This window comes from Rhizobium sp. CSW-27, assembly GCF_018760785.1.
Lineage (GTDB): Bacteria > Pseudomonadota > Alphaproteobacteria > Rhizobiales > Rhizobiaceae > Neorhizobium.
Genome location: NZ_JAHHZO010000001.1, coordinates 443,130 through 497,948 on the forward strand (window position 1 = coordinate 443,130; position 54,819 = coordinate 497,948).

56 protein-coding genes, 1 tRNA gene and 1 pseudogene (2 of these 58 running past the window's edge) are annotated in these 54,819 nt (G+C 65.7%); 32 read left to right on the top strand and 26 right to left on the bottom strand.

What is annotated here, in order from left to right:
• Positions 1–105: the 5' portion of a diguanylate cyclase domain-containing protein gene (locus KLP42_RS02265; protein WP_215564420.1), read on the bottom strand. Its footprint begins 1,413 nt before the window's first position; only the first 105 of its 1,518 coding nucleotides appear in the window; it begins with the start codon at positions 103–105; its stop codon lies beyond the left edge, outside the window.
• A 435-nt stretch (positions 106–540) separates the two neighbouring features.
• On the opposite strand from KLP42_RS02265, the gene KLP42_RS02270 reads away from it, so the two are divergent.
• A complete protein-coding gene (locus tag KLP42_RS02270; RefSeq protein ID WP_215564423.1) occupies positions 541–1,206 on the top strand; it encodes a glutathione S-transferase family protein in 666 nt (221 codons plus the stop codon).
• On the opposite strand, the gene KLP42_RS02275 is transcribed toward KLP42_RS02270, so the two are convergent.
• Both KLP42_RS02275 and KLP42_RS02280 read right to left on the bottom strand, forming a co-directional pair.
• Positions 1,154–1,789, bottom strand: coding sequence for a DUF2087 domain-containing protein (locus tag KLP42_RS02275; RefSeq protein ID WP_215564425.1), 636 nt, complete (start codon positions 1,787–1,789; stop codon positions 1,154–1,156). The genes KLP42_RS02270 and KLP42_RS02275 overlap by 53 nt on opposite strands.
• Before the next feature lie 167 nt (positions 1,790–1,956).
• Positions 1,957–2,880, bottom strand: a complete 924-nt coding sequence (locus tag KLP42_RS02280; protein ID WP_215564427.1) for a LysR substrate-binding domain-containing protein — start codon at positions 2,878–2,880, stop codon at positions 1,957–1,959.
• A gap of 101 nt (positions 2,881–2,981) precedes the next feature.
• Here KLP42_RS02280 and KLP42_RS02285 point away from each other — a divergent pair, with 101 nt between their 5' ends.
• Positions 2,982–3,182 carry a hypothetical protein gene (locus tag KLP42_RS02285; RefSeq protein ID WP_215564429.1) on the top strand — a complete coding sequence of 67 codons (201 nt, stop codon included), beginning with the start codon at positions 2,982–2,984 and terminating at the stop codon, positions 3,180–3,182.
• Positions 3,183–3,218: 36 nt separating this feature from the next.
• Here the strand turns inward: KLP42_RS02285 and KLP42_RS02290 are convergent, their stop codons facing one another.
• Positions 3,219–3,842 (bottom strand): glutathione S-transferase family protein, encoded by a 624-nt coding sequence (locus tag KLP42_RS02290; RefSeq protein WP_215564431.1) that lies wholly within the window; start codon positions 3,840–3,842, stop codon positions 3,219–3,221.
• 61 nt (positions 3,843–3,903) lie between these two features.
• A pseudogene (locus KLP42_RS02295) lies at positions 3,904–4,267 on the bottom strand (DUF4406 domain-containing protein).
• Positions 4,268–4,366: 99 nt separating this feature from the next.
• On the opposite strand from KLP42_RS02295, the gene KLP42_RS02300 reads away from it, so the two are divergent.
• Positions 4,367–5,122, top strand: a complete 756-nt coding sequence (locus KLP42_RS02300) for a DeoR/GlpR family DNA-binding transcription regulator (RefSeq protein ID WP_215564433.1) — start codon at positions 4,367–4,369, stop codon at positions 5,120–5,122.
• A gap of 148 nt (positions 5,123–5,270) precedes the next feature.
• Positions 5,271–5,675: a hypothetical protein gene (locus KLP42_RS02305; protein ID WP_215564435.1), complete on the top strand. Its 405-nt coding sequence runs from the start codon at positions 5,271–5,273 to the stop codon at positions 5,673–5,675.
• A gap of 300 nt (positions 5,676–5,975) precedes the next feature.
• Here KLP42_RS02305 and KLP42_RS02310 read toward each other — a convergent pair whose 3' ends face one another.
• Positions 5,976–6,983, bottom strand: coding sequence for an asparaginase (locus KLP42_RS02310; protein ID WP_215564437.1), 1,008 nt, complete (start codon positions 6,981–6,983; stop codon positions 5,976–5,978).
• Between the two features lie 112 nt (positions 6,984–7,095).
• On the opposite strand from KLP42_RS02310, the gene KLP42_RS02315 reads away from it, so the two are divergent.
• The 3 genes from KLP42_RS02315 (at position 7,096) to KLP42_RS02325 (ending at position 8,689) form a co-directional block, all read left to right on the top strand.
• Entirely contained in the window at positions 7,096–7,833 is a 738-nt protein-coding gene (locus KLP42_RS02315; protein WP_215564439.1) for a DUF3750 domain-containing protein, read from the top strand.
• A 266-nt stretch (positions 7,834–8,099) separates the two neighbouring features.
• The gene (locus KLP42_RS02320; protein ID WP_215564441.1) at positions 8,100–8,369 is read left to right on the top strand and encodes a ribbon-helix-helix protein, CopG family; all 270 of its coding nucleotides are present in this window, start codon (positions 8,100–8,102) and stop codon (positions 8,367–8,369) included.
• 2 nt (positions 8,370–8,371) lie between these two features.
• Entirely contained in the window at positions 8,372–8,689 is a 318-nt protein-coding gene (locus KLP42_RS02325) for a type II toxin-antitoxin system RelE/ParE family toxin (RefSeq protein ID WP_215564443.1), read from the top strand.
• A 28-nt stretch (positions 8,690–8,717) separates the two neighbouring features.
• Here the strand turns inward: KLP42_RS02325 and KLP42_RS02330 are convergent, their stop codons facing one another.
• From KLP42_RS02330 to KLP42_RS02340, 3 genes are all read right to left on the bottom strand, one after another.
• On the bottom strand, positions 8,718–9,731 hold the full coding sequence (locus tag KLP42_RS02330) for an NAD(P)H-quinone oxidoreductase (RefSeq protein WP_215564444.1): 1,014 nt from the start codon (positions 9,729–9,731) through the stop codon (positions 8,718–8,720).
• Between the two features lie 160 nt (positions 9,732–9,891).
• On the bottom strand, positions 9,892–11,700 hold the full coding sequence (locus tag KLP42_RS02335) for a bifunctional diguanylate cyclase/phosphodiesterase (RefSeq protein ID WP_215564446.1): 1,809 nt from the start codon (positions 11,698–11,700) through the stop codon (positions 9,892–9,894).
• A gap of 135 nt (positions 11,701–11,835) precedes the next feature.
• Entirely contained in the window at positions 11,836–12,390 is a 555-nt protein-coding gene (locus KLP42_RS02340; RefSeq protein ID WP_215564448.1) for an HdeD family acid-resistance protein, read from the bottom strand.
• Positions 12,391–12,597: 207 nt separating this feature from the next.
• On the opposite strand from KLP42_RS02340, the gene betI reads away from it, so the two are divergent.
• Together betI and betB are read left to right on the top strand one after the other, a co-directional pair.
• The gene (gene betI, locus KLP42_RS02345; RefSeq protein ID WP_215564450.1) at positions 12,598–13,200 is read left to right on the top strand and encodes a transcriptional regulator BetI; all 603 of its coding nucleotides are present in this window, start codon (positions 12,598–12,600) and stop codon (positions 13,198–13,200) included.
• Between the two features lie 74 nt (positions 13,201–13,274).
• Positions 13,275–14,738 carry a betaine-aldehyde dehydrogenase gene (betB, locus tag KLP42_RS02350; protein ID WP_215564452.1) on the top strand — a complete coding sequence of 488 codons (1,464 nt, stop codon included), beginning with the start codon at positions 13,275–13,277 and terminating at the stop codon, positions 14,736–14,738.
• A gap of 355 nt (positions 14,739–15,093) precedes the next feature.
• Here the strand turns inward: betB and KLP42_RS02355 are convergent, their stop codons facing one another.
• On the bottom strand, positions 15,094–15,441 hold the full coding sequence (locus KLP42_RS02355; RefSeq protein ID WP_215564454.1) for a helix-turn-helix domain-containing protein: 348 nt from the start codon (positions 15,439–15,441) through the stop codon (positions 15,094–15,096).
• 3 nt (positions 15,442–15,444) lie between these two features.
• Positions 15,445–15,690 (bottom strand): type II toxin-antitoxin system RelE family toxin, encoded by a 246-nt coding sequence (locus tag KLP42_RS02360; protein ID WP_215564456.1) that lies wholly within the window; start codon positions 15,688–15,690, stop codon positions 15,445–15,447.
• 52 nt (positions 15,691–15,742) lie between these two features.
• Between KLP42_RS02360 and betA the strand changes: the two genes are divergently transcribed.
• Positions 15,743–17,395 (top strand): choline dehydrogenase, encoded by a 1,653-nt coding sequence (gene betA, locus KLP42_RS02365; protein WP_215564458.1) that lies wholly within the window; start codon positions 15,743–15,745, stop codon positions 17,393–17,395.
• Positions 17,396–17,402: 7 nt separating this feature from the next.
• Here betA and KLP42_RS02370 read toward each other — a convergent pair whose 3' ends face one another.
• Both KLP42_RS02370 and KLP42_RS02375 read right to left on the bottom strand, forming a co-directional pair.
• The gene (locus KLP42_RS02370; protein ID WP_215564460.1) at positions 17,403–17,768 is read right to left on the bottom strand and encodes a type II toxin-antitoxin system VapC family toxin; all 366 of its coding nucleotides are present in this window, start codon (positions 17,766–17,768) and stop codon (positions 17,403–17,405) included.
• The gene (locus KLP42_RS02375) at positions 17,762–17,983 is read right to left on the bottom strand and encodes a ribbon-helix-helix domain-containing protein (RefSeq protein ID WP_215564462.1); all 222 of its coding nucleotides are present in this window, start codon (positions 17,981–17,983) and stop codon (positions 17,762–17,764) included. Before KLP42_RS02375 ends, KLP42_RS02370 begins: the two co-directional genes overlap by 7 nt.
• Before the next feature lie 271 nt (positions 17,984–18,254).
• On the opposite strand from KLP42_RS02375, the gene KLP42_RS02380 reads away from it, so the two are divergent.
• From KLP42_RS02380 to KLP42_RS02420, 9 genes are all read left to right on the top strand, one after another.
• Positions 18,255–18,809 (top strand): RNA polymerase sigma factor, encoded by a 555-nt coding sequence (locus KLP42_RS02380; protein WP_215564464.1) that lies wholly within the window; start codon positions 18,255–18,257, stop codon positions 18,807–18,809.
• Positions 18,806–19,249, top strand: a complete 444-nt coding sequence (locus KLP42_RS02385) for a hypothetical protein (RefSeq protein ID WP_215564466.1) — start codon at positions 18,806–18,808, stop codon at positions 19,247–19,249. The genes KLP42_RS02380 and KLP42_RS02385 overlap by 4 nt, the downstream gene beginning before the upstream one ends.
• Positions 19,246–19,695 carry a periplasmic heavy metal sensor gene (locus KLP42_RS02390; RefSeq protein ID WP_215564468.1) on the top strand — a complete coding sequence of 150 codons (450 nt, stop codon included), beginning with the start codon at positions 19,246–19,248 and terminating at the stop codon, positions 19,693–19,695. The genes KLP42_RS02385 and KLP42_RS02390 overlap by 4 nt, the downstream gene beginning before the upstream one ends.
• 76 nt (positions 19,696–19,771) lie before the next feature.
• On the top strand, positions 19,772–21,376 hold the full coding sequence (locus KLP42_RS02395) for a DUF1800 domain-containing protein (protein WP_215564470.1): 1,605 nt from the start codon (positions 19,772–19,774) through the stop codon (positions 21,374–21,376).
• A gap of 2 nt (positions 21,377–21,378) precedes the next feature.
• Positions 21,379–22,602, top strand: a complete 1,224-nt coding sequence (locus KLP42_RS02400) for a DUF1501 domain-containing protein (RefSeq protein WP_215564472.1) — start codon at positions 21,379–21,381, stop codon at positions 22,600–22,602.
• Between the two features lie 160 nt (positions 22,603–22,762).
• Positions 22,763–24,106, top strand: a complete 1,344-nt coding sequence (locus KLP42_RS02405) for a chloride channel protein (protein ID WP_215564475.1) — start codon at positions 22,763–22,765, stop codon at positions 24,104–24,106.
• Positions 24,107–24,353: 247 nt separating this feature from the next.
• Complete coding sequence (locus KLP42_RS02410; protein WP_215564477.1) at positions 24,354–25,388, top strand: TRAP transporter substrate-binding protein; 1,035 nt, start codon at positions 24,354–24,356, stop codon at positions 25,386–25,388.
• Positions 25,389–25,462: 74 nt separating this feature from the next.
• The gene (locus KLP42_RS02415; RefSeq protein WP_215564479.1) at positions 25,463–26,002 is read left to right on the top strand and encodes a TRAP transporter small permease; all 540 of its coding nucleotides are present in this window, start codon (positions 25,463–25,465) and stop codon (positions 26,000–26,002) included.
• A complete protein-coding gene (locus KLP42_RS02420; RefSeq protein ID WP_215564481.1) occupies positions 26,003–27,313 on the top strand; it encodes a TRAP transporter large permease in 1,311 nt (436 codons plus the stop codon).
• 47 nt (positions 27,314–27,360) lie between these two features.
• On the opposite strand, the gene KLP42_RS02425 is transcribed toward KLP42_RS02420, so the two are convergent.
• Positions 27,361–28,674 carry a phosphatidylglycerol lysyltransferase domain-containing protein gene (locus KLP42_RS02425; protein WP_252192697.1) on the bottom strand — a complete coding sequence of 438 codons (1,314 nt, stop codon included), beginning with the start codon at positions 28,672–28,674 and terminating at the stop codon, positions 27,361–27,363.
• 525 nt (positions 28,675–29,199) lie between these two features.
• Between KLP42_RS02425 and KLP42_RS02430 the strand changes: the two genes are divergently transcribed.
• The 3 genes from KLP42_RS02430 (at position 29,200) to cysN (ending at position 32,547) form a co-directional block, all read left to right on the top strand.
• The gene (locus tag KLP42_RS02430; RefSeq protein WP_215564815.1) at positions 29,200–29,946 is read left to right on the top strand and encodes a phosphoadenylyl-sulfate reductase; all 747 of its coding nucleotides are present in this window, start codon (positions 29,200–29,202) and stop codon (positions 29,944–29,946) included.
• 160 nt (positions 29,947–30,106) lie between these two features.
• A complete protein-coding gene (cysD, locus tag KLP42_RS02435; RefSeq protein WP_215564483.1) occupies positions 30,107–31,063 on the top strand; it encodes a sulfate adenylyltransferase subunit CysD in 957 nt (318 codons plus the stop codon).
• Entirely contained in the window at positions 31,063–32,547 is a 1,485-nt protein-coding gene (gene cysN / locus KLP42_RS02440; protein ID WP_215564485.1) for a sulfate adenylyltransferase subunit CysN, read from the top strand. The genes cysD and cysN overlap by 1 nt, the downstream gene beginning before the upstream one ends.
• Positions 32,548–32,596: 49 nt before the next feature.
• On the opposite strand, the gene KLP42_RS02445 is transcribed toward cysN, so the two are convergent.
• Positions 32,597–33,658 carry a LacI family DNA-binding transcriptional regulator gene (locus KLP42_RS02445; RefSeq protein WP_215564487.1) on the bottom strand — a complete coding sequence of 354 codons (1,062 nt, stop codon included), beginning with the start codon at positions 33,656–33,658 and terminating at the stop codon, positions 32,597–32,599.
• 768 nt (positions 33,659–34,426) lie between these two features.
• On the opposite strand from KLP42_RS02445, the gene KLP42_RS02450 reads away from it, so the two are divergent.
• Together KLP42_RS02450 and KLP42_RS02455 are read left to right on the top strand one after the other, a co-directional pair.
• On the top strand, positions 34,427–34,780 hold the full coding sequence (locus KLP42_RS02450) for a hypothetical protein (protein ID WP_215564489.1): 354 nt from the start codon (positions 34,427–34,429) through the stop codon (positions 34,778–34,780).
• Between the two features lie 247 nt (positions 34,781–35,027).
• Positions 35,028–35,630 (top strand): hypothetical protein, encoded by a 603-nt coding sequence (locus KLP42_RS02455; protein ID WP_215564491.1) that lies wholly within the window; start codon positions 35,028–35,030, stop codon positions 35,628–35,630.
• Positions 35,631–35,659: 29 nt separating this feature from the next.
• Here the strand turns inward: KLP42_RS02455 and KLP42_RS02460 are convergent.
• A tRNA-Gln gene (locus tag KLP42_RS02460) sits at positions 35,660–35,734 on the bottom strand.
• Between the two features lie 176 nt (positions 35,735–35,910).
• On the opposite strand from KLP42_RS02460, the gene KLP42_RS02465 reads away from it, so the two are divergent.
• From KLP42_RS02465 to KLP42_RS02475, 3 genes are all read left to right on the top strand, one after another.
• Complete coding sequence (locus KLP42_RS02465; RefSeq protein ID WP_215564493.1) at positions 35,911–36,207, top strand: cupin domain-containing protein; 297 nt, start codon at positions 35,911–35,913, stop codon at positions 36,205–36,207.
• Between the two features lie 7 nt (positions 36,208–36,214).
• On the top strand, positions 36,215–37,129 hold the full coding sequence (locus tag KLP42_RS02470; RefSeq protein WP_215564494.1) for an MBL fold metallo-hydrolase: 915 nt from the start codon (positions 36,215–36,217) through the stop codon (positions 37,127–37,129).
• Between the two features lie 493 nt (positions 37,130–37,622).
• The gene (locus KLP42_RS02475) at positions 37,623–38,372 is read left to right on the top strand and encodes an SDR family oxidoreductase (RefSeq protein ID WP_215564496.1); all 750 of its coding nucleotides are present in this window, start codon (positions 37,623–37,625) and stop codon (positions 38,370–38,372) included.
• A 62-nt stretch (positions 38,373–38,434) separates the two neighbouring features.
• Here KLP42_RS02475 and KLP42_RS02480 read toward each other — a convergent pair whose 3' ends face one another.
• Positions 38,435–39,349, bottom strand: coding sequence for a DUF1499 domain-containing protein (locus tag KLP42_RS02480; protein WP_215564498.1), 915 nt, complete (start codon positions 39,347–39,349; stop codon positions 38,435–38,437).
• 252 nt (positions 39,350–39,601) lie between these two features.
• Between KLP42_RS02480 and KLP42_RS02485 the strand changes: the two genes are divergently transcribed.
• Both KLP42_RS02485 and KLP42_RS02490 read left to right on the top strand, forming a co-directional pair.
• Positions 39,602–39,877, top strand: a complete 276-nt coding sequence (locus KLP42_RS02485) for a hypothetical protein (protein ID WP_215564500.1) — start codon at positions 39,602–39,604, stop codon at positions 39,875–39,877.
• Positions 39,878–39,899: 22 nt separating this feature from the next.
• The gene (locus KLP42_RS02490; protein ID WP_215564502.1) at positions 39,900–40,952 is read left to right on the top strand and encodes a glycosyltransferase family 4 protein; all 1,053 of its coding nucleotides are present in this window, start codon (positions 39,900–39,902) and stop codon (positions 40,950–40,952) included.
• Positions 40,953–40,956: 4 nt separating this feature from the next.
• Here KLP42_RS02490 and KLP42_RS02495 read toward each other — a convergent pair whose 3' ends face one another.
• The 9 genes from KLP42_RS02495 to KLP42_RS02535 form a co-directional block, all read right to left on the bottom strand.
• On the bottom strand, positions 40,957–41,244 hold the full coding sequence (locus KLP42_RS02495; RefSeq protein ID WP_215564504.1) for a BrnA antitoxin family protein: 288 nt from the start codon (positions 41,242–41,244) through the stop codon (positions 40,957–40,959).
• Positions 41,222–41,521: a BrnT family toxin gene (locus tag KLP42_RS02500; protein ID WP_252192699.1), complete on the bottom strand. Its 300-nt coding sequence runs from the start codon at positions 41,519–41,521 to the stop codon at positions 41,222–41,224. Before KLP42_RS02500 ends, KLP42_RS02495 begins: the two co-directional genes overlap by 23 nt.
• Positions 41,522–41,547: 26 nt before the next feature.
• Positions 41,548–44,229 (bottom strand): pyruvate, phosphate dikinase, encoded by a 2,682-nt coding sequence (ppdK, locus tag KLP42_RS02505; RefSeq protein ID WP_215564508.1) that lies wholly within the window; start codon positions 44,227–44,229, stop codon positions 41,548–41,550.
• A 963-nt stretch (positions 44,230–45,192) separates the two neighbouring features.
• A complete protein-coding gene (locus KLP42_RS02510; RefSeq protein ID WP_215564510.1) occupies positions 45,193–45,738 on the bottom strand; it encodes an Ivy family c-type lysozyme inhibitor in 546 nt (181 codons plus the stop codon).
• A 29-nt stretch (positions 45,739–45,767) separates the two neighbouring features.
• Positions 45,768–49,229: a chromosome segregation SMC family protein gene (locus tag KLP42_RS02515; RefSeq protein ID WP_215564512.1), complete on the bottom strand. Its 3,462-nt coding sequence runs from the start codon at positions 49,227–49,229 to the stop codon at positions 45,768–45,770.
• 105 nt (positions 49,230–49,334) lie between these two features.
• A complete protein-coding gene (locus KLP42_RS02520) occupies positions 49,335–50,039 on the bottom strand; it encodes a DsbA family protein (protein WP_215564514.1) in 705 nt (234 codons plus the stop codon).
• Positions 50,040–50,203: 164 nt separating this feature from the next.
• Positions 50,204–50,701, bottom strand: coding sequence for a DUF721 domain-containing protein (locus tag KLP42_RS02525; RefSeq protein ID WP_215564515.1), 498 nt, complete (start codon positions 50,699–50,701; stop codon positions 50,204–50,206).
• Between the two features lie 3 nt (positions 50,702–50,704).
• Entirely contained in the window at positions 50,705–51,940 is a 1,236-nt protein-coding gene (locus KLP42_RS02530; protein WP_215564518.1) for an O-antigen ligase family protein, read from the bottom strand.
• Positions 51,941–51,965: 25 nt separating this feature from the next.
• The gene (locus tag KLP42_RS02535) at positions 51,966–52,715 is read right to left on the bottom strand and encodes a glycosyltransferase family 25 protein (RefSeq protein WP_215564519.1); all 750 of its coding nucleotides are present in this window, start codon (positions 52,713–52,715) and stop codon (positions 51,966–51,968) included.
• 67 nt (positions 52,716–52,782) lie between these two features.
• Between KLP42_RS02535 and mutY the strand changes: the two genes are divergently transcribed.
• The 3 genes in view from mutY to KLP42_RS02550 are tightly spaced (at most 54 nt apart) and all read left to right on the top strand, a layout consistent with a single transcriptional unit that may run on beyond the window.
• Entirely contained in the window at positions 52,783–53,865 is a 1,083-nt protein-coding gene (mutY, locus tag KLP42_RS02540; protein WP_502941255.1) for an A/G-specific adenine glycosylase, read from the top strand.
• Positions 53,866–53,875: 10 nt separating this feature from the next.
• Complete coding sequence (locus tag KLP42_RS02545; protein WP_215564520.1) at positions 53,876–54,406, top strand: GNAT family N-acetyltransferase; 531 nt, start codon at positions 53,876–53,878, stop codon at positions 54,404–54,406.
• A 54-nt stretch (positions 54,407–54,460) separates the two neighbouring features.
• Positions 54,461–54,819 carry the 5' portion of an HAD family hydrolase gene (locus KLP42_RS02550; RefSeq protein WP_215564521.1) on the top strand. Its footprint extends 250 nt past the window's final position, so only the first 359 of its 609 coding nucleotides appear in the window; its start codon is at positions 54,461–54,463; its stop codon lies beyond the right edge, outside the window.

The following is a 54,819-nucleotide window of genomic DNA, read 5'->3' on the forward strand; positions in this document are numbered from 1 at the left end:
ATCCGGATCGGCGGAAGCCACGAGTTGCAGAAGATGGCGGCGCAGCAGATCGAGCGGATCGGCATCGGATGCGGTAATCCTTTGGTGCATTGCAGTATCACTCATTCATCCGCCTCCTGCACCCTTTCCGCGCTCCTGCCCTCCCATGGCCGAATCCTAACGGTGCAGGCGGCTATATGAGAAGGGCAAAATATGTCGCGGGGTCCGTTGACAGCCAAAGAATGGGAGGCAAACCCTTCCCTTCGTTTAAGACAATCGTGAAACTTCGATCTATTGCGTCGAAAGCCATCCAACCCTGCCTATGGTTGCACCAATCTGGAACACCGGCCCAGATCATGACAGGCTGTTGCGAATCGCAACAGGGCAGTGCGGAAAAAATTCAAGAGGGGCAAACTGATTCGTTTTCACAACCGGCGGCGCGGTGGCGCACGCCGCTTCGCGCATCACAAAATTTCATCGCTGCCTGTGGCCGGGGCGTCTTTTCCTCGGCGGCCCGCGGCAATAGGTTTCGTCTGCCATCGCAAACAGGAACCACCGCACATGCTGACGATCTACGGCGCCTGCCGCTCCCGCGCCACCCGCACCCTCTGGCTGGCCGGCGAACTCGACCTTGCCTTCACCCACGTGCCCGTGGTGCAGGCCAAGCGCCTTGCCGACCCCAAGGCACCCGATGCGCCGATGAACACCCAGTCGCCCGCCTTCCTCGCCATCAACCCGATGGGCACCATTCCCTCGATCGATGATGACGGCGTGGTCGTGCATGAATCGCTGGCCATCAACCTCTATCTCGCCAAGAAATACGGCGGCGACTTCGGACCGAAGGATCTGGTCGAGGACGCCGCCATGCTGCAATGGGCGTTGTTTGCCGCGACCGAGATCGAGGCGACCGCGCTGAAGATTTCCTTCGCCTCGCTCGGCGAACAGACCGACGAGGTGAAGGCCGCGATCGCCACCGCCGCCGCCAGCCTGAAGCGCCCCTTCGATGTGCTGGAAAAGCACCTGACCGGCAAGACGTGGATGGTCGGCGAACGCTTCACGGTTGCCGACATCAACATGGCCGAGATCGTCCGCTACGCACAGCCGCACGCCCCGCTCTTCGAGGAGCGCCCGGCGCTGAAGGCCTGGCTGGAGCGCGCCCAGGCCCGCCCCGCCTTCAAGGCGATGTGGGAGAAGCGCCTGGCCGAGCCGGCGACCGGCCCGGTGTGAACGGCGGCCGGTTCGAGACCCGCGGCACGATCCTCGCCCGCTTGCGGGCCAGCAGGTGACGGATGAGGGCAGCCGCTTCCGCCGGCGGACGGGTTTCGATCCGCCGGTAGATGCGGCAATCCGGCGAGCGGGCGACCATGCCCCAATCCACCAGTTCGCGGCGGATCAGCACGTGATCGCCAAAGCCGTTCAGGTCCTTGAGGATCGCGTTCACCTCCGGTTCGGAAAGCTCCCGCCGGGCCGGAAGGGCGGCCCAGCACCACCAGAGCGCCAGTTTCTGCTGCGAGGTCTTCTTCGGCCAGCGGGCCATCACGCCATCGCCATCGAAACAGCGCAGCACCTGCTCGATCCTGCGGTGATCGACAGGCTCCACCTCGACCGGCTCGGGTGCTGCCTGCAGCCGGGCGGCAGCGCCCTGGCTTGCCTTGAGGTGCTGGAAATTGCGGAAGCCCGCCCCGCGGGATAAGAGGTTGAGCAGTTCCACATGGCTTGGCGGGGTATCTCGCGCATCCAGCTCGCGGCGCAGGGTTTTCGCCAGCGCGGAGAGATCCGGAATGGTGACGGCATGCAGGGTTTTCGACATCGTTTCTTCCTCGATATCGTGCCGGTTCGATCGTCGGTGGTCACCGTCTTCCGACCCGGCACGAAGGAGAAACCAATCGTGAGTGCGGGATGAGATGGCAGGTTTAGCTCCCGATGCGTGATCGGGCGGCGACGCCTGGGTGAACTGCGGACCCTTGCCGACAATCGTTACCGCCCAGTCACCGGCACGTCAAGCGCGTCCCAGTCCGCCATGGCCTCGTCGAGTTCCGCCCGCAGCCAGGCGGCAAACATCGTCACCTTGGCGGGACGCCGGGCTCCGGCGCGGGTGACGAGATAATGGCCCATGCCGGTCGGCGCCTCGATGGGAAAGGGCACGGCCAGGCAGTTCTGCCGGACAGCCGACAGCGCCAGAAGCCGCCAGGCAAGCATCACCCCCTGCCCGGCAATCGCCGCCTCGAGGCAGAGCGAAGCCTCGTTGAACACATGGCGCGGCTTGATCTTGCGGCCGGCAAGGCCCGCCTCCTCCAGCCAGACATCCCAGGAAAACATCGCCTGCCCGTCGAGCAGCACCGGCAGCTTGAGGAGATCGGCGGGTGCCTTCAGGCCACGGGCGAGCGAGGGGGCGCAGACCGGAAACACCGTCTGCGGCAGAAGCAGGTCCGCCTCGACGCCCGGCCACGTGCCGCGTCCGATACGGATGCCGACATCGACGGCATCGCGGGAAAAATCCGCCAGCCGCGCGGTCGCATCCAGCCGCAGCCGAATCTGCGGATGACGGGCGGTGAACCGGTCGATGCGCGGCAGGATGAAGCGCGAGGCAAAGACCGGCGCGACGGAGACGGTCAGCAGCGTATCATCCGGCTGGCGGCCGATGGCGACCGCCTCCGACAGCGCCTGGAAACCGTCGGTCAGCCGGGCGATCAGCGGCCCCGTGCCCTCCACCGGCACAAGCCCCTTCGGCGTGCGGGCAAAGACGGGGCGGCCGAGCTGTGCCTCCGCCTTGATGACCTGCTGACTGACGGCGCCGATGGTGACGCCAAGCTCCTCGGCCGCTGCCTGCAGCGAACCGAGGCGGGCAACGCTTTCCAGCGCCCGCAGGCCGTTGAGGTGAACGCGATTGAGGTTCTGCATATAGATTTTCTACAGCAGACGCCTGATTTCTTCAATTGAAGATGACGGCCGGTGCCGCGATAACGAGCCTGCAAATACCCCCTATTTGCGAGGTGGCCATCATGGCAATTCCGACCCTTTTCCAACGATTTTTCCGCTGGGCCTGCCGCACAGACACCGCCGGCACGGCCGACATCCTGCAGGATCCGCAGATTTCGCGCATGAGCCTGCGCGAGCTTGCCGATCTTCCCTTCGGCGAGGTGACGTTCCAGGCCGAGCCGCCGGCCGCGGCGAAAACCCCGCCGCTGGCACGCTGCGCGTGAAGGAATCCTGAAACCGCAGCCGCCGGCGGCTCCGGCTCAGGCTGCCGCTTCGTCGGCCAGCGCCTTCTGCACCGAGGCGCGCTCCTGCATGCGCCGGTAGTGATCCGCGACGCGCGGGAACTCGGCAATATCGACGCCGTCGCCCTTCAGCCAGCTGGACATCACGAACAGATAGGGGTCGGCGATGGAATAGGCCTCGCCCAGCACCCAGGGTCCGGCCAGCAGATCCTCCTCGATCAGGCGATAGGCCTCGCGCATGGTGGCGGGCACCTTGCGCTTCATGTCCTCGATCGATGTCGGCTCGTCGGCCCAGCGGGTGGCGCGGCGGCCATGCGCATGGTTCACATGCACGGTGGTGGCGATGAAGCTGTTGAATCCCTGCAGCCGTGCCAGTTCGAAGGGATCGTCGAGCGGGGCCAGCCGCCTGTCCGGCGCCATCTGCGCGATGAACAGCAGGATCGCCAGCGTTTCCGTCAGCGTGCCCTTCTCCGTGACCAGCGCCGGCACGCGGCCCTTCGGGTTGACCTTGAGGTAATCGGCCGAACGCTGTTCGTTTTCGGCGAATTTCAGCCGCTGCAGCGCGAAAGGCAGGCCGGAATCGATGAGGGCAATATGGGCGGCCAGGGAGCAGGCGCCGGGCGAGAAGAAGAGCGTCAACATCAGCAGTCCTCCAGATTATCGAGGGCAAGGAGTAGCCCATCGCCCGGCGCCGGAAAAGTGCCTATTCCGTGATGACGCCGGGCACATCCTCCAGCCGGCACCAGACCGGCAGGCCGCGCTCGCGGGCAAGGCGCACATCGTTATCGGCCCCCTTGGACTCGCCCGGCAGGCGCAGCACGCCCTCGCACAGCGACAGCAGCCGGTGCGCCACGGGATAGAAGATCTCCTCGTAGAACGCATCGCCCACCCTCTGTCCGCGCGGCGGCCCGCCAGATGGGCAGTGCCACCCATTCGCCGATCATCGGCACGTGGCCTGCCTTGAACAAGGCATGCGAGGGCGCTTCGAGGCGGGCAAGGTTTTCCGCCATATTCCGGGGATCATCCCCGGTTCCGGAACGATAGGGGCCGGCAATCAGGATCAGCATGGTGCATGTTCTCCGCACGAAAAATCTTGTTTTCTTGCCTTAAAGACTCATTTCAGGCAATATCATTATGTTTCGTGCAACTTCGTGAAGAGTCAAGCCATGCTGACCAGCCAACGCAAAGCCCTGATCCTCGACCTGCTGCGCCGCGACGGCCAGGTGATCGCCCGTGATCTGGCGCAATCGCTGTCGTTGTCGGAGGACACGATCCGGCGCGACCTGCGCGAGATGGCGGCGGAAGGGCTGTTGACCCGCGTGCATGGCGGCGCGCTGCCGCTCGCACCGGGGCTTCCCGACCTGACGGCCCGGCGCAATCTGGCAAGCGAGGTGAAGGATCGGCTCGGGCGCGCCGCCGTGGCGCTGATCCGGCCGGGCATGACGATCTTTCTCGATGGCGGCACCACCCATGCCGCACTGCTGCGACACCTGCCGCGCGACATGCCCCTCACCATCCTCACCCACAGCCCGACCATCGCGGCGGATCTGGAGCATCACGCCGCCAGCGTGATCCTGATCGGCGGCACGCTCTACAAGCATTCCATGGTGGCGGTCGGCGCGCATGCGGCCGCACAGATCGCGCTTCTCAGCCCCGACATCTTCTTTCTCGGCGTCACTGCGATCCATGCGACCCGCGGCCTCTCGACCGGCGATTTCGAGGAGGCGGCGATCAAGCGGCAGATCGCCGGCCGCGCCGCCGAAACGGTGACGCTTGCCACACCGGAAAAGCTGGATGCCACCTCGCCGCACGTGATCGTGCCGGCCGCGCATCTTTCGACACTGGTCGTGCCGGCGGAGGTCGACGCGGGGCGGCTTCTCCCCTACCGGCAGGCCGGCATCAAAATCCTCGCCGCCGACTGATCCGGCACCGCAACGTCTGCGTTAGTGAGCGCATCCGGATTGCTTCGCGGCGGGAGGCGTGCCGCCTTCGCCCGTCGTGCGGATCATCCGCGCTTCGCCGGGCCCCGGGACCCCGGCGCATGATGCGCCCCGCCAGAGGAGATTGCCGATGCTCGTTCGCCTGCCACCCCTCATCCGCACCGTGCCGCTGTTTCTGGCGCTTGCCGCGCCCGCTGCCGCAACCGGCGAGCCCTTCAGCGCCCGCGACATCCAGACCGAGATCATCGGCAAGCGGATCTATCTGGCCGCGCCGCTCGGCGGCGAATTTCCGCTGAACTATCGCCGCTCCGGCGTGGTGGACGGCTCCGGCGAGGCGCTCGGCCTTGGCCGCTTCATCCAGCCGACCGACAGCGGCAAATGGTGGATCCGCGGCAACCGCCTCTGCCAGCAGTTCACCACCTGGTACAAGGGCGCGCCGATGTGCTTCGAACTCTACAGGACCGGCGACAAGACGCTGAAATGGATCCGCGACAACGGCCAGACCGGCACGGCGCGGATCGGCGGTGAGATCTGAGATTTCGGCCGGGAGGTGGCGTTGCGTTTGACGTGGCTCCGGCGTTCTGCCCGCTATGGCATCCCGGCGCCGCTGGGCATTTCCGCCGCAAGGGCGACTGTTGCAATTGAAACAGGACCCCTCCCAACCCTCCCCACAAGAGGGAGGGCTTTAACCCAGCCGACCCGCCGAAGCAGGGGAAAGCCGGGCGGGTGCCGCAGCGGGTCTCCCCCTCGTGGGGAGATGGCGACAGCCAGAGGGGGTAACCCAAACGGCACAACGCTACCCGGCGCTGCCGATCACGACACCCCGGCCAGCACCTCACGCAAACAGGGCGTCCGTCACACGGATATCGCCGACATGGATGCCGTTCCAGTTGGAGAGCGGGCGGTTGGCCATGCCGATCAGCGTTTCGCGGGTCTCGCTGCCCGGCTCGAAGAAGCGGGCGATCAGGGCATAGATCATGCTTTCGGCGGCGCGTGCCGTCCCGTCCTCGCATTTGACGGCAAGCGCCACGCCCTGTTCCGGAAGGGCTGCGACGAAGACGCCTTCGGCACCGGTCTTGGCGAAGATCTTGCCCGGTGCCACCTCCATCAGACGGGTGCAGGCGCGCTTGGTGCCGGCCACGTAGAAGGGCTCGGCCATGCAGGCTTCCATCAGCCGGCGCGAGGCTGCGGCGCGGGAGGGCGACAGGCCCTCGCCGGTCAGCATGCGGGCAAAGCCGTGCGCCAGGCCTTTCAGAGGCACGGCATAGGTCGGAATGGAGCAGCCATCCGTGCCGCAGGTATCGCGGTCCAGCACGGCGCCGGTCAGCGCCTGCATGACGGCGCGGATTTCCGCCTGCAGCGGGTGGTCATAGCCGACATAGCCCTTCGGGTCCCATCCGGACTGCACGCAGGTGCAGATGAAGCCGGAATGCTTTCCGGAGCAGTTGTTGTGCAGCGCCGTCGGGCGCTCCAGCGTGCGGGCCTGGTGGATCAGCGTCTGCTGGTCGGAGGACCAGTGCGCGCCGCATTCGAGAACCGAAAGATCATGGCCGGCCTTTTCCAGCATGCCGGCGGCGGTCGCCACATGCTCGTCCTCGCCCGAATGGGAGGAACAGGCGAGCGCCAGTTCGCGCGCCGAGAGGGTGAAGGCATCTGCGGCGCCGCTTTCGATCAGCGGCAGGGCCTGCATGGCCTTGCAGGCGGAGCGCGGAAAAACGCCGGCCTCCACCTCGCCGGCGGAAAAGACGATGCGGCCGGCGCCGTCCACGGCGACGGCCATGCCGCGGTGACGGCTTTCCACACGATTGCCACGAGTGACTTCGACGGTAACGGGATTTTGCATTGGGAGGCCCTGCTGATGCTGCTTTCGTGCCTCTGATAACCTGACGGGACGAAAAGCCCAACCCATTTTACCGGCCCGGACAACCAGCCGGGAAAGGCGAACGACGACCGGAATGACACTGCTGAAACGACTGCTGACGGCGATCTTCATCGTCTACCTTGCCCCCACCTTCGCCTCGGCCGGCTGGTGGGTGCTGCAGGACCGGCCCACCCGCTGGAGCGACGCCAACTGGGGATCGGCCGGCCTGCTGCCGAAGCCTGCGGCAAGCGATGCGGCCGCCATCCATGTCTTTTCGGCCAAGACCGGCGGGCTGAAGGGCGCCGTTGCCAGCCATGCCTGGATCGTCACCAAGGAAAGGGGGGCATCCTCCTACCAGCGTTACGACAAGGTGGGCTGGGGCGCGCCAATTCGCCGCAACCATCGGCCGGCCGATGCCTACTGGTATTCCAATGCGCCCGAACTGGTGGTTTCCGTGACCGGCGCCGAGGCCGAACGGCTGATCCCCCGCGTCGAGGCGGCGATTGCCGCCTATCCTTATGCCGCACAGGGCGATTACCGCATCTGGCCGGGGCCGAACTCCAACACCTTCGTCGCCTTCGTGCTGCGCAGCGTGCCGGATCTCGGCGCGGTGCTGCCGCCGCATGCGGTGGGGCGCGACTACCTGCCGGAAGGGCCGTTCTTCGCCATCGATCCGGACGGGCGCGACCTGCATCTGACGCTGGCCGGCCTCATCGGCCTCTCCGCCGGCTGGCGCAGCGGACTGGAGGTGCATTTTCTGGGCCTCGTCGCCGGCCTGGATCTGACCCGCCCCGGCCTAAAGATCCCTGCCATCGGCCGCATCGGGATATAGCCCTCGCCCGATATGCGCCCCAAACAGAAAAAGGGCCGCTTTCGCGACCCTTTCCATGAGTTCGGTTCGGAATGCGAACCAGGACCTTGCGGTAGAAGGCCCCTGGGGAGGTGCGGTCAGGCCGAGGGCTGCCCCGTCAAAACCAAAACCTTTCCCATGTCCGCGTTGCAAACCGCAATCTCATTAGACATCGGATCACCTCCTTCCGTTTCGTTGAACATGAACCTAGGATAGGAGCGGAAAGGCCAGAGAGCAAGGAACGTTATATGACGAAGTTCGAAGTGACGTTACCGGATGACATGATCGAGGCGTTTCACCGTCTGGCAGAGCGTCGCGGGCAATCGACACAGGATGTCATTGCCAGCGCCCTTCAATCGTTTCTGACGCATAACCAGCGCTGGGACGAGGATATGAAGGCGGCGCTTCAGGATGTTGAGAACGGTTTCGGGGTTGATGGCGAGGATGTGCTGGACTGGATGGACAGCTGGGGACGGAACGATGAGCGTCCCCGCCCGCTGCCAACTCGTACAGCTTGAGCATGCGCCTTCGATTTGCACCCGACGCCGTCGCCGATCTCGATGAATTGCGGAACTGGCTGAAGCCGCGATCGCCGCAGGGACACCGAAACGTTGTTTCCGCCATCACCAACACCATTCGGACCCTCCAGCAGCATCCGGATGGAGGGCGTCCAACGTCTCACCCCGACATACGCGAAGCGATCGAACCGCGTTACGGCTTCATCATCCCGTACAGTGTGCGCAACGAGACGCTTTGGATCCTGAGGATCTATAGTGCTCGCCGCTACCCTCTGGACCTTGCCAGCATGCGCTTTCACCTGACCGACAAGCCAGGCTGAGCCGGAACGATATCAGCGGAACATCCCCTCACCCCAGCGTCAGCACGATCTTGCCGATATGGCTGGAACTTTCCATCAGCCGGTGCGCTTCCACCACCTGATCGAAGGGCAGCACCGTGTGGATGACGGGCGCCACACGGCCGGCCTCCAGCAGCGGCCAGACCTGGGTGGCGAGATCGTCGCGGATGGCGCGCTTCTCTTCGGCCGTGCGCGGGCGCATCGTCGAGCCGGTCACCGTCAGGCGCTTGACCATGATCGGCGACAGGTTGACCTTTTCCGCCACGGCACCGCCGAGGAAGGCGATGATCGACAGGCAGCCGTCCTTGGCCAGCACGGAAAGGTTCTTCTCGAAATAGGCGGCGCCGATCATGTCCAGCACCACGTCGACCCCCTGCCCGCCGGTCGCCTCCTTGAGGACGGCGACGAAATCCTCGCTCTTGTAATTGATGGCGCGCGCAGCCCCCAGCCCTTCGCAGGCGGCGCATTTTTCGGCCGAGCCGGCGGTGGTGTAGACGGTTGCACCGAAGGCGCGCGCCAGCTGGATCGCCGTGGTGCCGATGCCCGACGTGCCGCCATGGATCAGGACACTTTCGCCTTCCGTCAGCCCCGCCATCTGGAAGAGGTTCGCCCAGACGGTGAAGAAGGTTTCCGACAGGGCCGCCGCCCGCACCGCATCATAACCCTTCGGGAAGGGCAGCGCCTGGCCGGCGGGCAGCAGGCAATACTGCGCATAGCCGCCACCATTGGCGAGGCCGCAGACCTGGTCGCCCACGGCGAAATCGGTGACGCCCTCGCCGAGCGCCACCACCTCGCCCGCCACTTCCAGGCCGAGAATGGGGCTCGCCTCCTTCGGCGGCGGGTAGATGCCCTGCCGCTGCGCCACATCCGGACGGTTCACGCCGGCGGCCTGCACATGCACCAGGATCTCGCCGGCCCGCGGCAGAGGCACCGGACCGCTGGCGAAGGTCATCACCTCGGGCGCGCCGAAGCTTTGCAGATCGACATGGCGCATGGATGCGGGAAGCGTGGCGGAAAGAGGCATGGGCTGTTCCTTTCGTTCGGTTCCCCGATGTAGGACCCGGCACCGCAGTTGAAAAGGTGACGCGCTGACGCAATCGTCGCCCTGCGGCAATCAGCCGGGCCGGCGCGGGCGATTGCCGGGCGCGTCCCCGCCGCCGTCCCGCCGCATCGGAGCAGGACGTTCAGACGGAATGGGCCTGAAAGCTGCGGAACACCAGCCCGCTCTCGCAATCCTTGGCCTGCGCCTTGACGCCGGCAATCGCCGTGCTGATGCGGTTCACGTCATCCAGCAGCAGGCCCTCGGGCAGTTCCAGCACGGCGATCGAGCAGCGCAGCAGCGGAAAATCCCGTTCGCGGCCGTTGCGGTCATGGCCGCGGATGATGCCGGCGGCGCGATCTTCCGGCGAATAGAGTTCCACCACGTCGTCGTGGAAATCCGAAAGCAGCCGTTCGAGGATCTCGTTCAGTTCCTCGCGCGTCCAGTCGCTCAAGCCGATGAAGAAATCATCGCCCCCCACATGGCCGAGGAAATCCCCCTCCGAGAAGAAATAGCGTCGCATCAGCGCGGCAAACAGCGAGATGGCGTGATCGCCCATCTGGAAGCCGTAATGGTCGTTGAACGGCTTGAAGTGGTCGAAGTCGCAATAGCAGAAGAAGCGGGTCTGGTCGTCGTTGCGGCCGACCTCGTGCATGAAATCGCGGATGGCGCGGTTGCCGGGCAGGCCCGTCAGCGGGTTCTGGTCCTGCGCCACCTTCAGCTGCTTTTCGTTGATCACCTTGATCAGGGCTGCGGCGGAAACGACACCGGCATAGCGCATGTTCTCCGTCAGGATCACGCAGTCGCTGCCGTCCATGTTGGCGAAGATGTTCATCAGCCGCTCGGCATTGGCATCGAGACCGACAATGGGCGCGCCCTCGACGAAATGCGAGATGGCGCGCTCGTAGATCTTGTTCTTCAAAAGGTCGCGGCCGAAGGGGCGGTAGATATATTCCTTCAGGTGATGCTCGTTGATGATGCCGCGCGGCTCGCCATTGGCATTCAGCACCGGGAAGAAGGACTGGCGCGGATTGCTGCGGAACAGTTCGAACACCGTATCGACGCTTTCGTGCTCGTAGACGGTCGGCAGCATCTCGATCTGCTTGCGGATCAGGATCTCGTCGAGCGACTGGCTGGCGCGGCGGCCGCGTCCGAGATCGACCAGATGCGGGAAGGCCGATTGCAGCTCACTGGTGAAGATGGTGGGCCGGGCAATGAACCAGCCCTGCACCAGATCGACCCCGAATTCGCGGCAGGCGAGGCATTCCGCCTCCGTCTCCACCCCTTCGGCGATGACGCGGATGCCAAGCACATGCGCGATGTTGACGATGTTGCGCACCAGATGCCGCTTGCGGGCGCTTTCCTCAAGGCCGGCGATGAAATGCCGGTCGATCTTCAGGTAATCAACCGGGAAGTCGCAGAGCAGCTTGATCTCCGCATGGCCGACGCCGAAATCGTCGATGGCGAGCTTGAAGCCGGCCTTGCGCATCTTGCCGATCAGCACGGCAAATTCCGGGACGCTGGTATTGTCGAGCCGCTCCGACAGTTCGAAGCAGATCGAGGATGGCGGAATGCCGGCCTTGCGCAGATGCGCCACCAGCTTGTCCACCACCTGCTCGCCCTGCGGGATCAGCCGGCCATCCAGATTGATGAACAGCGTGTTGTAGGCAAAATCCGGCAGCGTGGCGAACTTGGCAAGCGCACGGCCCGCCAGCATCTGCTCCAGCGCCAGCAGCTGGTCGGCACCGGCGGCGGTATCGAGAAGATCGAGCGGCGAGGCAAAGCCCAGGCGCTCATGGCCGCGCATCAGGGTCTCATAGCCGAAGGCGCGACCGGTCGACAGTTCGACGATCGGCTGGAAGGCGGTTTCCAGAACCAGCCGGGAGAGGGGCAGAAGCTGATCGTCGGCGTAGCGTCTCAAGATACCCGTTTCCAGCGTCGAGGCGCTCGACATGTCTTTCTCCGTCGCAATGGCATAATGCAAATGTCCGACACATGCTCACACAATAACGGTCAATGCTCGGTTGCCACTCTGTGACGGTTCCGTGAAAGTTTTTTGACGAAATGCAATTCAGCTGTGCACAGCCGTTCAGCCAACCTTGCGGGCAGCAAGGGAGACGGCGATCAGCGCCCAGCCCTGCACCAGAAGGTCGAGCGCCAGGAACAGGCCGAGGACCCACAGGCTGTTGACCGGCCAGCCGATGGCGATGACGAGGCCGGCCAGCGCGGTGACCCCGCCGCCGAGCATGATCCAGCCGGACCCGGCGGCCGGCCGCATCTTCCAGCCGATCCACAGCCTTGCCAGCCCGGCAGCCATCAGCGCCACCGCCATGAACAGGGTGAAGACGGCGGCGGTGAGCGCCGGATTGGTGAAGGCAAGGAAGCCGGCCAGCGTGTAGAGCACGCCACTCAGCGCCCAGAACAGAAAATGGCTCCAGTCCTTGACCTGGAAGGCATGCAGCAGATGCAGCACGCCGCCGACCAGCATCATGGCGCCGAGATAGAAGACGGAGGCCACGGTGGCGAGCAGCAGGTTGGCGAGCGCGATGGCGCCGAGCAGAAGAAGAACAAGGCCGAAGCCGAGAAACCAGCCCCATTTGCCATGCAACTGGTGCGGATCGGGACGGCTCAACAGGTCGGTCATCGTATGGTCTCCTGTGTTTCGGAGCGGCAGGGTTTCGGAGCGGGCCGGCCGGCCACCTTATGCAAGAGAAACTGGTCCGCCGTTGATCGCCGTCAAGCGCCAGCCGTACGGCCGCTTCCGGCAGCTCACGCGCGAACGGCGCAGGCGGCATATTTTTGTTGATTGATCAGTCAATCAAAAATAGACTAGCGCCATCAGGAGACAGCAATGCCCAAGCTTGGAATGGAACCGGTGCGCCGCAAGGCGCTGGTGGATGCGGCACTGCGCACCATCGGCAGCCAGGGTTCGCTCGATGTGACAATGTCGGAGATTGCCCGCGAGGCCGGCGTTTCGGCAGCGCTCGCCCATCATTACTTCGGCAGCAAGCAGCAATTGCTGCTGGCCACCATCCGCGCGCTGCTGGCCCAGCTGCGGGCGGATGCGGTGGCGGCCCTTGCGGCGGCCGAGACGCCGCGCGCCCGCATTTCCGCCGTCATCCGCGTCTCCTTCCAGGCCGACCAGTTCGCGCCCGACGTGGTGGCCGCCTGGCTTGCCTTCTATTCCGAGGCCCAACGCTCCGAGGACGTGCGCCGCCTGCTGGTGCTCTATGCGCGCAGGCTGCATTCCAACCTGCTCTCCGGCCTGAAGCCGCTCTGCCCGGCACCGCTTGCCGAACAGATCGCCGATGGCGCCGCAGCGCTTATCGACGGGCTCTATATCCGCCAGTCGCTGAAGGCCGCGCCGCTTTCCATCGATGCTTCCGTCACACTGGTGGAGGATTATGTGGCCGGACAGTTGAACAAGCCGGAGACAGGCACCTCGTCCCGTTGAGCGGGACAGGAAGCCCGGACAGGCGACCGATTGAAACAAGAATGACCGAACGGCAGACCGTCAGGAGACAGGACATGAAAGCCCAGCCCCCCGCCTCGCATTTCATCGACGGCGCCTATGTGGAAGATACCGCCGGCACGCTGATCGAGAGCCTCTATCCCGCCACCGGCGAAGTGATAGCCCGGCTGCATGCGGCAACGCCCGCCATCGTGGAACAGGCCGTCGCCTCTGCCAAGCGCGCCCAGAAGGATTGGGCGGCGCTCTCGCCCACCGCCCGCGGCCGCGTGCTGAAGAAGGCCGCCGACATCATCCGCGAACGCAACCGCGAACTCTCCGAACTGGAAACGCTCGACACCGGCAAGCCGATCCAGGAAACCATCGTGGCCGACCCGACCTCCGGCGCCGATGCCTTCGAATTCTTCGGCGGCATTGCCGCAACCGCCCTTAACGGCTCGCACATTCCGCTGGGCGGCGACTGGGCCTATACCAAGCGCGTGCCGCTCGGCGTCTGCGTCGGCATCGGGGCCTGGAACTATCCGCAGCAGATCGCCTGCTGGAAGGGAGCACCGGCGCTCGCAGCCGGCAATGCGATGATCTTCAAGCCCTCGGAAGTGACGCCGCTCGGCGCGCTGAAGATCGCCGAGATCCTGATCGAAGCCGGCGCGCCGAAGGGGCTCTACAATGTGATCCAGGGCGACCGGGACACCGGACCGCTGCTGGTCAACCATCCCGATGTCGCCAAGGTCTCGCTGACCGGCTCCGTGCCGACCGGCCGCAAGGTGGCCGCCGCCGCCGCCGGACAATTGAAGCATGTGACGATGGAACTCGGCGGCAAGTCGCCGCTCATCGTGTTCGACGATGCCGATATCGACAGCGCCATTTCCGGCGCCATGCTGGGCAATTTCTATTCCACCGGACAGGTCTGCTCCAACGGCACCCGCGTTTTCGTGCATCGCGCCATCAAGGAACAGTTCCTCGCCCGCGCAAAGGCCCGCACGGAGGCGATCGTGATCGGCGACCCGCAGGACGAGGCAACCCAGATGGGGCCGCTCGTCTCCTTTGCCCAGCGCGAGAAGGTGCTTGGCTATATCGAGAAGGGCAAGGCCGAAGGCGCACGTCTGGTCACCGGCGGCGGCATTCCCAACACCGCCTCCGGCGAAGGCTATTTCGTGCAGCCGACCATCTTTGCCGACGTGACCGATGACATGACCATCGCGCGGGAAGAGATTTTTGGCCCCGTGATGTGCGTGCTGGACTTCGAGGACGAGGCCGAGGTGATCGCCCGCGCCAATGCCACCGAATTCGGCCTCGCCGGCGGCGTCTTCACCGCTGATCTCTCCCGCGCCCACCGGGTGGTGGACCAGCTGGAGGCCGGCACGCTGTGGATCAACACCTACAATCTCTGCCCGGTGGAAATCCCCTTCGGCGGCTCCAAGCAATCCGGCTTCGGACGCGAAAATTCGGCGGAAGCGCTCTCGCATTATTCCGAACTGAAGACGGTCTATGTCGGCATGGGCAAATGCGAGGCGCCGTATTGAGCGAACATTCGGCAGGTTGGGTGAAGACGCTCGATACCAGCAGTGCCTCGCCTCACCCCCCTCTGCCCTGCCGGGCATCTCCCCCTCAAGGGGGGAGATCAGCAGAACGCCAGCCAGTCATTCACGCGGAAAGGTTCAATAAAGAAGATCAGCCCGCCGACGACCAAGAATGGCTAAAGCGGATGCCCCAGGTCGATCTCCCCCCTTGAGGGGGAGATGTCCGGCAGGACAGAGGGGGGTAGCCCCAGATGTGACATTCCATGGAAAAGCGATCATGAACCAGGCAGATTTCGACATCACCGCTTCCGGCTCTGCCTCGCAGTCTCACCCGGGACCGCCGTGCACCGGCGCTTGCTTAGAGCACGATATCGTCCAGATCGACCTTCAGAGCCGCGGCGATGCGCTTGAGCACGTCGACGGAGCCGGTCTTCTTGCCGCTTTCGATTTCCGACAGGTAGGGCTGGGAGATGCCGGCGGCGGCAAGCTCCGAGACGGACATCTTGCGGTACGTGCGGAAGGTGCGGATGCGGCTGTCGGTTTCCCACAGCGCATAGACGAGTTCGGCCGGCCAGGTTTCTTCCCCCGCCCGGACGCGCGCCATAACTCTCTCTGCCACGATAGTATCGAGCAGGTCTTCGTAATCGTCCTCGGGGATGAGCACATAGGTCTCGCCGTCGATGACGGTCTTGCGCAGTTCGCCCATGCCTCACTCCTTGTAGATACCGCCGCGCGGTCCGACCTCGATGACGATAAACACCATCGTCTGCTCATCGAGGATAACGCAGTCATCACCGACGCGAATTCTCAAAAGCTGGCTGCCCTTCAATGCCTTCACGTCGACCCGTTCGCCGCGCGCAAAGGCATCGATCTTCAACCGGATGGCATTCCGGCGCTTCGGCTGCATCCGGTCCAGCACCTTGATCGCAGCCTTGGTGTACTCCACCCGTTTCATGCCACCGCTGTAGCAAAGAGCTATAGTTTTTCAACCTTGTGGACCTGATATCATGAACCAGGCAGATTTCGTCATCATCGGTTCCGGCTCGGCCGGCTCGGCCATGGCCTGGCGCCTGTCGGAGGATGGCCGGCACAGTGTCATCGTGCTGGAATTCGGCGGCTCGGATGCCGGGCCCTTCGTGCAGATGCCGGCGGCGCTTGCCTATCCCATGAACATGGACCGCTATAACTGGGGTTACCTTTCGGAACCCGAACCGCATCTCAACCATCGCCGGATGATTGCGCCGCGCGGCAAGGTGATCGGCGGCTCCTCCTCGATCAACGGCATGGTCTATGTGCGCGGCCACGCGGAAGACTTCAACCGCTGGGAAGAGCTCGGCGCCACCGGTTGGGCCTATGCGGACGTGCTGCCCTATTTCAAGCGCATGGAGCATGCGCATGGCGGCGAAGAGGGCTGGCGCGGCACCGATGGTCCTCTGCATGTGCGGCGCGGCGCGGTGAAGAACCCGCTCTACAAGGCCTTCATCGAGGCGGGTCGGCAGGCCGGTTTCCCCGTGACGGAGGATTACAACGGCCGCCAGCAAGAAGGGTTCGGCCTGATGGAGCAGACGAGCTGGGCCGGCCGCCGCTGGTCCGCCGCCAATGCCTATCTGAAGCCGGCGCTGAAGCGCGACAACTGCCGGCTGATCCGCTGCTATGCGCGCCGCGTGGTGTTCGAGGGGTTGAAGGCGATCGGCGTCGAGGTGGAGATCGGCGGCAGGATCGAGGTCATTCGTGCAAACAGCGAGGTGATCGTCGCAGCATCGGCCTTCAACTCGCCAAAAATCCTGATGCTGTCCGGCATTGGCCCTTCGGCACATCTCGGGGAGATGGGGATCGAGGTCGTGGCGGACCGGCCGGGTGTCGGCCAGAACCTGCAGGACCACCTCGAATATTATCATCAGTTCCGCTCGACACAGCCGATCACGCTGCATTCGAGGAACAACTGGTTCTGGAAGGGCGTGGTGGGCGCCGAGTGGCTGTTCTTCAAGACGGGGCTCGGCACCTCCAACCAGTTCGAGGCAGCCGCCTTCATCCGCTCGGCCCCAGGCGTCAAATGGCCGGACATCCAGTATCACTTCCTGCCGATCGCCGTATCCTATGACGGCAGGTCGGCGGCCGACGGCCACGGCTTCCAGGCGCATGTCGGCTACAACATGTCGAAATCGCGCGGCTCCGTCACGCTGCGCTCGCCAGATGCCAGGGACGCACCGGTGCTGCGCTTCAACTACATGAGCGATGCGGAGGACTGGGTGAAATTCCGCCATGCGGTGCGCGTCACCCGCGAAATATTCTCACAACCGGCCTTCGCCCCCTATATGGGCGGCGAGATCGCGCCGGGGCCGAAGGTGCAGTCGGACGAGGAGATCGATGCCTTCCTGCGCGAACATCTGGAAGGCGCCTACCACCCCTGCGGCACCTGCAGGATGGGCCGCGAGAGCGACCCCATGGCGGTGGTCGACCCGACGACCAAGGTGATCGGCGTGGAAGGCCTGCGCGTCGCCGACTCCTCGATCTTCCCGCATGTCACCTATGGCAACCTCAACGGCCCCTCGATCATGACCGGAGAAAAGGCGGCCGACCACATTCTGGGCCGCCAGCCCCTGCCTCGCAGCAATCAGGAACCGTGGATCAACCCGAACTGGCAGGTGAGCGACCGGTAGGGCACCTTCACCGCCGATACGGAACGCGAATGCCTGGATCCGTCTCAGGCAGGTCCTTCACGTCGCGTGTGACGAGCAGGTGGTCGTGCACCCGGGCGCTTGCCCAGACGATCGCATCCGGCAACTTGAGACGGTATGAGCGCCGCAGTTCGACAGCCTGCTCGGCAACCTGCTGATCGAGCGCGATCAGGTGGAAGCCGGAAAGGAAGTCGCGGGTGGCCTCGCGATGCTGTTCAACCGCGCCGACCATGACCTCCATCCACGTGATCATGCTGATCGAGCGGTGCCGGTAGAGATCGATCTCGGCGGCGGCCGCAGCAACACCGTTCAGGTAATCGATCAGAATATTCGTGTCGAACAGCGCCTTCACCATTCCTCCCGCAGCGACCGCTGATAGGCTACGCCATCCACCTCAGGATCCGAGCCGGCCCAAAGACCGAAGGCGGCTTCCATGCGCGGCTTTTCACGCCGCTGCAGAAGATCCGCAACCGCTTCGCGAATGAGCGCGCTGCGCGATACGTTTTCTTCCCGCGCCAGCCGATCCAGCGCGGCCACGGCCTTGTCTTCCAGATCGATGAGGGTACGCATGGGATCTCCACTATATATCGTATAGATATATATCATATCGATCGCACTTCACGCAATCGACAAGGAAGGCACAACACCCCGCCTCCCCACCGACGGAAAATTGCCACGCTTGCGTTGAAGGGGCATAACCATGGTCAGAGGACAAGCGAAACGCGCGCATGCCGGCCCGCAGCCCGTTGAAAAAGCACCCGCCCTGCCTCTTTCCGCAGGCTAGCGGGAGAACTGGTACGCCGGGCGCCCAGCGTCCCGGCCAGCTTCGCCGGGCGCCAGGATGAAGGACGATCCCGACGCAGATCTCGTGCGGCGCGTGGCGGCGGGGGAACCGGCTGCGATGCGGGCCATGGTGGCGGCCAAGCTGCCGCGGCTTCTTGCGCTCGCTACTCGAATGCTGGGCGACCGCGCGGAGGCCGAGGACGTGGCGCAGGAAACCTTCCTGCGCATTTGGAAGCATGCCGGCACCTGGCGACAGGGCCGCGCGAAGTTCGACACATGGACGCATCGCGTGGCACTGAACCTCTGTCATGACCGGCTGCGCCGGCGAAAGGAGATTGCCATGGCCGATCCGCCGGAGCTTGCCGACACCGCGCCGCTGCCGGATGCGGGGCTTGCAACGGAAGAAGCCGAGCGGTTGAAGGTCGAGCACGCCCTGCAGGCGATTGCCCCCCGGCAGCGCGAGGCCATCATCCTGGTCTATTATCAGGAGATGTCGAACATCGAGGCGGCGGCGGTCATGCAGGTGAGCGTCGATGCGCTGGAAAGCCTGCTGTCGCGCGGGCGACGCTCCCTGCAGCAGATTCTGGTCACGGACGAGGAAGGTGAACCATGAGGACAGACGAGGCACAGACGCCCGTGATGGACGAAGCGGCCTTCGCGGCCCTGATCGAGGCCTATGGCGCCGATCCTATGCGCTGGCCGCAGGATCGGCGTGCCGCCGCACTTGCCCTTGCGCAGACACCGTCGGTGGCGCGCAGGCTGGATTCGGCCGCAAGGCTCGATGCGGCACTTGCCATGCTTGCCGCCCCGCAACCGAAAGCGGCGCTTTCCGGCCGCATCCTTGCCGATGCCGAGCGGCACGTGACGATCAGAACCCGGCTGCGGCGCTGGCTTGTCGGCGCCGGCCTGATCGGCATCGGGCTTGCCGGCGGCCTGACCGGGGCCATGGCGGTGGCCGTCGTGCTGCCGGGCCAGGGCGCCGGCCTGGAGATTGCCAGCGGCGACACCGCCTTCGGCGCCATCGACAGCGACTTGATACGGGAAACACCATGACGGATTCGGGCTTCCGCTGGCTGGCGATCGGCCTTCTCCTGGCCAACACCTTTCTGCTTTGCGCCCTCGTCGGAGGCGGCTTTGTCTATCTCTACCACAGCGACACGCCGCCGCCCGGCCGCCTGCCGCTGGCAGGCGAGCAATTGCCGTCCCGAACGCGGGCCGATTTCCAGAAGGCGCTGGCCGAGGCGCGCCGGGAGGTGCGCTCCACCGTGCTGCAGGGGCGTCAGGCCCGCGTCGAGGCGGCCGCCCTGCTCGGAAAGCCCGAGCTGGATGCAGAGGCGCTGGCCGATGCGCTGGAAAAGGCCCGCGATGCGGAAACCGCCGTTCGGGCCGCCGTCGAGAAGCGGGCGGTGGATTTCGTCGCCACCCTGTCGCTGGACGAGCGCCGCCGGCTGGCCGACGGACTGATCGGCCGCGAGGCGCCCAGATCCGCCACGAAATGACCTTAATCGAGGAGCGACGGATTTTGCCGATCCGCCGCGTTGAAGGGCCGATGACGCAACGGAGTTCGTATCGATCATGGCCAATTCCAAGGACCTTGATGCCGCGCTTGCGCTGTGGCGCTTCGGGCTCGGCGCCCAGGACGGCAGCATCTCCGCCATCAAGGCGGATGCACGCGACCTGCTGAGGCAGGAAATCGTCGAAAAGGCGGTGCCAACCCCGGTCAATGCACAGCTGGCCTCGCATGCCGACCTGCTGACGGCGCTCTACGACTATCAGGATGCGGTGCGCGCCGAGCGCGACCGGCCGGCGATGACACCGGTGGCGGCGGCAGCCTCCGAGGCGGCTAAGGCCGCGGAAGGCGCCCGGCAGGCCATGCCGAAGGCCACCGACAGCATGGACGGCAGCACGCAGAAGGCCGCCGCAGCCGCAAGCGGTGCCCCCATGCCCAGCGGTGACACGGGCATGTCACGGGGCGCGCCGCAGGCTCCGGATGCCGTGCAGGATGCCATGCAGGGCGGCGGCCCCGCCTCGCGGACAGCCCAGCAGAAGCCGAAGCGCGACAAGCCCTATTTCCCGCAGGAGATCCTGCTGGCGGAAGCGGATGCCCGCTTCAACGGCACCATCCACCAGCCGCTGATCGGGTTTGGCGAGCGGCTGGCGATGTTCTGGGCCAACCATTTCGCCGTGGCCATCTCGAAGAATGGCGAGGTGCATATCCTGGCCGGCTGTCTGGAGCGCGAGGCGATCCGTCCGAACCTGTTCGGCCGGTTCGAGGACATGCTGGTGGCGGTGGAAACCCATCCGGCCATGCTGATCTTCCTCGACAACCAGCTGTCGATCGGCCCGAACTCGCCAGCCAACCGCAACGGCAAGCGCGGCCTCAACGAAAACCTTGCCCGCGAGATCATGGAACTGCACACGCTTGGTGTCGATGGCGGCTACAGCCAGGCGGATGTGACCGCCTTTGCCCGCGTGATTACCGGCTGGACGGTCTATCGCGACCGCAAGCGGCCCGGCCCGCTCGGAACCTTCCTGTTCAACGAAGGGGCGCACCAGCCCGGCGACCAGACGGTGATGGGCCTGACCTATGCCGATGACGGGTTCGATCAGGGCAAGTCGGTGCTGCGCGATCTCGCCCGCCATCCGGCCACCGCCCGGCATCTCGCCACCAAGCTTGCCCGCCACTTCGTTTCCGACCAGCCGCCGAAGGCGCTGATCGACCAGATGGCGGCCGCCTATACCAGGAGCGACGGCGATCTTTCGGCCGTCTACATGGCGATGATCGATGCCGACGAGGCCTGGACGCCGCAGCTGACCAAGATCCGCCCGCCGCTCGTCTATGTCACCGCGCTGCTGCGCGCCACCGGACTCAGGCCGAAGCCGAACCAGATCGTCTCTGTGCTGAAGGCACTCGGCCAGCCGCTGTGGAATCCGTCCGGACCGAACGGCTTTGCCGATGTCAGCGATGCCTGGGCCTCCTCGGAGGGGCTGGCGACCCGCATCGATACGGCAAGCCTGTTCGCCCATCAGGTCGGCGGCGCGGTCGATCCGCGCGCCTTCGCCGGCGACCGTTTCGGGCCGCTCCTGACCGATGACACGCTGCAGGCGGTTTCCCGCGCCGAGACCCGGCCGCAGGGCCTGTCCATCGCTTTCCTCTCTCCCGAATTCCAGAGGGCCTGATCATGCTGTGCGAAACCCTGACCCCCACCCGCCGCGCCGTGCTGGGCGCTTCCGGTGCACTGTTTGCCTGGGCCTTCATGCCGAAGTTCGCCCATGCGGCCGGCGGGCGCGATCCACGCTTCGTCACCATCATCCTGCGCGGCGCGCTCGATGGCCTGACTGCGGTGCCGCCGCTCGGCGACCCCGGCTACGCCTCGCTGCGGCAGGACATTGCGCTGACCCGGGATGGCGACAATGCCGCCCTGCCGCTCGATGGCTTCTTCGGCCTGCATCCGTCGATGCCCTATTTCCAGAAGCTGTTCCAGGCAAAGCAGGCCGCCGTGGTGCATGCGAGCGCCACCGCCTATCGCGAACGTTCGCATTTCGACGGGCAGGATGTTCTGGAATCCGGGTATCCCACACCCGGACATGTCGAGACCGGCTGGCTGAACCGCCTGCTGGAAGGTTTGCCGGCCGGTGAATTGATCTCCCCCGGTCCGGCGGAGCGGGTGCGGGGGCTGTCCGTCGGAGCCACCGCCCCGCTCGTCATTCGCGGCAAGGCGCCGGTGCTCGGCTGGGCGCCACCCGTGCTGAAGGCGGCCGATGGCGATCTGGCGCCGCGGCTGATGGATCTCTACGGCAGGACCGATCCGCTGCTGGCCGGCCTGCTGAAGGAAGGCATCGAGACCGGCAAGATCGCCTCGGGCCTCGACATGAAGGCAAGGGGTGGCCCCGGCGATCCGGACGGCATGGAACAGATGGCGCGCGGTGCCGCGCGGCTGATTGCCGAGCCCGCGGGACCGCGCGTGGCGGCGCTTGCCTTCGAAGGCTGGGACACCCATGCGCAGGAAACGGAGCGGCTGGCCAAACTGCTGACGGGCCTCGACCGCTCGATCGCCGCCTTCCATCAGGAACTCGGACCGGCCTGGAAGGACACCGCCATCGTGATTGCCACCGAATTCGGCCGCACCGCCCGCATCAACGGCACGGAAGGCACCGACCACGGCACGGCGACCACCGCCTTCCTGGCCGGCGGCGCGGTTGCCGGCGGCCGGGTGATCACCGACTGGCCGGGTCTGAAGGAGGCACAGCTGTTCGAGGGCCGCGATCTTGCCCCCACCACGGATCTGAGTGCCGTCATCAAGGGCATCGCCGTGGACCTGCTCGGCGCCGATGCCGGCCATCTGGCCGAAGCGGTGTTTCCCGGCTCGGCCAGGGTGGCGCCGATGAAGGGCCTGATCGTCTGACCGGACCGCGCCGACACCTGCGAGACGACCGGCCGCAGACGGCTGCGACCGGTTCAAAACAGCCAGACGGGCCGCATTCTGCCCAAACAAGCCTTGCCATGGCGGGTCCTTCGGGCGTTAAAGGGGGTATCCCCTGCCCCGCATCCGAGTTTTACCCGCCATGCCCGTCCCCTATCGCCGCTCCAAGATGTTCCGCCGTTCGCGCGTCATGCGCGGTTCCTGGTCGGTGTGGAAGCCGAGGATCGTGTTCTGGATCGGCGCCGTGGCGATCGGCGTCGTCAGTGTCGGCTTTGCCATGGCGGCCGACCGGGCGCAGCACCTGTTCCAGGCCATCAATGCCTCGCACCCTTACGCCTTCCTGGCGCCGCTGCTGCTGACACCGGCCGGCTTCGCGCTTTGCGCCTGGATGGCGTTCTCCTGGTTCCCCAATTCGCAGGGCAGCGGCATTCCGCAGGCGATTGCCGCAAGACATCTGCAGGACGAGGCCTCCCGCAGTGTTCTCCTGTCCTTGAAGATCGCCGCCGGCAAGATCCTGCTGACGATCATCGGCCTGTTCTGCGGTGCCTCGATCGGTCGCGAGGGCCCGACGGTGCAGGTGGGGGCTGCGATCATGCTGGCCAGCGGGCGCATCGGCGGCATGGCGCAGGCACGCGGCCTTATCCTTGCCGGCTCCGCCGCCGGCATCGCCGCCGCCTTCAACACGCCGCTTGCGGGCGTGGTCTTCGCCATCGAGGAAATGAGCCGCACCTTCGAATCCCGCTCCAACGGCCTCGTGCTGATGGCGGTCATCCTGTCCGGCCTGGCGGCGCTGGGACTGGTCGGCAGCTACACCTATTTCGGCGAGACCACGGTCGGCGCGACGAGCAGCCTCGACTGGATGATGGTACTGGCCTGCGGGCTTGCCGGCGGCGCGCTGGGCGCCTGCTTCAGCGCGGGAGCGCTTTCCGTTGCGCGGCGGGTGCGCCGCTGGGCGCAGCCGGCACCGGTGCGCCGTTCCGTGGCGCTGGCCGCCGGCTGCGGACTGGCGGTCGCGCTGATCGGCATCCTGTCGGGCGGCGCCACCTTCGGCACCGGCTACGAGCAGTCGCGGGCGATCCTCGAAGGTCAGGCGCCCGGTGCCTTCTTCTTCCTTGAAAAATTCGCGACCACCTTCCTCTCGATGGCCTCCGGCATTCCGGGCGGCATCTTCGCCCCCTCGCTGACGGTCGGCGTCAGCCTCGGCGGCTCGCTGGCGGAACTGGTCGGCGGCAATATCGCGCTGGGCGCCATCCTCGGCATGGCCGGCTATTTCGCCGGCGTCGTGCAGGCGCCGATGACCGCCTTCGTCATCATCATCGAGATGACCGGCAATCATGAGGCGGTGATCCCGATCATGGCCGCCTCCATGCTGGGCTATGTCACCTCGCGGCTGATCGCGCCGGAACCGCTCTATCACGGGCTTTCGCGCGCCTTCCTGGCCCAGGTGCTGCGCCTGCAGCGCAGCGAACAGCGCGGCGGCCATTGACGGCGGGGGAGAGGTGCGGCCGACGCACCGCAACACATAACCTGCAGGCTATCTATCCCTTGACGATTTTTATTTGCGCGCCCTTCACGCTTCTGTAAGCATAACCAGCATGGGGAAGGCTGCGGTCTCAGGAGGATCTCGCTGCCTTGGGAGGGGTTACGGCAGGCGTCAAGCCTGCAGAAGCACCGAAGAGGAGGCGTTCCGGCGCACATTCCCCCAGTCAGTCTGAGCGCGATTGGAGGAGAACATGTTGCGCAAATTGCTTTTGGCCGCCCTGTCCGGTGCGGCCCTTTCCATTTCGGGCGTTTCGGCCCTTGCCGCCGATGTCGTGCTGAAGCTTCACCACTTCCTGCCGCCGCAGGCCACCATTCCGTCCAACGTGCTGCAGCCCTGGGCCGACAAGATCAAGGCGGACTCCAAGGGCCGCATCGAGGTGGAGATCTATCCGGCCATGCAGCTGGGCGGCAAGCCGGGCGAACTGGTGGACCAGGTCAAGGACGGCGTGGTCGATCTCGGCTGGACGCTGATCGGTTATACGCCGGGCCGCTTCCCGAAATCGGAAGCCTTCGAGCTGCCGTTCATGGTCACCACCGCCGAGGCCACCTCGATGGCCTATTACGACTACTACCAGAAGCACCTGAAGGATGAATTCAAGGACTTCCACGTTCTGGCCGTTCACACCCACGGTCCGGGCCTGCTGCACACCATCCAGTCGAAGCCGATCAAGTCGCTTGCCGACATGAAGGGCCTGAAGCTGCGCGGCACGTCAAAGGTGGTCAACCAGATGCTGGAGGCGATGGGCGCCGCTGCCGTCGGCATGCCGGTCACGACCGTTCCGGAATCGCTGTCGAAGAGCGTCATCGACGGCACCGTTGTTCCGTGGGAAGTGACGCCGTCGATCAAGATCGCCGAGCTGGCGCCGAACCATACCAGCTTCTCCGGCAAGACCGGCCTCTACACGGCGACCTTCATCTTCGCCATGAACAAGGACAGCTATGACGCGCTGCCGGCCGACCTGAAGAAGGTGCTCGACGACAATTCCGGCAAGGAACTGGCCGCCAAGTTCGGCGCCGCCATGGATGCCGGCGACGTGAAGGGCAAGGCGCTGGCCGACAAGGCCGGCAACACGACCTATGTCCTCGACGAGGCCGAGACCGCCAGGTGGAAGGCAATCGGCGACAAGGTGACGAAGGACTGGATCGCCGACATGGACAAGAAGGGCCTGGACGGCACCGGGCTCTACAAGGACGCCACCGCGCTGATCCAGCAATACACGAAGTAAGCATCATCCTCCCCGTCCAGGCGCGGCCCCGCCCGCGCCTGGACGTCCTTGCATCCCGCAACCGGAATATCCCGATGTCTACCGACACTCCCACTGCCTTAGACGCGATGCAGCGCGTCGTCGATCGCCTGGCCGGCCTGCTGGTCGGCTTCGGCGGCCTCTGCCTCGTCGCGGCCTGCGCACTCACCGGCGCCTCCATTCTCGCCAGCATCTTCTCCCGGCCGATTCCCGGCGAGATCGAGCTGGTCGAAGCGCTGTGCGGCATTGCCGTGTTCGCCTTCTTACCCTTCTGCCAGCTGCGGCGCGGCCATGTGGGTGTCGACCTCATCATCAGCGCGCTCGGCCCGCGGGCGATGAACTGGTCGCAGCTGATCGGCGACGTGGTGATTGCCGTGCTGATCGCGCTGCTGACCTGGCGCCACGGCATCGGCCTGATGGACAAGTACGGCAATGGCGAAACCACGCCGCTGCTGCTGCTGCCGGTCTGGTGGGGCTATGCGGTGGCCATGCTGCTGCTGGTGGCCAATGTCTTCGTCTGTCTCTTCGTCATCCTGGCGGACCTGCGCGACATCCGCCGCGGCAATGCCATCGTCGCATCGGTGGGAGCGCACTGAATGAGCAATGTTGAAATCGGACTCTGGTCCTTCCCCGTCCTCATCGTGCTGATCCTGCTGCGCGTTCCGATCGCGGCCGCCATGCTCGGCACCGGTGTCGTCGGCACCTATCTGGTGCTTGACCGCTGGACACCGATCCTGGCGCAGCTGAAGGCCCTGCCCTGGGCAACCAATGCCAATTATTCACTCTCCATCATTCCGCTCTTCCTGCTGATGGGCCAGTTTGCGGCCCGCGGCGGCATGAGCCGCGCCCTGTTCAGCGCGGCGGCAGCCTTTGTCGGCCACCGCAAGGGCGGTGTCGCCATGGCCGCCATCGGTGCCAGCGCCGGCTTCGGCTCGATCTGCGGCTCCTCGCTGGCAACGGCCGCCACCATGGCGCAGGTCGCGCTGCCGGAACTGCGCCGTCACGGCTATGCGGGTGGCCTTGCCACCGCCAGCCTTGCCGCCGGCGGCACGCTCGGCATCCTCATTCCGCCCTCGGTCGTGCTGGTGCTCTATGCCATCCTCGCCGAACAGAACATCGCCAAGCTGTTTCTCGCCGCCTTCGTGCCGGGCATTCTGGCGGCGATTTCCTATCTGGTCGTGATTGCGATCTATGTGCGCCTGAAGCCGGAAAGCGCCGGCGAGGCGCCGCGCATTCCCTGGCGGGAACGCATTCCGGCTCTCATCGCCGTGTGGCCGGTGGTGGCGATCTTCCTGCTGGTGGTCGGCGGCATCTATCTCGGCTTCTTCACGCCCACCCAGGCCGCCGCCGTCGGCGCCGCCTCGGCCGGCCTCGTCGCCTGGAAGAATGGCGGGCTGGACCGCAAGTCGCTGCTGGACTGCTTCAAGGAAACCGCCGTCTCCACCGGCATGATCTTCTTCATCGTGCTCGGCGCCTCGGCCTTCAACTCCTTCCTCGCCTTCTCGCGCCTGCCGCAGGTGGGGGCCGAATGGGTGACGGCGCAGGGCTTCTCGCCGATGACCGTGCTCGTCATCATCCTGGCGCTCTACATCATCTTCGGCTGCATCATGGATTCGCTGTCGATGATCGTGCTGACGATCCCGATCTTCTTCCCGATCGTCACCGCAATGGATTTCGGCATGACGCCGGAACACTTCGCCATCTGGTTCGGCATTCTGGTGCTGATGGTGGCCGAGATCGGCATGATCACGCCGCCGGTGGGGCTGAACCTGTTCATCATATCGGCGATGTCGCGAGAGGTTCCCGTGCGCGAAACCTACAAGGGTATCGTGCCCTTCGTCACCGCCGATCTGGTGCGCATCGCCATCCTGACGGCCTTTCCGATCATCTCGACCTTCCTGGTCTGAGAACCGTCTTTCCTTCGCCGCCGCACGCAGGCGGCGAAGGACGCCCTTCAGCGACGCAGGATGCCCTTCAGGCCGCCGCCGATCAGCATCGTCACGTCGATCATCGAGGCAAGCGGCAGGCCGGCGCCGCCGACAGCCAGATAGCGCGGTTCCCAGACCGGATCGAATTTCGACTTGAAGGCCAGCACGCCCTGGAAATTGTAGAAGCGTTCGCCGTTTTCGAAGACCTGGCGGCAGATGTGGTTCCAGAGCGGCGCACCGGGATGGGTGGGCAGGCCTGACAGCGGCGCCATGCCGAGGTTCAGCGTGCGGAACCCCTTTTCCTTCAGCCCCTCCATGATGCGCACGAAGAGAAGATCCATCATGCCGCGATGCGTGCCGGGAATATGGCGCATCAGGTCGATGAAGGCATCTCCCTCGCCGGAGGCCGTCAGAAGATTGGCAAAGGCCACGATGCGGCCCTCGATGCGGATGACCGCCACCGGGCTTTCGCACAGATAGGCATTCTGGAAAGTCCCGAGCGAAAAGCCCTTTTCCGCCGCATTGTGCGCGGCAAGCCAGGCATCGGAGATCTGCCGCAGTTCATCCAGCACCGCCGGCACCGCGGAGGGCTCCAGCAGTGCAAATTCCAGCCCGTCCCGCTCGGCGCGGTTGATCGAGCGGCGCAGTTTCAGCCATTCACCGCCCTTCAGGCTGAAGCGGGAAAGATCCACCACCGCCTGTTCGCCGAGCTTGTAGGGCCGCAAGCCGCAATCGGCAGCGACCGGCAGGAAGGCCGGAGAGACCTGGTAGAACACGGGTCGGCGGCCGTTGCGGCGGGCATCCTCGGCAAAGGCCTGCACCAGGTCCGCCCAGCGCTCCTGCGGGCCGACCGGATCGAACAGCGCCACCTGCGACCTGCCCTGAACGGCATACATGATGAAGGCATCGCGCGCGGCCGAAAAGAAGAGCTGCTTGTCGCCGAGCCGCACCAGACCAGCGCTGGCATTGCCCTGGCGGGCGACGATATCGCAGGCGGTGCGCATGTCCTCGGCATCAGGACGGTTCCTCGGCCGCTGTACCGGACGCATCAGGCGCTGACCGGCCCAGGCGCCGGCAATCAGCGTCAACGAAAGCGTGGTGCCCGTCTCCTCGCCGATCGCCGGAGCTCCCCACAGGCGCAGCGCCAGCAGGATCTCCTCCATGAACAGGCACACGGTAAGGGCCGCGGCAAGGGCAAGCACGCCGGCCCGGCCGAACAGGGCGGAAACGTCGCGCAGATCCGGCCGCCACTCGCGCCACAGCGCGGCACATCGGGAGATCGTCGGCGTTGCCGGCATCGCCGGCACGATCAGGTCACTGTCAGCGGAAAGCGTATCCATGGTGTATCCGTCAACATCTCGCTCGGAACATGCCGGACAGGCTCTTCCGGCGGCCGCTCATTATCACGCTTCTGTGAAGGAAGCGATAAGGTGCAGGCTTTCGAGAAGATGAAGCCCGCACCTCGCCTTGCGGCCTTTCCGGCCCTGGCACAGATGCTGCGGCGGACTGCCCGAGACAGGGCCCGGATCAGGGCGTGACCGCCGTTTCCCGCAGGCCACCCGACCGGCTGACCCGGCCGGTGGGATCGGCCTCTGGGATCGGCCGCGGGGATCAGTTGGTGGGATCGGCTGGCGGCCCCGCTGCGGTCCGCCATTCGCATCGCTGCGGGTATTCTGACAATGGCCCTGGCCTGTCGCGTGCCGGGCGCGCGGCAGGCCCGCTTTTTCACGAGGCTTCGCTTTTGGAGAGAGATTTGCTCCGGGCCGCGCCAGCTTCAAATGCCTGTTTCTGTCCGCCTGCGACCGGACGTGGAATAAAGGAGGGAACCGCAATGCAGCACAGGCACGCCCATGACCCAGCATCAGATGACCCGGCATCAGGCGCCACCGGCCGTCGCCGCGCTCGACGCGCAACTGGCCGCCCTCGACCTTCCCGGCCGGCTTTCGCTCGCCGCAAGTCTCGGCCGGACCGTCTTCACCACCTCGCTCGGCATCGAGGACCAGGTGATCACCGCCGCGATCGGCACGCATCGCCTGCCGATCGAGGTGGCGACGCTGGAGACCGGGCGGCTGTTTGCCGAAACCGTCGCGCTGATCGGTGAAACGGAGGAGCGCTACGACCTGTCGATCCGCCGCTTTCACCCCGAGGCGCGCGATGTCGATGCCTATGCGGCGCAATATGGCCTGAACGGCTTCTACGAGAGTGTCGAAGCCCGCCACGCCTGCTGTCATGTGCGCAAGCTGAAGCCGCTCGCCGCGGCCTTGGCTGGCGCCGACATCTGGATCACCGGCCTTCGCCGCGGACAATCCGGCAACCGCGCCGCAACGCCCTTTGCCGAATACGATGCCGAGCGCAACCTCCTGAAGATCAATCCGCTGGCCGACTGGGACATCGAGACGATCCGCGCCCATGTGGCGGCGGAGGACATCCCGGTCAACCCGCTGCATGGCCGTGGTTATCCCTCGATCGGCTGCGAGCCCTGCACGCGGGCCATCAAGCCCGGCGAAAGCGAACGCGCCGGCCGCTGGTGGTGGGAAAACGACGAGAAGCGCGAATGCGGCCTGCATGTGGCAGAACCCGCCGCCTCTTCGATCATCGCACCGGCGCATTGAAGTGAGCGGAGCCATACCCCCTCGTTCCACGAGCCTTCGTGACATCTCTCCCTCAAGGGGAGAGATGCCCGGCAGGGCAGAGGGGGGGCTCCAGGCACGCCGCCCAAGAAGCGGCAAAGGACCAGAAAGACGCCGCCGGATGCGGCAAAAAGGACAACTCATGCATTCGCATAGCTCTGAATTCGACCCGCACCGGAACGACCCGGCCGTCAAGCCGCCGCTCGATCCGCATCTGAAGGCGCTGGAGAACGAGGCGATCCACATCTTCCGCGAGGTGGCGGCCGAGTTCGAGAACCCGGTGATGCTCTACTCCATCGGCAAGGACAGCTCGGTGCTGCTGCATCTGGCGCGCAAGGCCTTTTTCCCCGGCCGCGTGCCCTTCCCGCTGCTGCACATCGATACCGGCTGGAAGTTTCCGGAGATGATCGCCTTTCGCGACGAGATGGCGGAAAAATTCGATCTCGATCTGGTGGTCTACACCAATCCGCGCGGCGACAGCGAAAAGATCTCCCCCTTCACCCACGGTTCGGCCTACCACACCGACGTGATGAAGACGGAAGCGCTGCGCCAGGCACTCGATGCCGGCAAATACGATGCGGCCTTCGGCGGCGCACGCCGCGACGAGGAAGCCAGCCGCGCCAAGGAACGCATCTATTCCTTCCGCACGCCCGACCACAAGTGGGACCCGCGCAACCAGCGCCCGGAACTGTGGAACCTCTATAACGGCATGATCCGCCGCGGCGAGAGCGTGCGCGCCTTCCCGCTCTCCAACTGGACGGAAGTGGATATCTGGCGCTACATCCAGGCGGAGAACATTCCGCTGCCGCCCCTCTATTACGCCAAGACCCGCAAGTTCGTCGAACGCGACGGCATGCTGATGTGGGCGGAAGACCCGCGCTTCGAACCGCTGCCGGGCGAACAGGTGCAGGAAGGCATGTTGCGTTTCCGCACCCTTGGCTGCTGGCCGCTGACCGGCGGCATTCGTTCCACCGCGGCAACCCTCGACGAGGTGATCGCCGAACTTGAAATCGCCACCGTCTCCGAACGCCAGGGCCGCGCCATTGACCGCGACCAGGCCGGATCGATGGAAAAGAAGAAGCGCGAAGGATATTTCTGATGACTGCTCCCTCCTCCATCGCCGCCCAGGCCAGCAATGTCGTGCCGATCACCGATGCGGCCAAGGCGGTGCGCGACACCCGCCCGCTGCGCCTCATCACCTGCGGTTCCGTCGATGACGGCAAATCGACCCTGATCGGCCGCCTTCTCTGGGATACCAAGGCCGTCAAGGAAGACCAGGCGGCGGCGCTTTCTCGCGACAGCGGCAAACAGAACGATCTCGGCCTGCCGGATTTCGCCCTGCTGCTCGACGGCCTGCAGGCCGAACGCGAACAGGGCATCACCATCGATGTCGCCTATCGCTATTTCGCCACCGACCGCCGCTCCTTCATCGTGGCCGATACGCCCGGCCACGAGCAGTATACCCGCAACATGGCGACCGGTGCTTCGACCGCCGATCTGGCCGTTCTGCTGGTTGATGCGCGGTCCGGCCTCTTGGAACAGACGCGCCGCCACGCCACCATCGCCTCGCTGATGGGCATCAAGCAGTTCGTGCTGGCGGTCAACAAGTTCGATCTCGTGGCCTATGACAAGGCGGTATTCGAGCGCATCGCCCATGACTTCAAGGAGCTGGCACTGTCGCTTGGCGTGCGCCAGGTGACCGCCATCCCGATGTCGGCGCTGAAGGGCGAAAACGTCGTGTATGAGGGGCGCGCCACCATGCCCTGGTATGACGGCCCGACGCTGGTCGAAACGCTGGAACTGGCCACCACCCGCACGGCGGCGGCCGGCGGTTTCCGCCTGCCGGTGCAGCGCGTCTCGCGCCCCGGCGAAAGCTTTCGCGGCTACCAGGGGACCGTCGCCGGCGGCTCGATCAAGCCCGGCGATTCCGTCGCCATCCTGCCCTCCGGCATGGTCGCCAACGTGAAGCAGATCGTCACCTTCGACCTGGTGCGCAATGCGGCCGTTGCAGGTGACGCCATCACGCTCGTCCTCGACCGGCAGGTGGATGTGTCGCGCGGCGACATGATCGTCTCGCTCGATGCCCAGCCGATGACCGGGCTTGCCTTCGATGCGCAACTGGTCGCCCTGCAGCCGGGCGGCATCGAACCCGGCAAGCGCTACTGGCTGAAGGCCGGCACCCGGCGCCAGCGCGTGCAGGTTTCGCCGCTTTCCCAGCTGGAGCTGGCGAGCGGCAAGTGGAAAAGCCATTCGGACACCTTGCCGATGAACGCGATCGGCAAGGTACGGCTCTCCTTCGACGAGACGGCGATCTTCGATGCCTACGAGCAGAACCGCAACACCGGCGCCTTCATCCTGATCGACCCCGACACGCTGAACACGGTGGCCGGCGGCATGATTTCCGCCAAGCGCTCGGATCTCGGCGGCATCCACCGGGACGGCCAGCGCGTACTGCTGTCGCTGCCGGCGGATCTGGCCGACGAGCTGATGGCAAGCGAGGCCTTCGCGGCCCGCCGCGACGAGGCGGATGTGCGCCGGGTCAGCGCGGCCCGCGCTGCCGAACTGCTGGGCGAGATCGACTAACGCGCCGCACCATGGCGCGACCGGCGGATGAGCCGCCGGCCGTGTCTCGTTACGGCACAACCAGTCCGCCGGGCACGAGATCCGGCGGACGGCGGCGGGTCGTCTGGCGTTCGATCAGTTCGAAACCCAGATTGACGGAATGCAGGCCCGTGCGACTGCCATCGGCGCCGCGGATCATCAGATCGGCCGCGCGATAGCCCATCTCGAACAGCGGCGTGCGCACCGTGGTCAGCGGCGGTTGCATCACGGCGGCGAAATCGAGGTCGTTATAGCCGCAGATACCGAACTGTTCCGGCACCTTCAGGCCCATGCGCTGCGCCTCGAACAGCACGCCGAGCGCCAGATCGTCGTTCTGGCAGAAGACCGCGTCGATATCCGGTCTTACCTTCAGCGCACGGCGCAGCAGCCGGCAGCCCATCTGGGTGGTGGTGGCGGCATTTTCCTGGTGAATGAGGTCGGGATCGTAAAGCCCGGCCTGCTGCATGACGCGGCTGTAGCCCTCGGTGCGCCGGCGGCCCCGCGCATCGAGCATGCCGCCGAGCAGCGCGATGGTGCGATAACCGCATTGCAGCAGATGGCGCGTTGCCGCCTCCGCTGCGGCCACATGATCCACCGCAATCACCGAACCGGCGATCTTGATGCCGAAATCCACCACCTGGACGACCGTGCAATTGGCGTGCTTGACCAGTTCGTGGATGCTTTCCGCCCCCTCAAGGCCGGCCAGCAGGATGCCGGCGGTATTCTGCGACAGAAGCAGCCGCACCTGCCGCATCTCCTCCTCGACGGAGTTGTGCGTATTGGCATACTGGATGCGGAAGGTGGTATCGCGCACCCGCTCCTCCACGCCCTGCATGAAGCTCAGGAAGGCGCGGTTGGTCAGCGTCGGAACCAGAACGCCGAAGGTGGAATTGTGCCGGCTGGCCAGTGCCCGCGCCGCCTGATCCGGCACGTAGCCCATGTCTTCGATGAGATCGAGAATGCGGTTGCGCAGGTTCGGCGAGACCTTCTCCGGCTCGCGCAGCACCCGCGACACGGTGATGGCGCTGACGCCCGCCCGCGTTGCGACATCGATCAGCGTGGTGCGCTCGCCCCGTCCGCGCCGTGCCCTCATGCGCCGGCTCCGCACAGGCGGAAAGGCAGGCATAAAGACGGGTGACTGGCTGGAAAGACGGCCCCCTTTGCCGCCTCCGACATCACCGGACAGTATTTTTCCTTCATGAGACACAACCCCTGATTTCCTCCCGACAGTAACGCGGGAGGTTGCACTTAATCAATGTTGTCCGAAAGGAAAAATCGACCGCCCCACAGAAAGCAACGACTTTCAGACTGGATATAATATGTAACTTTGGCGTTACAATACAGTCCAGAGGGGACCAACGAGCCCTTCCTCAAGGCGGAAAGGTCCGGTTTTCGTCGCCGGCCCGAAGGCCGGACGCCAAGGATCAGAGAACCGTGTTGTAGGCCACCCAGATGATTGCAGCCCACATCAGCAGCGAGATGTTGAGCGACAGGACATAGGGCGAATGGTACAGTTTCATGAACATCTCTTCTCCTCCTCGCATGACCGGGCGCTCCTCCTGCGCTCCGTCACGAAAACGAAATATATCGCCATTGGTTCCCTTCGGCAATGGGGAGCGACCAAAAATGGTCCATATTGAGACAAGCTCATATTAGACGTTCCAAAATGACGCGGCGCCGCCGAAAAAGCAGGCAATGCCAAATTTATTTTGCGGCGCGAAAAGAGGCCTCTCGCACAGTGGGGGCAAAATCTGCTAGTGCGGAGCCAAGGTGCCGCGACCGACAGGTTCTGCGCGCCGAGTGCTGCTTGCGAAGGGCGGCCCTGGCCTCCTTCCTTCCTGAAAACAAAGGTTTACGAAAGATGAACACTCGCTTGACCGCGCTTGCGCTGCTGGCCGGCACGCTGTGCGGATGCACCACCACGCCGCCCCCGCCAAGCCCGATCGAGGTCCGCTGGCAGGGGAAATCGGCCGGCGCCTTCTTCGCCCGTTTTGCACCGCCATATGCCGATACGCGGTCCGGCGACGACACCGTCTACAATTGGCGTGGCGGCTTCCAGCGAATCAAAACTGTGGATGGCCAGTGGATAAGTGCGAGCTGCAGCGCCGCCATCACCACCGATTCGAACTACCGCATCAAGGCAATCCACGTGATCTCGGACCGGCAGGGCAGCAAGGGCCCGAGCTACTGCACGGAACTGCTGACCGCCGAATAGCGCGGTGCGGCCGGCGGCGACCGCTGCCGCGCCGCCCGCAAGCGCCGCAACCAAGGCGGCTCTTCAAGGGCGTGACGCGGTAGCAGCGCTCGCCAGCCGACGGGTGCAAGGCCGCCCGCAAGCGCCTGCAGGCGGCGCGGCTGATCGGCCAACACAGGCGACTGGCCGCCGGCCGGCAGGACATGATATTCGGAAAAACGACTTTTGCCGTCCGCGGCAGGTCGCCCTTCAGCGGATACCGTCGATCATGATCAGGATCGTGACATGCCTTGCCGCCTGCCTTGCGCTGCCCCTCGCCGCCGGTTCGGCCGAGATCGGCGACAGCGCGATCGGTCCGGGCTATGGGCTGATCACCATCCGGGGGCAGTTCATGGCCGGTGACGAGACACGCTTTGCCGCCGCCGCCGCACGCCATGCGGCGGCCACCGTCAGCCTTGCCAGCCCGGGCGGCGAGCTGGAACCGGCGCTTGCCATCGGCAGGACGATCCACGCCCGCGGCTTTTCCACCAGCGTGCCGCCCGCCACGCTCTGCGCCTCCGGCTGCGCGCTCGCCTGGCTTGCCGGCCGGGTCCGGGTGCTCTCGCCCTCGTCCGCGCTGATCGTGCATGGCTCGTTCCGCTACCGCCCGGACGGCCGCCGCGAGGAAAGCCCCACCGGCAATGCCCGCGCCCGCGCCTATCTGGAGGCGCTTGCCCTGCCCGACCCGCTGATCGATTTCGCGACCGAGGCCCGCCGCGACGAACTGCGCCCCCTCACGCCCGAAACGCTCCGCCGCCTCGGCCTTGCGCCACGCCTTCTTCCCGCCGCACAGACAGGCCTGCCCTTCCCGCCCAGGCCAACAGGACGGTGAGGAATAGAATGCAAGGAAGGAGTAAAACATGGCTGGGGCGCCAGGATTCGAACCTGGGAATGCCGGTACCAAAAACCGGTGCCTTACCGCTTGGCGACGCCCCACCGTGAGCGGCCGCTGAACGGTGTTTCCGAAGCAGCCGCAGGCAGGCGCCTCATTAGCAAAGGTGCCGGCGGGTCACAATGTCTAACTGCCGGCGTGTGACAGATTTTTGTGCGCGCCGGTGCACTGCCGTGCTAGGTCTTCGGGCCGACAGCATTCTCTCTGCCGGAGCCTCCTGATGAGCCAGTTTCGCGCCCGCCCGCCCGCCATTGCCACCATGCTGGTCGATGACGCGGTCGCCCGCATCATCCGCTGGGATTTCGAGCCCGGTGCCGATACCGGCGTGCATACCCATGGGCTGGGCTATGTGGTGGTGCCGATGACCGACTGCCATTTCCTGATCGAGGAAGGAGAGAGCGCGCGGACCGCCTTCGTGGCCAGAGGCGCCGCCTATCGGCGCGAGGCGGGCACCACCCATAACGTGGTCAATGCCGGCACCGAACCGATGTCCTTCATCGAGATCGAATACAAGTAGCACCCGCATGGAAGCCTCGGATTTCGACCTGTCCTTCACGCCCGCCCATGGCGAGGCCGTGCCCATTGCCGAGGGCGTGTGGCGCGTGACCTGCAACAACCCCTCCCCCTTCACCTTTCACGGCACCAATTCCTACATCGTGGGGCGGGGCCGACAGGTGGCGGTGATCGATCCCGGCCCGGAGGACGAGGCGCATTTCGAGGCGCTGATGCGGGCCCTGAACGGCCGCAGCGTCAGCCATATCCTTGTGAGCCACACCCATCGCGACCATTCGCCGCTCGCCCGCCGGCTGAAGGCGGAGACAGGTGCGAAAACGGTGGCGGAAGGGCCGCATCGGCCGGCCCGGCCGCTGCATGATGGCGAGGTCAATCCCTTCGCCGAAAGTTCGGATACCGATTTCCTGCCCGACATCGCACTTGGCGACGGCGAGGCGGTGGAGGGTGATGGCTGGCGGCTTTGCGCCGTGCACACGCCCGGCCATACCGCCAACCATTCGGCTTTCGCGCTGGAGGACAGCGGCATCCTGTTTTCCGCAGACCATGTGATGGCCTGGGCGACCACGATCGTGGCGCCGCCGGATGGTTCCATGGCCGATTTCATGGCCTCGATCGACAAGCTGCTTTTGCGAGACGAGGATCGGATCTTCCTGCCCGGCCATGGCGGCCCGGTGTCCGATCCGTCGGCCTTCCTCAGGGCGCTGCGCACCCACCGGCGCATGCGCGAGCGGGCCATTCTGGAGCGGGTGAAGGCCGGCGACGAGACGATCGCAGCAATGGTGAAGGCCATCTATGCCCGCACCGATCCGCGCCTGCATGGAGCGGCCGCCCTTTCGGTGCTGGCGCATCTGGAAGATCTGGCGGAACGCGGCGAGGTGCGCACCGAAGGTCCGCCGGCGCTCGCCGGACGCTATCGGGCGGGCTGACTCCGCGCCGGGGCATCTGCCGCCCGGGCAGACGCTCTTCCGCGCGGCTTGACGCGGCGGGCGTGGCCCGGACGCTTGCGGAGCTTTCGCCGGGAGGTGAATGCGCGCAAGTCTCGATCGATCAACGGGGCGCCGCGGTGCTCGACACGGAAACGGGAGCGATGCCTTGGCGCTGTCGCGTCCAAGGTACCTCGAGGAATGGCAAAACGCCTGTGATGCGGGCCATGCAGGCGGCCGCAGGCAGCACATCCCCGTCATGCCTCCGGCTGGATGCCCCCGCGCCTTTCCTCCCTGCATCGGCAGAACCCGCCTTCCCGAACAGCGGCAGGGGATCGAGACGCAGCATCTGCCGATGGCGGACACAGGGGCGGCCGGCTTCAATGCGAAAGCGGGCGGCGTCATCGGCTTTCCCGATCGCCTCGCTGCAGGAAACGGGTGTCGGACAGGCCCGTGCGTCCCGTAAGCCTTGGCCTCCCCAACACGGAGAGCATCAATGGGAATTCTGCAAGACAAGGTGGCAATCATCACCGGGGCATCCTCGGGCATCGGACGGGCGGCGGCCCTGCTGTTTGCGCGACAGGGCGCGGCCGTGGTTCTCAACGCACGGGGTGCCGAAGGGCTGGAACGCGTCGCGGCGCGCATCCGTGAGGCCGGCGGCCGGGTGCGGTTCCTTGCCGGTGACGCCGGCACAGCCGCGACGCAGGAGGCTCTGGTGGCCGAAGCGGTGGAAGGCTTCGGCGGCCTCGATATTGCCTTCAACAATGCCGGAACGGTTGGCGCGGCGCGGCCGCTGGCCGAGCTTCTGCCCGAGGAATGGCAACAGACACTGACGACAAACCTGACGGCCGCCTTCCTGGCCAGCCGGGCGCAGATCCCCGCCATGCTGAAGCGCGGCGGTGGATCGATCGTGTTCACCTCGAGCTTCGTCGGCACCAGCGTCGGCCTGCCCGGCATGGCCGCCTATGGCGCGGCAAAGGCGGGACTGATGGGGCTGGTGAAGGGCATTGCGGCCGATTACGGCGCGCAGAAGATCCGCGCCAATGCGCTTTTGCCGGGCGGCACCGATACCGGCATGGCCGGCGATCAGGCGCAGAAGGACTGGGCGGCCGGCCTGCATGCCATGAAGCGCATTGCCCGGCCGGAGGAGATCGCCGAGGCCGCACTGTTCCTGGCCGGGCCGGGGGCAAGCTTCGTCACCGGTTCCGCCCTGTTTGCCGATGGCGGCAATGCGGCGGTGAAGTAAGGCTGGCCGGGGCTGCGCCCGCCGGCTTTGCGGTGCCGCTGCGGGCCGGCCCTTCCCCCGCCTCACTCAGCGGCGATACCCAGCAGTTCCGCATCAAGCGCCCGCAGGAAACCTTCGGCAAGCCTGGCGCCCTCGCCCAGATCATGCGGCCCGAAGCGGGTGGCGACACGCATGTCCACCAGCGTCGTCTCCTCCTCCTCGCGCAGGCGCACCACGAGATCGAAGGGCAGCCCGAGAATCAGCGTGCGCGTATCGCCCTGCAGCAGAAGTTCGCCGGCCGGCGCCGCCGGAACCGGCGACGGCTCGACCAGCGAGGGACGCGGCAGCGGAATGGGAATGACATCCGGCACCGGCTGGTTGGCGCCACCGCTTGCGGTCAGCGCGCGGTCCGGTTCCGCCGGCGCGGGCGGGCGCGCAGCAGGCGTCCTGCGGGTGTTCTGGAAGTGGATGCGGTTTTCCCGGCCCACCTTCACCACGGCTTCATATACCCGGTCGAGCGCGCCCTCGTAGCGGCGGCCGGTGAGCGCCGGATAGGCGAGGCGCTGCCGGTCCCGATCCGCGGGCGACACGAAGGAGGGCCGCGGCAGCCAGATCTGCTCGGCCACCACCTGCCGCTTCCAGGCCGGCGGATCGTCCGGATCGGTCGTCACATCGTAAAGATGCGGCAGGTTCTCGTAGAGAAACAGGCCGTGGAGCACCAGGGCAAGCGGCGGCAGCGCGCAGACGATGGCAGTGGCCGAGGCGATGCCGCCACGCGCCCCCACCTGCCACAGCCGCATCAGGCCGCGAAGCGCCAGCGGCAGGCTCAACGCCGCCATGGCCCCCGCCGCCAGCAGGAGCGCAATGAAATGCGGCGTCGCCAGCGGACCGAAACGATGCGCCAGAATGGCCAGCACGAACAGCAGAAGGCCGCCTTCGGCCAGCCTCTTGCCGGCATAGGCAGCCCTGGAAACCGGCCTCACGAAACGTACGGTCATCTCATCCTTCCGGCGGCATGGTGGCATGCCGGGGTCCGCGTCCGGCCATCCGGACCAGGCCCCGATCTGTCTGGCTGCCGTTTCCCCCGAAGACCGGACAGGGAACCGGGCTCCCCTCCCCGACGAAAGCCGGCAGCTTCAACGGCGCGAATAGCGGGGGCCTCACGCCTTTCCCGTCTTGCCATTGTCCCTATCTTCTATGACATGCGCAGCATTGCGTCACCCTTGTCGAATGCCCGGAGGAACAGGTTCATGACTTTCACCCGCACCCTCGCCGCCCCGCTGCTGGTTTCGGCCGCCTGCCTGCTGGCCGGCTGCCAGACGCTGACGCCGGAACAGCAGCGCGCCGCCGACGAGCGCACCTGCACCGGCTATGGCTTCAGGCCGCAGACGGATGCCATGGCCCGCTGCCTGCTGGACCTGGAACTGGACCGCCGCGCCGACATGCGCGCCTTCCAGACCCGTTCATCGCTGATGTTCGACCGGCCGGTGATCCTCGAACGGCGGGTGATCGTAGAGAAACAGTAACCGCCCATCCAGGAAGCCGCCCTTGTCCCCAGCGATCATCTTTCTGTCCAGTGCCGATTATGCCCGCCGCACCGGCGGCTATGTCTACAACAAGAGGCTGATCGAGGCGCTGCAGGACCAGGGCGCCGCGGTGCAGCCGCTGACGCTGCCGACCGGCTTTCCGACCGTGCCGGAGCGCGACCGCGCCGGACTTCTGGCGACGCTCTGCGCCCTGCCCGCCGGCAGCGTCGTGCTGACCGACCACATCTATCTCTGCGATCTGGCTGAGGTTTTTGCCGCCTGTACGGTCCCCGTGGTACCGATCTTTCATCACTCGCTGGTGGAGGAGCAAGGGCTATCCGCCGATGAGCGGGCGCTGGCGCTCCGGCAGGCGGAGGCGACGGCGATCGCACGATCGGCGCGCGTTCTTGTATCCTCCGGGGAGACCGCGCATTATCTCCGCAACCATTACGGTGCCGATCCGCAGAAGCTGCGTGTGGCCATTCCCGGCAATCCGGATGTTCCCCGCTCGGCGGCCGGGCGGCAAACCGGGACAGCCCACATTCTCTCCGTCGGCGCCGTCATTGCCCGCAAGCGCTACGACTACATGCTGGAGGTGGCCGCCCATCTGACCGACCTCGACTGGCGCTGGCAGATTGCCGGCGATCCGCAACGCGATCCCGCCCACTTTGCCGCCCTCACGGCGCGCGCAAGAGACCTCGGGCTTGCGGATCGGCTGACCTTCCTCGGCGACGTTTCCGACGAGGCCCTGGAAACCGCATGGCAGCAGGCGGATCTCTACGTCGCGACCTCCTCTTACGAAGGCTATGGCATGGCCGTGGCGGAAGCGCTGCGCCACGGCGTGCCCGCCGTCACCACCGCTTCGGGCGCCGTCGCCACCTGGGCCACCGGCGGCGTCGTGCAGGCCCCATCCGACGACCCCGCCGCCATGGCCGCCCTCATGCGCCCGCTTCTGCGCGACCGCGCGCCTCTCCAGACGCTCGCCGACGCTGCCTGGACCTTCGGTCAGACGCTGCCCGGCTGGGAAGAGACGTTTGCGGGCGTGGCGGGGTGGCTAGACGGGGCGCGGCGTTAGGCCTTTATGCGCCACGTTTGTGTGCTGCCGTGACATGCTCGCGCAAGACACGATTGATCTCGGTCTGGTAGCCACCACCATCTGCATTGCTTTTGAACCACGCCAGAACATCGGCATCCAGCCGAATGGTGATCGCCTGCTTGACAGGTCGATAGAGATCCGAACGGCGTGCGTCCAGCCAGCTGTCCGCCGGCGCTTCGGGAATATCCCGCGTATCGATTGCGTCATCCGGCATGGCTTCAAGCTGCGCCAACTCGGCGGCGCGCGCCTCAGGAGAAAGCTTGCTGTTCATAGCGCCATCTTTCATGTCTCGTCGCCTTGCGTGCCCCGATGATACGCACCACCCGTTCATCGTCTCCGCGGGGATAGCTGTGAACCACAACGAGGACAACCACGGTGCCGACGAGTCCGATGGCATGCCACCGCTCCTCGCCATCCGCCACCCGATCCGGAAGGATGATGTGCAAGGGGTCATTCCAGACTTCGCAGGCCAGTTCGAAGGATACCTGATGCTTCTGACGGTTGCGCCTTGCCTTCTCAGGATCCCATTCGAATGTCAGTGTATCCAATGTTGACATTTTTGTACATACAGCTGCTAAGCAGTTTCATGCCGCCCCCGTTCCTCGATCGCCGCCTGCGCGGCGGCGAGCCTTGCGATGGGCACGCGGAAGGGGGAGCAGGAGACGTAGTCGAGACCGACCTCCTCGCAGAAGCGGATGGAGGTGGGGTCGCCGCCGTGTTCGCCGCAGATGCCGAGCTTGAGATTAGCCTTGGTCCTGCGGCCGCGCTCGGCGGCGATGCGGATCAGTTCGCCCACGCCGTCGAGATCCAGCGAGATGAAGGGGTCCTGCACGATGATGCCCTTGCGCTGGTAGGTGGGGATGAAGCTTGCCGCATCGTCGCGCGAGATGCCGAAGGTGGTCTGCGTCAGGTCGTTGGTGCCGAAGGAGAAGAAATCGGCAGTTTCGGCAATCACATGGGCGCGGATGGCGGCACGCGGCAGTTCGATCATGGTGCCGGCCAGATAGCCGATCGGCATGCCGGTCTCGCGCGAGACATCGGCGGCCACCTTGTCGATGCAGGCCTTCACGTAATCCAGCTCGGCGCGCAGGCCGACGAGCGGCACCATGATTTCCAGCTCGACCGCAGCTCCCGTCGCCATGGCAGCGGCAGCGGCCGCCTCGAAGATGGCACGCGCCTGCATTTCGGCGATCTCCGGATAGGAAATCGCCAGCCGGCAGCCGCGATGGCCGAGCATGGGGTTGAACTCGTGCAGCGCCTCGACCCGGCGTGCGAGCAGCGCCGGCTCCATTTCCATCGCAGCCGCCACTTCCAGGATTTCCTCCTGGCTCTTCGGCAGGAATTCGTGCAGCGGCGGATCGAGCAGGCGGATCGTCACCGGCAGGCCGGACATGATGGTGAACAGTTCGGTGAAATCCGAACGCTGCATGGGCAGAAGTTTGTCGAGGGCAGCGCGCCGCCCGGCCTCGTCTTCCGCCAGGATCATCTCGCGCATCACATGGATGCGGCCGTCCTCGAAGAACATGTGTTCCGTGCGGCAGAGCCCGATGCCCTCCGCCCCGAAAGAGCGGGCGGCACGCGCATCCGCCGGTGTATCGGCATTTGTGCGCACAGCCATGCGGCGCGCCCTGTCCGCCCATTCCATCAGGCGGCCGAAGGCGCCGGAGAGTTCCGGCTGGATCATCGGCACCTCGCCCTTCAGCAGATGGCCGGAGGATCCGTCGACCGTCACCACCTCGCCCCGTTTCAGGGTGAAACCGGGGCCGACGAGCTGTTCGTTGCGCATGTCGACGCGAAGCCCGCCGGCGCCGACAACACAGGGAATGCCCATGCCGCGCGCCACCACCGCCGCATGGCTGGTCATGCCGCCACGCGTCGTCAGGATGGCCTCGGCCACATGCATGCCGTGAATGTCTTCCGGGCTGGTTTCGCTGCGCACCAGCACCACCTTGCGGCCTTCCGCTTCCGCCGCCACCGCATCCTCGGCGGTAAAGACGATCTCACCGGAGGCGGCGCCGGGCGACGCCGGCAGGCCGGAGCCGAGAACGGTGCGCTCCACGCGCGGATCGATGGTCGGATGCAGCAACTGGTCGAGCGAGGGCGGCTCGATGCGGCAGATGGCCTCCTCCTCGCTGATCACGCCCTCATCGACGAGATCGACGGCGATCTTCATGGCGGCCCGCGTGGTGCGCTTGCCGGCGCGCGTCTGCAGCATCCACAGCTTGCCGCGCTCCACGGTGAATTCCACATCCTGCATGTCGCCGTAATGGGCTTCCAGCCGGTCGCAGATGGCGCGGAACTCGGCGAAGGTCTCCGGCATCAGCTTTTCCATCGACGGCTTTTCGGAACCGGAGGCGATGCGCCCCTCCTCCGTCAGCGATTGCGGCGTGCGGATGCCCGCCACCACATCCTCCCCCTGCGCATTGATGAGGAATTCGCCGTAAAGGCTCTTTTCCCCGGTCGAGGGATTGCGGGTGAAGGCCACGCCCGTGGCCGAGGAGGAACCGAGATTGCCGAACACCATGGCCTGCACGTTGACCGCCGTGCCCCAGTCATGCGGGATCTTGTGCAGCGTGCGATAGGTCACGGCGCGGGCATTGTTCCAGCTGGAGAACACCGCGGCGATCGCCCGCCACAGCTGCAGTTCGGGATCCTGCGGAAAGGCCTCGCCCAGTTCCTCCTCGATCACCTGCTTGTAGAGCGTGACGACATGCTGCCATTCGACGGCAGAAAGTTCGGTATCGTAATCATGGCCGAGGCGGGCCTTTTCGTCCTCGAGGATTTCCTCGAACACCTCGTGGTCGAGGCCCATCACCACGTCGCCATACATCTGGATGAAGCGGCGATAGCTGTCCCAGGCAAAGCGGGCATCGCCGGCATCGTGGCCGAGCGCCTGCACCGTCTCGTCGTTGAGGCCGAGATTGAGCACCGTATCCATCATGCCGGGCATGGAGGCCCGTGCGCCGGAGCGCACCGAGAGCAGCAGCGGCCGCTCGGCTCCGCCGAACCGACGGCCGGTCAGACGCTCCATTTCGGCCAGCCCCTCCAGCACTTCGGCGCGCAATGCATCCGGCAGGCTGCGCTGGTTGCCGAAATAATGCAGGCAGGCTTCGGTGATGATGGTCATGCCGGGCGGCACCGGCAGGCCGAGCGCAGCCATTTCAGCCAGGTTCGCGCCCTTGCCTCCCAGCAACGCCACATCGGCAGCGCTGCCTTCCGCCTTGCCGCCTCCGAAGCGGTAGACCCACTTTGTCATCGTTCTCCTCCAGCCGAGCATGCGCTGCTTCTTGTTTTACCAAGCATTTACAGGATGCCTGCGCACTTGGAAACCACCCACCAAAGGATGATGCTGCATTGCAACAAAATTGCGACCATTGCTGCCGACTTCGGCGCGCAGCCGGCACAAGACGGTCCGCCGAAGGAGGGCAAGGCAGGCTCCGATCCGGACAGGACCGTTCCATGGCAGCAACGCTTGCCGCACGGCAAGGCGCGACTCACTCAATGCAGCCGCACAAGAAGACAAGAAAACACGCAAAGGTTGACCTCGATGCGCACAGCTGTGCATCGACAGGCGCACAGGCAAGACGGGATGTCCGAGCGGTCTGCAATGGCCGTTTCACGCACAAACAGAGGCCGCGTGCGCGCAGAACATGAAAAAGCCGGGAGCCCTACAAGGGACATCCCGGCTGATTGAAAAGACCTGAACTACTGCTTAAGTAACTGAATTAGCAGACTTTGCGGGGCCGCCTGCTCCGGCCCCGCAAAGTCTTCCGGCAGGTACAGGAACCCCGCCGGGGGGTGCTATGAAACCGTCTTTCAATCGCGTCTGATTGCTTCGTTGACCCCAGCATAAGATAAAATCTCGGAATTGCAACCAGATTGCAGGGGTGATTTCTTGTATTTTTGCAGCGCACACAAGTCCGGGGCGATTCTGTATCATTAAGGCAACGCAACGAAAGCTTGCAACAGCAAGAACAAAACTTGAGTCTATCCGAGGCGCGTCACATCAGCGTCACCACGCCTCTGCGCGGCCGGGCAATGCACGCCTCCGGCTCCCCCGGAGGACTGCGCGACACGGCCATTCACTCCTGCGACTGACTATAATCGAGGATCGTGCCGCTTCAACCGGCAACAAGGGGCAAAACGTGTCCTTAAACTGTCACCGCGTCCCAACCTCCCGGGCAGGAAGCGGCGGAGGGCGCCGGCCGGGATCCCTGCATCACAGGCCGGGCTGGCGCAGCAGCGACAGGGCGGCAGCGGGCGGATCGCCCAGCACCACTTCACCCAGATCGCCATCCTCCACCACAAGCCAGGCCTGCCTGCCATCGGCGGAAAACAGGATGCGCAGGCGGCTCTGCTCGCAATAGCGGGCAAGGCAGGCCGCGAAAAGTTCGTGCGGCGCGCCCTCCACCACCACCGCCTCGGAGGCGCCGGAAACATAACGCGGGCTGCTGACCATGTTGCGCACCCAGCTGGGCAGGTTGCGGGCGGACCGCAAAAGGTTGCGAAGGCTCTTCTCATGCGCTGCCGAGGAGCTGATCACCGCATGCAGGAAGCGTCCGGACTTTGCCTCCGCAGCCACGGGGCTGGTGGCCTTGCCGCCGCCAGCCGCAGTGCCTGCCGTCACCTCGCTGGCTTTCACACCCCCGACAGCCGCATCCCCGGAGGCCGCATCACCGGAGGCCGCGCCAGCCATGCCGGCGCCCGCAATCGCGAGTGGCAGCAGCGACAGTGCAATGACCGGCAACAGGCGCAGAATTCGCAAGACGGCAACTCCTTTCGCCGGTTAGCCCGTCAGCTTGCCTCGCGCAGCAGTTCGGCTGTCTGCAGGTCAACCGAGACCAGCTGACTGACGCCCTGTTCCGCCATGGTGACGCCGAACAGGCGGTTCATCCGGGCCATGGTGATCGGGTTGTGGGTGATGATGACGAAACGGGTCTCGGTGGAAGCGGCCATTTCGTCCATCAGGTTGCAGTAACGTTCGACATTGTGGTCGTCGAGCGGCGCGTCCACTTCGTCCAGCACGCAGATCGGCGCCGGATTGGTGAGAAACACCGCAAAGATCAGCGCCATCGCCGTCAGCGCCTGCTCGCCGCCGGAAAGAAGCGTCATGGTCTGCGGCTTCTTGCCGGGCGGCCGGGCGAGGATTTCAAGCCCCGCCTCCAGCGGATCGTCGCTTTCGATCAGCTGCAGTTCGGCGGTGCCACCGTTGAACAGATGGGTAAACAGCCGCTGGAACTGGGCATTCACCACATCGAAGGCGGCGATCAGGCGCTCGCGTCCCTCGCGGTTGAGGCTCTGGATGGCGGCGCGCAGCTTCTTGATCGCATCGATGATGTCGTCGCGTTCCTTGATGAGGGCGGCGAGCTTTTCGGACAGTTCCTTCTGCTCCTCATCCGCGCGCAGATTGACGGCGCCGAGCCGTTCGCGCTCCATCTTCAGCCGGTCCACCTCGCGCTCCACACCGGCCGTATCGGGGAGTTTCGCATCCGGAGCGACGCCCGCCAGCCGGAAGGCCTCGTGCGGCTCGACCGGCAGCGCCTGACGGATGGCGTTTTCCGCATCATGGCGACGCTCGGCGGCGGAGACGAGACGTTCCTCGGCACGGCCGCGCTTCTCGCGCACATCGGCCAGTTCGGCAAGCGCGGTGGCGGCGAGACGATCGGCCTCGCGCTGGCGGGTCTCGGCCTCGGCCAGCAGATCGCCGGAGGCGCGCCTTGCCTCTTCCGCCTTCTGCAGTTCGTTCATCAGCGCGCGACGCTTGTCGTCGAATTCCTCCGGTGCCAGATCCAGTTCCGCCACCTCCTCGCGCGCCTCGTCCTCGCGTTCGCGCAGCGTCTCGATCTGGTGGGCGGCGCTGGCGGCACGGCTCTGCCAGCCCTGCCGTTCCTGCGCGATGGCCGACAGCCGGCGCCGGCGGGATTCGGTTTCGCGCGACAGCCCTTCGAAGCGGGCGCGTGCTTCCGCCGCCGCCGCGCGATCCTGCGCGACGCAGAGCTGCTGTTCGCCAAGCCGCCGTTCGAGATCGGCAAGATCCGGCGCCTCGTCAAGTTCCGCCCTTACCCCCTCCTCCTGCGCGGCGAGATCCTCCAGCTGGGTCAGCAGCTGCTCGGCGGCGCTCATCAGCACATCGCGGCGGCGCATCAGGTCGCCGGCGGCGCGTTCGGCCTGGACCAGCGCCTCGCGCGCTTCCGAGAGACTGCGGCTGGCAAGCCGGCTGCGCTCGCGCGCGTCGGCAAGCCGGGCCTCCTCGGCGCGGATGGCCTCGCCCGCCTGCTGCAGCAGCGTTTCCGCTTCGGAGACGACGATTTCCGCCTCCTCGACCTCCGCTTCGAGCTCGCAGAGCCGGTTCTTCTGGGCAAGCCGCAGGGCGGCCGCGCTCGGCGCTTCGGAACCGGTGACGTGACCGTCCCAGCGATAGACGGCACCGTCGCGCGTCACCAGCCGCTGGCCGGGCTTCAGCGCCGCCATCAGGCGACCTGCATCGGCGGCATCGATCACGCCGATCTGCCTCAGACGCCGGGCAAGCTGCGGCGGCGCGGTGACATGGGTGATCAGCGGCACGGCGCCCTCCGGCAGTGCCGGGTCGGCGCCACCATCCCCATTGCCGGCCCAGTGGGCAGGCGCCGCCGCATCGAGCGGGCTGTCGAGATCATCGCCCAGGGCCGCACCCAGCGCCGTCTCATAGCCGCGATCGACGCGCACCAGTTCGGCAACGGGCGAAAAACTGCCGCTGGCCGCCCCGGCCGCCAGCATCTTTCCAATGGTACGGGCCTCGGCCTGCAGCGCGTTCAGACTGGCGCGGGCCGCCTCGACCGGGCGACGGGCCTCGATTTCCGACTGGCGGGCACGGCCAAGGTCGGCCTCAACGGTCTCGATGGCAAGGCTTGCCTCCTCCAGTGCCGATTCGGCGGCCTCCACCGTCTCGCGGCGTTCGTCCGGGTCCGGCAGGCCGGCGAGCTTCTCCTCAAGCGCCCCGGCTTCGGAGCGGCTGTCGGACAGCTGGCGGTCGAGGCGCTGGCGGCGGTCGGCAATCTCGCGGATGCTGCGTTCCAGCTGGGCGCGGCCGGCAGCGGCCCCGGCGCGTTCGGCGGTCACGGCGGCAAACAGGCGCTCGCTCTCGGCCAGCCGTGCATTTGCCTCCTCGAACAGCAGGCGGATCTCCTCCGCCTCCTCGCCGGACTGATCGAGAAGCGCCTGCAGCTCTTCCTCTTCCGCATCGAGACGCTCGATGACACCGGCATTGTCGGCCATCAGCCGTTCCTCGCGGCGGATATCCTCCGCCAGCTGGGCAAGACGGCGGGTGAGATCGTCGCGGCGGCGCAACAGCCGTCCGGCCTCCTCCTCCAGCTGGCCGCGGGCGATCTGCAGGCGCTGCAGGGTTGCGGCGGCACGGGCTTCCGCCTCGCGCAGTTCCGGCAGCTTCAGGCTGGCGATCGCCTGGGCCTTGGCGGCCTCCATCTGCGCCTGCGCCTTTTCCGCCACCAGCGAGGTGATGGCGTTCAGCGCCGTGCCGGCCTCGTTCTCGGCATCACGCGCCTGCACCCAGCGGATATGCAGCAGCAGCGCCTCGCGCTGTCGGATATCGGCGGACAGCATCTTGAAGCGGTTGGCCTGGCGGGCCTGGCGCTTGAGACTTTCGATCTGGCTTTCCAGCTGCGAGGTAATGTCCTCCAGCCGCTCCAGATTGGTTTCGGCGGCGCGCAGGCGCAGTTCCGCCTCGTGGCGTCTCGAATGCAGGCCGGAAATGCCGGCCGCCTCTTCCAGAAGCTGGCGGCGCGCCTGGGGCTTGGCCTGGATCAGCTCGCCGATGCGCCCCTGCCCCACCATGGAGGGCGAGCGGGCGCCGGTGGAGGCATCGGCAAACAAAAGCTGCACATCCTTGGCGCGCGCTTCCTTGCCGTTGATGCGGTAGACGGAGCCCTGCTCGCGCTCGATGCGGCGCGACACCTGGATTTCGTCGCTGTCGTTGAAGGCGGCGGGCGCGGTGCGGTCGGCATTGTCGAGGAACAGCGCCACTTCCGCAGAATTGCGGGCCGGACGGTTGCCGGAGCCGGAAAAGATCACGTCGTCCATGCCGGACGCGCGCATGTTCTTGTAGGAATTTTCCCCCATCACCCAGCGCAGCGCCTCGACAAGGTTCGACTTGCCGCAGCCGTTCGGTCCGACCACACCCGTCAGGCCCGGCTCGATGATGAATTCGGTGGGTTCCACGAAGGACTTGAAGCCGACGAGCCGGAGCTTGTTGAACCTCATCGGCCTGTCCCCGCCGTCACGCGCGGTGCCGAACGGCAAAGGTCAGCCGGAAAGGAACCGGGCGCGGCTGTGCCGCCTGCGCCCGGAACGAAGGAAACGGCCGGCTCAGAGGAAGCTGTCGATGAGTGCAGACATGGCTTCAACCGACATGTCTCCGGAATAGCGGTTGCCGTTGATCAGGAAGGTGGGCGTCGAATTCACGCCGAATTCGTCCGCGCCGCGCTTCATCGTGGCGTTCACATCATCGAGAAGCTTCTGGTTCGTCAAGCAGGCGGTGAAGCTCTCCTGTGTAAAACCGGCCAGCTTGGCGTTCTGCAGCAGGGCGGCGCGCACATTGCCGTCGGCCGGGGCCGCCCAGGCACGCTGCTGCTTGAACAGCATGGAGACCATGGCGAAATACTCGGCCGGCGCGGAAAGCTCCGCCGGCTTCGCCGGATTGCAGCGGGCCAGCATGAAGGCGGCGGTGGCGACCGGATCGAAGGGGAATTCGCGCAGGATGAAACGCACCTTGCCGGTATCGACGTATTTTTCCTTGATCGGCTCGAAGGTGGTGGCATGGAAATGCGCGCAGTGCGGGCAGGTCATCGACATGTATTCGACGATGGTGACCGGCGCCTTTTCGTCGCCGAGCGCCATTTCCGGCAGCGGGCCGGGCTGCAGCACCTTTGCCATGTCGACCTTGCCGGAGGATTCCGGCATGTCTACCGCAAGCGCCTCACTGGCAAGGCCGGCGACCGACAGGCCGGCGGCGGATGCGGCGACACCGCCGAGCAGATGGCGTCTGGAAAGGGCGAAAGAGCGGATCGGCATGTATCAACACCTATTGTTCAGTGGAGCACGGAAGTCCCTGCAAGTTCCGTAGCCCGCCATTCGTGCGACGACAAGCGCAAGGAAGCGCACATTTCTCAAACAATTGTGACAGGCTTGCCGTGCATCAAGGGGTGTGTCTCGCGCAATACGGCGGATGCCCGGCATCAGCGCCGGCCACGCTTCGGCTGCAGCACCGCCGTTCCCAGCCGCTGGACGGCCCGCTTCAGCGCATCGTTCTCGATGCCTTCCATCATCTCGTCGAGACGGCGGGCGGCATCGCCGCGCAGCGGCTGCGGCGCCGGGCGGTGACGCGGCTGCACGGCAACCGGCTTCTGCACGATGCGCACCTGGCGGATGGCCGGAAAGCCGAAGAAGCCGTTGATGCGCTCGATCAGTTCGCCCTGCGCATGCGACAGGAACAGCGCGCGCGCACCCTCGCAGGCAATCGTCAGCACACCGGGCTGGTAGCCTGCCTCGTCGCCACCATCGCGGCGCGGCCAGGCGATCTTTTCCGGCCGGGTGCATTCGGCGAAATCCTCGCCGGCGATCTCGTCCCAGGAGCCGAGCAGAGCCGTGGAAATGCCGGCACGGCGTGCCAGCACCGGATCCATGATGCCATTGGCAATCTCGGCGATCTGCAGGGGAATGGGGCGTTTGCTCATCAATCACACTCGTTTGGCGGCAGCCGGCGTCAGCATGTCCCAGCGACGGAACTGGGCCAGGCATGCGCCGAGGAACAGCATGCTCGTGGACAGGCACAGTTCATGATAGAACGGATCGTGCAGCAGACCAAACGCGGCAAGGCAGCCATAGACATAGACGACATGGCGCACAAGCGCCACATCCGGCGCCTTGCGGACCACCGTCGTCAGGATGGCGGCCGGAATGGCCGCGAGCAGGACCAGACCGAACACGCCGTTGGCCAGCAGTTCCTGCAGGATGAAATTGTGCACGTGCTTGAAGCCGTCGATCATCGGCGCATTGTCGCCGGCCACCGCCTTCAGCATGTCGAACATGCGCATCATGCCGACACCGGTGAAGGGATGATCGCCGATCACCACCAGCGCGGAGCTCCACATGGTGAGGCGGATATCGCCCGACATCATGTCATGATGGCCGACGCCCGCCACGTAATAATCGTAGACGCTGACAAAACGGTCGACCAGCACGTCCCGCACCGGCGGCACCAGCACCAGCCCGATGCCGCCGGCCACCAGCGCGACGGTGGCGAGCATGCTGAGCCGTGGCGACCAGTGCCGGCTGCGACAGATGAATTCCGCCACGAGTACCAGCGGCACGAGCACCAGCACCGCCCGCGTCTCGGTGAGAAAGATCGGAAAGCTGGCAATCACCAGATAATGCAAGCCGTTTGGCAGCAGGCGGGGCGGCTGATGCAGGTCGATCATCGCCACGAGCGCGCCGAACAGCACGAGAAAGCCCATGATGGCGGCATTGCCGCCGCCATCATAGCGATCCGGCTGCTGCGCAAAGATCAGCGCGATGGCGATGGCGGCAGCGAAACCGGCAATGCTGCCGATGCGGGCACCGAGCACCAGGCAGCGCAGCGGCCGGCGAACGAGGCAAAGCCCCGGGGCGATGAAGGACAGGCCGAGCAGCAGGCCCATGAAGCCCAGCTGGCGGTTGTCCTGATCGAACTCGCCACGCCAGGCCATCATCGCCATGGAAAACAGGGCATAGAGCATGACGACGCCCGCCGCCGAGACAATCTGGCGACGCAACCGGCGCCGGCCGGAAAAGGCGACATAGAGGCCGCAGACGCCGAAGATCACGGCAATGGCGACGGGAGCCGGCAGATAGAGCGGGAAGGCAATGCCGGCAAAACCGAGAAGGAGCGGATCGATCCGCCTGCGAACCAACAGCAATCGCTTGACCGTCATCATGCGCCTTTCGTGCCCGGAACCGGGGCTACAACAGCGTATAGGCGGCGCGCCGCAGCGCCTCGCCGACGCGGAACAGGTGAGTCGGCATCTTCTTCCAGCCGCGCAGTTTCAGCCCGCGATAATCCGCCTGGCTGGCAATCAGCGTCTCGTTGCGCAGCGCGCCGAAATCGATGAGGTTGCGCTCGCTCGTATAGACCGGCACACCGTGAGCCCATGAGCGTTCCAGCGCGCTGTCGAGCGGCAGCGACTGTGGCCGCATGCCGGTCGCAAGCCGGGCGGCGGCCCTGGCGGTCAGCAGATAGCAGGCGGACGAGCCCTGCGGCCCGAAACGCGAATAGCCGATCCGGTCGCCGCGCGCGCTGGTGAACAGCGGCCGGAAGGCGACGGTGCGGTGATTGACGAGCTTGACGACGCAATCATCCGGCACGACCTCCAGAATGGACAGCGCCCGCTGCATCAGGTCGGCGCTCAGCGCCACGTCGTCCTCGATGACGAGGGCAGCCGGGCGGCCGCTGTCGGCCAGATGGCGGAAGGCATTCAGGTGGCTCTGATAGCAGCCGTATTCGCCGGCCATCATCGGACGGCCGTTGCGGCGGCGGAACAGGTCCACATCCGCATCGCTCCAGCGGTCCTGCGGCACAAGGCTTCCATCGACGCCCGCGACCCGCTCCAGCACGATGCCAAGCTCTGCCGCCTGCGTCTCGATCAGCCGACGTCGCGCCGCCGCCCGTTCGATATTGATCAGGAAGACCGGCAATTCCATCTGTTTCGCCATTGGCTTCAACGTCACCGCATTCTATCACTCCGGCCGATCGCTCGACCGTTCATCAAGACAAGGCCCCATGCGCTCCATGTCGGACCCGTTCGAAACCCGCCTCGCCGACCAGCTTCTCCACTGGTACGACCGCCATCACCGGGACCTGCCCTGGCGCGTGACACCGCCGGCGCGGCGGGAGGGACACGAAGCCAATCCCTATCATGTCTGGCTGTCGGAAGTGATGCTCCAGCAGACAACCGTGCAGGCGGTCAAGCCTTATTTCCGAAAGTTTCTGGAAACATGGCCAAGTGTGACCGATCTGGCAATGGCACCGGTGGAGGACGTGATGGCAGCCTGGGCGGGGCTTGGCTACTATGCGCGGGCGAGAAACCTCAAGAAATGCGCCGAAGCGGTGGCCAGCCTGCATGGCGGCGTCTTTCCCGATACGGAAGAGGGCTTGCGCAGCCTGCCGGGCATCGGCGACTACACGGCCGCCGCCGTGGCCGCCATCGCCTTCGACCGACCGGCCGCCGTGATGGACGGCAATGTGGAGCGTGTGATCTCACGGCTTTATGCCATCGACGCGCCGCTGCCGGGCGCCAAGCCCCTGATGAAGGCCCGCGTCAGGGCGCTGACGCCTCTCCAGAGGCCGGGCGACTTTGCCCAGGCAATGATGGATCTCGGCGCGACCATCTGCACCCCGAAGCGGCCGAGCTGCGTTCTCTGTCCCTTCCGCGACAACTGCCTGGCGCTTGGCAGCGACGATCCCGAACGTTTTCCGGTCAAGGCGGCAAAGAAGGAAAAGCCGGTGCGGCAGGGGGCGGCCTTCGTGGCGGTTTCCACAGACGGCGCGGTGCTGCTCCGCCGGCGCCCCACCTCCGGCCTGCTCGGCGGCATGACGGAAGTGCCGACCACCGACTGGACGGCGCGGCAGGATGGCGGCACGACGACCGATTGCGCGCCCTTCCCGGCCGACTGGCAGCCTGCCGGCGTAGTGACGCACGTCTTCACCCATTTCGAGCTGCGGCTGACGGTGTTTCGCGCCAGGACCGCGCAGAGACGGGAGGCCGAAGGCTGGTGGGAGCCGGTGGAGCGGCTGGAGACTCAAGCCTTGCCGACCGTGATGAAAAAGGCGATCACTCTGGCCATTCCACGCGCGTTCGCCTGAGGGACGGTTCATGGTCGGGATGAGGGAACTGGCACGACACGAGATCCGGTCCATCTGGACCATCGATCGCTCGGAAATCATCGAGGCAACCTATCGCCTGAAAGATGGCGTGCTTGTTCTGACGGCCGATCCTCACGACGTGCGCGGCTGGCCCGGCGACCTGCCCGCGGAAAAGACGCCCGTTTTCGAAGCCGGCCATGACCGGGGTGACTGGTTCTGCGGTCTGTTCGACGGCTCGCGGCTGGTCGGGATCGCGATCCTCGGCCATTGCCTGTTCGGCGAGGCCTCGCAATTCCTGCAACTCAAGTTCTTCTACGTCGACAAGGCCCTGCGCCAGATGGGCCTGGGCAAGGCACTGTTTGAGGCGGCCACACGGGAGGCGCGCAACAGGGGCGCCCGGCGCCTTTACATCTCCGCCACGCCGACGCAAAACACCGTCGATTTCTATCTTCATCGCGGATGTCGGCTGCTTGAAACGCCGGACCCTGTTCTTTTCGATGAGGAGCCTGACGATCTTCATCTCGACTATGCACTCGGCTGACATCATCGCGAGCATCATCCGAAATTCCGGCACATCCCTTCATCAGGAGTTTTCATGACCATCGACCATATCGTCTTCGACATCGGCAAGGTGCTGATCCATTACGATCCGAACATTCCCTTCAGCCGGATCATTCCGGATGCCGAGGAGCGGCGCTGGTTCTTCGAGAATGTCTGCACCCATGACTGGAACCTGGAACAGGATCGCGGGCGCGAATGGCCGGTCGCCGAGGCGGAACTGATCGCAAGATATCCCGAGCGCGAGGAGCAGATCCGCGCCTTCCGCAAGCACTGGCACGAGATGGTGCCGCACGCCTATGACGACAGCGTCGCCATCATGGAGGGCCTGATCGATGCGGGTCGCGACGTCACCATGCTGACCAATTTCGCCGCCGATACCTTCCGCCATGCGCG

Bases quoted from the DNA above. Each gene is read 5' to 3' on its own strand.
- KLP42_RS02270 (WP_215564423.1), top strand. From the start codon at position 541: ATGCTGACGATCTACGGCGCCTGCCGCTCCCGCGCCACCCGCACCCTC.
- KLP42_RS02275 (WP_215564425.1), bottom strand. From the start codon at position 1,789: ATGTCGAAAACCCTGCATGCCGTCACCATTCCGGATCTCTCCGCGCTG.
- KLP42_RS02280 (WP_215564427.1), bottom strand. From the start codon at position 2,880: ATGCAGAACCTCAATCGCGTTCACCTCAACGGCCTGCGGGCGCTGGAA.
- KLP42_RS02285 (WP_215564429.1), top strand. From the start codon at position 2,982: ATGGCAATTCCGACCCTTTTCCAACGATTTTTCCGCTGGGCCTGCCGC.
- KLP42_RS02290 (WP_215564431.1), bottom strand. From the start codon at position 3,842: ATGTTGACGCTCTTCTTCTCGCCCGGCGCCTGCTCCCTGGCCGCCCAT.
- KLP42_RS02300 (WP_215564433.1), top strand. From the start codon at position 4,367: ATGCTGACCAGCCAACGCAAAGCCCTGATCCTCGACCTGCTGCGCCGC.
- KLP42_RS02305 (WP_215564435.1), top strand. From the start codon at position 5,271: ATGCTCGTTCGCCTGCCACCCCTCATCCGCACCGTGCCGCTGTTTCTG.
- KLP42_RS02310 (WP_215564437.1), bottom strand. From the start codon at position 6,983: ATGCAAAATCCCGTTACCGTCGAAGTCACTCGTGGCAATCGTGTGGAA.
- KLP42_RS02315 (WP_215564439.1), top strand. From the start codon at position 7,096: ATGACACTGCTGAAACGACTGCTGACGGCGATCTTCATCGTCTACCTT.
- KLP42_RS02320 (WP_215564441.1), top strand. From the start codon at position 8,100: ATGACGAAGTTCGAAGTGACGTTACCGGATGACATGATCGAGGCGTTT.
- KLP42_RS02325 (WP_215564443.1), top strand. From the start codon at position 8,372: ATGCGCCTTCGATTTGCACCCGACGCCGTCGCCGATCTCGATGAATTG.
- KLP42_RS02330 (WP_215564444.1), bottom strand. From the start codon at position 9,731: ATGCCTCTTTCCGCCACGCTTCCCGCATCCATGCGCCATGTCGATCTG.
- KLP42_RS02335 (WP_215564446.1), bottom strand. From the start codon at position 11,700: ATGTCGAGCGCCTCGACGCTGGAAACGGGTATCTTGAGACGCTACGCC.
- KLP42_RS02340 (WP_215564448.1), bottom strand. From the start codon at position 12,390: ATGACCGACCTGTTGAGCCGTCCCGATCCGCACCAGTTGCATGGCAAA.
- betI (WP_215564450.1), top strand. From the start codon at position 12,598: ATGCCCAAGCTTGGAATGGAACCGGTGCGCCGCAAGGCGCTGGTGGAT.
- betB (WP_215564452.1), top strand. From the start codon at position 13,275: ATGAAAGCCCAGCCCCCCGCCTCGCATTTCATCGACGGCGCCTATGTG.
- KLP42_RS02355 (WP_215564454.1), bottom strand. From the start codon at position 15,441: ATGGGCGAACTGCGCAAGACCGTCATCGACGGCGAGACCTATGTGCTC.
- KLP42_RS02360 (WP_215564456.1), bottom strand. From the start codon at position 15,690: ATGAAACGGGTGGAGTACACCAAGGCTGCGATCAAGGTGCTGGACCGG.
- betA (WP_215564458.1), top strand. From the start codon at position 15,743: ATGAACCAGGCAGATTTCGTCATCATCGGTTCCGGCTCGGCCGGCTCG.
- KLP42_RS02370 (WP_215564460.1), bottom strand. From the start codon at position 17,768: ATGGTGAAGGCGCTGTTCGACACGAATATTCTGATCGATTACCTGAAC.
- KLP42_RS02375 (WP_215564462.1), bottom strand. From the start codon at position 17,983: ATGCGTACCCTCATCGATCTGGAAGACAAGGCCGTGGCCGCGCTGGAT.
- KLP42_RS02380 (WP_215564464.1), top strand. From the start codon at position 18,255: ATGAAGGACGATCCCGACGCAGATCTCGTGCGGCGCGTGGCGGCGGGG.
- KLP42_RS02385 (WP_215564466.1), top strand. From the start codon at position 18,806: ATGAGGACAGACGAGGCACAGACGCCCGTGATGGACGAAGCGGCCTTC.
- KLP42_RS02390 (WP_215564468.1), top strand. From the start codon at position 19,246: ATGACGGATTCGGGCTTCCGCTGGCTGGCGATCGGCCTTCTCCTGGCC.
- KLP42_RS02395 (WP_215564470.1), top strand. From the start codon at position 19,772: ATGGCCAATTCCAAGGACCTTGATGCCGCGCTTGCGCTGTGGCGCTTC.
- KLP42_RS02400 (WP_215564472.1), top strand. From the start codon at position 21,379: ATGCTGTGCGAAACCCTGACCCCCACCCGCCGCGCCGTGCTGGGCGCT.
- KLP42_RS02405 (WP_215564475.1), top strand. From the start codon at position 22,763: ATGCCCGTCCCCTATCGCCGCTCCAAGATGTTCCGCCGTTCGCGCGTC.
- KLP42_RS02410 (WP_215564477.1), top strand. From the start codon at position 24,354: ATGTTGCGCAAATTGCTTTTGGCCGCCCTGTCCGGTGCGGCCCTTTCC.
- KLP42_RS02415 (WP_215564479.1), top strand. From the start codon at position 25,463: ATGTCTACCGACACTCCCACTGCCTTAGACGCGATGCAGCGCGTCGTC.
- KLP42_RS02420 (WP_215564481.1), top strand. From the start codon at position 26,003: ATGAGCAATGTTGAAATCGGACTCTGGTCCTTCCCCGTCCTCATCGTG.
- KLP42_RS02425 (WP_252192697.1), bottom strand. From the start codon at position 28,674: ATGGATACGCTTTCCGCTGACAGTGACCTGATCGTGCCGGCGATGCCG.
- KLP42_RS02430 (WP_215564815.1), top strand. From the start codon at position 29,200: ATGACCCGGCATCAGGCGCCACCGGCCGTCGCCGCGCTCGACGCGCAA.
- cysD (WP_215564483.1), top strand. From the start codon at position 30,107: ATGCATTCGCATAGCTCTGAATTCGACCCGCACCGGAACGACCCGGCC.
- cysN (WP_215564485.1), top strand. From the start codon at position 31,063: ATGACTGCTCCCTCCTCCATCGCCGCCCAGGCCAGCAATGTCGTGCCG.
- KLP42_RS02445 (WP_215564487.1), bottom strand. From the start codon at position 33,658: ATGAGGGCACGGCGCGGACGGGGCGAGCGCACCACGCTGATCGATGTC.
- KLP42_RS02450 (WP_215564489.1), top strand. From the start codon at position 34,427: ATGAACACTCGCTTGACCGCGCTTGCGCTGCTGGCCGGCACGCTGTGC.
- KLP42_RS02455 (WP_215564491.1), top strand. From the start codon at position 35,028: ATGATCAGGATCGTGACATGCCTTGCCGCCTGCCTTGCGCTGCCCCTC.
- KLP42_RS02465 (WP_215564493.1), top strand. From the start codon at position 35,911: ATGAGCCAGTTTCGCGCCCGCCCGCCCGCCATTGCCACCATGCTGGTC.
- KLP42_RS02470 (WP_215564494.1), top strand. From the start codon at position 36,215: ATGGAAGCCTCGGATTTCGACCTGTCCTTCACGCCCGCCCATGGCGAG.
- KLP42_RS02475 (WP_215564496.1), top strand. From the start codon at position 37,623: ATGGGAATTCTGCAAGACAAGGTGGCAATCATCACCGGGGCATCCTCG.
- KLP42_RS02480 (WP_215564498.1), bottom strand. From the start codon at position 39,349: ATGACCGTACGTTTCGTGAGGCCGGTTTCCAGGGCTGCCTATGCCGGC.
- KLP42_RS02485 (WP_215564500.1), top strand. From the start codon at position 39,602: ATGACTTTCACCCGCACCCTCGCCGCCCCGCTGCTGGTTTCGGCCGCC.
- KLP42_RS02495 (WP_215564504.1), bottom strand. From the start codon at position 41,244: ATGAACAGCAAGCTTTCTCCTGAGGCGCGCGCCGCCGAGTTGGCGCAG.
- ppdK (WP_215564508.1), bottom strand. From the start codon at position 44,229: ATGACAAAGTGGGTCTACCGCTTCGGAGGCGGCAAGGCGGAAGGCAGC.
- KLP42_RS02515 (WP_215564512.1), bottom strand. From the start codon at position 49,229: ATGAGGTTCAACAAGCTCCGGCTCGTCGGCTTCAAGTCCTTCGTGGAA.
- KLP42_RS02520 (WP_215564514.1), bottom strand. From the start codon at position 50,039: ATGCCGATCCGCTCTTTCGCCCTTTCCAGACGCCATCTGCTCGGCGGT.
- KLP42_RS02525 (WP_215564515.1), bottom strand. From the start codon at position 50,701: ATGAGCAAACGCCCCATTCCCCTGCAGATCGCCGAGATTGCCAATGGC.
- KLP42_RS02530 (WP_215564518.1), bottom strand. From the start codon at position 51,940: ATGATGACGGTCAAGCGATTGCTGTTGGTTCGCAGGCGGATCGATCCG.
- KLP42_RS02535 (WP_215564519.1), bottom strand. From the start codon at position 52,715: ATGGCGAAACAGATGGAATTGCCGGTCTTCCTGATCAATATCGAACGG.
- mutY (WP_502941255.1), top strand. From the start codon at position 52,783: ATGCGCTCCATGTCGGACCCGTTCGAAACCCGCCTCGCCGACCAGCTT.
- KLP42_RS02545 (WP_215564520.1), top strand. From the start codon at position 53,876: ATGGTCGGGATGAGGGAACTGGCACGACACGAGATCCGGTCCATCTGG.